General features: G+C 55.0%; 50 protein-coding genes and 9 pseudogenes (1 of these 59 running past the window's edge). 25 read left to right on the forward strand and 34 right to left on the reverse strand.

Annotation, left to right across the window (positions count from 1 at the left end):
• Together B3I26_RS28235 and B3I26_RS28240 are read right to left on the reverse strand one after the other, a co-directional pair.
• Positions 1 to 579: the 5' portion of a hypothetical protein gene (locus B3I26_RS28235; protein ID WP_296262705.1), read on the reverse strand. The gene continues 12 nt to the left of window position 1, outside the view; 579 of the gene's 591 nt are visible here — the first part of the coding sequence; the start codon lies at positions 577 to 579; its stop codon lies beyond the left edge, outside the window.
• Complete coding sequence (locus tag B3I26_RS28240) at positions 576 to 1085, reverse strand: DUF3592 domain-containing protein (RefSeq protein WP_296262706.1); 510 nt, start codon at positions 1083 to 1085, stop codon at positions 576 to 578. Before B3I26_RS28240 ends, B3I26_RS28235 begins: the two co-directional genes overlap by 4 nt.
• A gap of 731 nt (positions 1086 to 1816) precedes the next feature.
• Between B3I26_RS28240 and arcD the strand changes: the two genes are divergently transcribed.
• From arcD to B3I26_RS28265, 5 genes are all read left to right on the forward strand, one after another.
• Complete coding sequence (gene arcD / locus B3I26_RS28245) at positions 1817 to 3244, forward strand: arginine-ornithine antiporter (RefSeq protein WP_296262707.1); 1428 nt, start codon at positions 1817 to 1819, stop codon at positions 3242 to 3244.
• 24 nt (positions 3245 to 3268) lie between these two features.
• Positions 3269 to 4525: an arginine deiminase gene (arcA, locus tag B3I26_RS28250; RefSeq protein ID WP_296262708.1), complete on the forward strand. Its 1257-nt coding sequence runs from the start codon at positions 3269 to 3271 to the stop codon at positions 4523 to 4525.
• A 68-nt stretch (positions 4526 to 4593) separates the two neighbouring features.
• Positions 4594 to 5604, forward strand: a complete 1011-nt coding sequence (locus B3I26_RS28255) for an ornithine carbamoyltransferase (protein ID WP_296262709.1) — start codon at positions 4594 to 4596, stop codon at positions 5602 to 5604.
• A 110-nt stretch (positions 5605 to 5714) separates the two neighbouring features.
• Positions 5715 to 6644, forward strand: coding sequence for a carbamate kinase (arcC, locus tag B3I26_RS28260; RefSeq protein ID WP_296262710.1), 930 nt, complete (start codon positions 5715 to 5717; stop codon positions 6642 to 6644).
• A gap of 62 nt (positions 6645 to 6706) precedes the next feature.
• Positions 6707 to 7069: a DUF5064 family protein gene (locus B3I26_RS28265; RefSeq protein WP_296262711.1), complete on the forward strand. Its 363-nt coding sequence runs from the start codon at positions 6707 to 6709 to the stop codon at positions 7067 to 7069.
• Positions 7070 to 7253: 184 nt separating this feature from the next.
• Here the strand turns inward: B3I26_RS28265 and yidD are convergent, their stop codons facing one another.
• Together yidD and B3I26_RS28275 are read right to left on the reverse strand one after the other, a co-directional pair.
• Entirely contained in the window at positions 7254 to 7460 is a 207-nt protein-coding gene (gene yidD / locus B3I26_RS28270; RefSeq protein ID WP_296262712.1) for a membrane protein insertion efficiency factor YidD, read from the reverse strand.
• Positions 7457 to 7699 (reverse strand): DUF4177 domain-containing protein, encoded by a 243-nt coding sequence (locus B3I26_RS28275; protein ID WP_296262713.1) that lies wholly within the window; start codon positions 7697 to 7699, stop codon positions 7457 to 7459. The genes yidD and B3I26_RS28275 overlap by 4 nt, the downstream gene beginning before the upstream one ends.
• Before the next feature lie 262 nt (positions 7700 to 7961).
• On the opposite strand from B3I26_RS28275, the gene B3I26_RS28280 reads away from it, so the two are divergent.
• Positions 7962 to 8855, forward strand: coding sequence for a hypothetical protein (locus tag B3I26_RS28280; RefSeq protein ID WP_296262714.1), 894 nt, complete (start codon positions 7962 to 7964; stop codon positions 8853 to 8855).
• 124 nt (positions 8856 to 8979) lie between these two features.
• On the opposite strand, the gene B3I26_RS28285 is transcribed toward B3I26_RS28280, so the two are convergent.
• The 4 genes from B3I26_RS28285 to B3I26_RS28300 form a co-directional block, all read right to left on the reverse strand.
• Complete coding sequence (locus tag B3I26_RS28285; RefSeq protein ID WP_296262715.1) at positions 8980 to 9759, reverse strand: site-specific integrase; 780 nt, start codon at positions 9757 to 9759, stop codon at positions 8980 to 8982.
• A gap of 1644 nt (positions 9760 to 11403) precedes the next feature.
• On the reverse strand, positions 11404 to 11907 hold the full coding sequence (locus B3I26_RS28290; RefSeq protein WP_296262716.1) for a hypothetical protein: 504 nt from the start codon (positions 11905 to 11907) through the stop codon (positions 11404 to 11406).
• Between the two features lie 36 nt (positions 11908 to 11943).
• Positions 11944 to 14115 (reverse strand): DotA/TraY family protein, encoded by a 2172-nt coding sequence (locus B3I26_RS28295; protein WP_296262717.1) that lies wholly within the window; start codon positions 14113 to 14115, stop codon positions 11944 to 11946.
• The gene (locus B3I26_RS28300; RefSeq protein WP_296262718.1) at positions 14112 to 14438 is read right to left on the reverse strand and encodes a hypothetical protein; all 327 of its coding nucleotides are present in this window, start codon (positions 14436 to 14438) and stop codon (positions 14112 to 14114) included. The genes B3I26_RS28295 and B3I26_RS28300 overlap by 4 nt, the downstream gene beginning before the upstream one ends.
• A gap of 262 nt (positions 14439 to 14700) precedes the next feature.
• Between B3I26_RS28300 and B3I26_RS28305 the strand changes: the two genes are divergently transcribed.
• The 4 genes from B3I26_RS28305 to B3I26_RS28320 all read left to right on the forward strand — a co-directional run bounded on the left by B3I26_RS28305 (position 14701) and on the right by B3I26_RS28320 (position 17669).
• On the forward strand, positions 14701 to 15711 hold the full coding sequence (locus B3I26_RS28305; RefSeq protein WP_296262719.1) for a hypothetical protein: 1011 nt from the start codon (positions 14701 to 14703) through the stop codon (positions 15709 to 15711).
• A 409-nt stretch (positions 15712 to 16120) separates the two neighbouring features.
• Positions 16121 to 16810: a GNAT family N-acetyltransferase gene (locus tag B3I26_RS28310; protein ID WP_296262720.1), complete on the forward strand. Its 690-nt coding sequence runs from the start codon at positions 16121 to 16123 to the stop codon at positions 16808 to 16810.
• A gap of 5 nt (positions 16811 to 16815) precedes the next feature.
• Positions 16816 to 17001 carry a hypothetical protein gene (locus tag B3I26_RS28315; RefSeq protein ID WP_015062139.1) on the forward strand — a complete coding sequence of 62 codons (186 nt, stop codon included), beginning with the start codon at positions 16816 to 16818 and terminating at the stop codon, positions 16999 to 17001.
• Positions 17002 to 17429: 428 nt separating this feature from the next.
• Entirely contained in the window at positions 17430 to 17669 is a 240-nt protein-coding gene (locus B3I26_RS28320) for a hypothetical protein (RefSeq protein ID WP_296262721.1), read from the forward strand.
• Between the two features lie 423 nt (positions 17670 to 18092).
• Here the strand turns inward: B3I26_RS28320 and B3I26_RS28325 are convergent.
• Together B3I26_RS28325 and B3I26_RS28330 are read right to left on the reverse strand one after the other, a co-directional pair.
• Positions 18093 to 18217, reverse strand: a pseudogene (locus tag B3I26_RS28325) (6-hydroxy-3-succinoylpyridine hydroxylase); the annotation flags it as partial.
• Between the two features lie 197 nt (positions 18218 to 18414).
• A pseudogene (locus B3I26_RS28330) lies at positions 18415 to 18711 on the reverse strand (tyrosine-type recombinase/integrase); the annotation flags it as partial.
• A 182-nt stretch (positions 18712 to 18893) separates the two neighbouring features.
• Between B3I26_RS28330 and B3I26_RS28335 the strand changes: the two are divergent.
• Together B3I26_RS28335 and B3I26_RS28340 are read left to right on the forward strand one after the other, a co-directional pair.
• Entirely contained in the window at positions 18894 to 19139 is a 246-nt protein-coding gene (locus tag B3I26_RS28335; RefSeq protein ID WP_296262722.1) for a hypothetical protein, read from the forward strand.
• Positions 19140 to 19306: 167 nt separating this feature from the next.
• Complete coding sequence (locus B3I26_RS28340; RefSeq protein WP_296262723.1) at positions 19307 to 19807, forward strand: GNAT family N-acetyltransferase; 501 nt, start codon at positions 19307 to 19309, stop codon at positions 19805 to 19807.
• 673 nt (positions 19808 to 20480) lie between these two features.
• Here B3I26_RS28340 and B3I26_RS28345 read toward each other — a convergent pair.
• The 4 genes from B3I26_RS28345 to B3I26_RS28360 all read right to left on the reverse strand — a co-directional run bounded on the left by B3I26_RS28345 (position 20481) and on the right by B3I26_RS28360 (position 26287).
• Positions 20481 to 22547, reverse strand: a complete 2067-nt coding sequence (locus tag B3I26_RS28345; RefSeq protein WP_296262724.1) for an ATP-binding protein — start codon at positions 22545 to 22547, stop codon at positions 20481 to 20483.
• On the reverse strand, positions 22537 to 24036 hold the full coding sequence (locus B3I26_RS28350; RefSeq protein WP_296262725.1) for an ATPase domain-containing protein: 1500 nt from the start codon (positions 24034 to 24036) through the stop codon (positions 22537 to 22539). Before B3I26_RS28350 ends, B3I26_RS28345 begins: the two co-directional genes overlap by 11 nt.
• Before the next feature lie 229 nt (positions 24037 to 24265).
• The gene (locus B3I26_RS28355) at positions 24266 to 25861 is read right to left on the reverse strand and encodes a histidine kinase famiy protein (protein WP_296262726.1); all 1596 of its coding nucleotides are present in this window, start codon (positions 25859 to 25861) and stop codon (positions 24266 to 24268) included.
• Between the two features lie 63 nt (positions 25862 to 25924).
• On the reverse strand, positions 25925 to 26287 hold the full coding sequence (locus B3I26_RS28360) for a response regulator (RefSeq protein WP_296262727.1): 363 nt from the start codon (positions 26285 to 26287) through the stop codon (positions 25925 to 25927).
• A 359-nt stretch (positions 26288 to 26646) separates the two neighbouring features.
• Between B3I26_RS28360 and B3I26_RS28365 the strand changes: the two genes are divergently transcribed.
• Positions 26647 to 26994 (forward strand): hypothetical protein, encoded by a 348-nt coding sequence (locus B3I26_RS28365; protein ID WP_296262728.1) that lies wholly within the window; start codon positions 26647 to 26649, stop codon positions 26992 to 26994.
• 105 nt (positions 26995 to 27099) lie between these two features.
• On the opposite strand, the gene B3I26_RS28370 is transcribed toward B3I26_RS28365, so the two are convergent.
• Positions 27100 to 27363 (reverse strand): hypothetical protein, encoded by a 264-nt coding sequence (locus tag B3I26_RS28370; RefSeq protein ID WP_296262729.1) that lies wholly within the window; start codon positions 27361 to 27363, stop codon positions 27100 to 27102.
• A gap of 235 nt (positions 27364 to 27598) precedes the next feature.
• Positions 27599 to 29224, reverse strand: coding sequence for a methyl-accepting chemotaxis protein (locus B3I26_RS28375; protein ID WP_296262780.1), 1626 nt, complete (start codon positions 29222 to 29224; stop codon positions 27599 to 27601).
• 214 nt (positions 29225 to 29438) lie between these two features.
• On the opposite strand from B3I26_RS28375, the pseudogene B3I26_RS29040 reads away from it, so the two are divergent.
• A pseudogene (locus B3I26_RS29040) lies at positions 29439 to 30215 on the forward strand (PAS domain-containing protein); the annotation flags it as partial.
• 108 nt (positions 30216 to 30323) lie between these two features.
• Positions 30324 to 30755: pseudogene (locus tag B3I26_RS29045) on the forward strand (methyl-accepting chemotaxis protein); the annotation flags it as partial.
• 1420 nt (positions 30756 to 32175) lie between these two features.
• Here the strand turns inward: B3I26_RS29045 and B3I26_RS29050 are convergent.
• Positions 32176 to 32380, reverse strand: a pseudogene (locus tag B3I26_RS29050) (integrase); the annotation flags it as partial.
• Positions 32381 to 32672: 292 nt separating this feature from the next.
• Here B3I26_RS29050 and B3I26_RS28385 point away from each other — a divergent pair.
• From B3I26_RS28385 to B3I26_RS28410, 6 genes and pseudogenes are all read left to right on the forward strand, one after another.
• Positions 32673 to 33668, forward strand: coding sequence for an alpha/beta hydrolase (locus tag B3I26_RS28385; RefSeq protein WP_296262731.1), 996 nt, complete (start codon positions 32673 to 32675; stop codon positions 33666 to 33668).
• Positions 33669 to 33758: 90 nt separating this feature from the next.
• Positions 33759 to 34181 carry a hypothetical protein gene (locus B3I26_RS28390; protein WP_296262732.1) on the forward strand — a complete coding sequence of 141 codons (423 nt, stop codon included), beginning with the start codon at positions 33759 to 33761 and terminating at the stop codon, positions 34179 to 34181.
• Positions 34182 to 34558: 377 nt separating this feature from the next.
• A complete protein-coding gene (locus tag B3I26_RS28395; RefSeq protein ID WP_296262733.1) occupies positions 34559 to 35767 on the forward strand; it encodes a diguanylate cyclase domain-containing protein in 1209 nt (402 codons plus the stop codon).
• A 74-nt stretch (positions 35768 to 35841) separates the two neighbouring features.
• Positions 35842 to 36663, forward strand: coding sequence for a putative bifunctional diguanylate cyclase/phosphodiesterase (locus B3I26_RS28400; RefSeq protein WP_296262734.1), 822 nt, complete (start codon positions 35842 to 35844; stop codon positions 36661 to 36663).
• Between the two features lie 37 nt (positions 36664 to 36700).
• A pseudogene (locus B3I26_RS28405) lies at positions 36701 to 36846 on the forward strand (IS66 family transposase); the annotation flags it as partial.
• A 149-nt stretch (positions 36847 to 36995) separates the two neighbouring features.
• Positions 36996 to 37202, forward strand: coding sequence for a hypothetical protein (locus B3I26_RS28410; RefSeq protein ID WP_296262735.1), 207 nt, complete (start codon positions 36996 to 36998; stop codon positions 37200 to 37202).
• A 121-nt stretch (positions 37203 to 37323) separates the two neighbouring features.
• On the opposite strand, the gene B3I26_RS28415 is transcribed toward B3I26_RS28410, so the two are convergent.
• The 11 genes and pseudogenes from B3I26_RS28415 to B3I26_RS28465 form a co-directional block, all read right to left on the reverse strand.
• On the reverse strand, positions 37324 to 37932 hold the full coding sequence (locus B3I26_RS28415; RefSeq protein WP_296262736.1) for a DUF4286 family protein: 609 nt from the start codon (positions 37930 to 37932) through the stop codon (positions 37324 to 37326).
• Positions 37933 to 38057: 125 nt separating this feature from the next.
• Positions 38058 to 38783, reverse strand: coding sequence for an alpha/beta fold hydrolase (locus B3I26_RS28420; RefSeq protein ID WP_296262781.1), 726 nt, complete (start codon positions 38781 to 38783; stop codon positions 38058 to 38060).
• 2 nt (positions 38784 to 38785) lie between these two features.
• Positions 38786 to 39115, reverse strand: coding sequence for a hypothetical protein (locus B3I26_RS28425; protein ID WP_296262783.1), 330 nt, complete (start codon positions 39113 to 39115; stop codon positions 38786 to 38788).
• A gap of 119 nt (positions 39116 to 39234) precedes the next feature.
• Positions 39235 to 39447, reverse strand: a pseudogene (locus B3I26_RS28430) (LysR family transcriptional regulator); the annotation flags it as partial.
• 135 nt (positions 39448 to 39582) lie between these two features.
• Complete coding sequence (locus B3I26_RS28435; RefSeq protein ID WP_296262737.1) at positions 39583 to 40461, reverse strand: alpha/beta fold hydrolase; 879 nt, start codon at positions 40459 to 40461, stop codon at positions 39583 to 39585.
• Positions 40458 to 41246 (reverse strand): substrate-binding domain-containing protein, encoded by a 789-nt coding sequence (locus B3I26_RS28440; protein WP_296262738.1) that lies wholly within the window; start codon positions 41244 to 41246, stop codon positions 40458 to 40460. The genes B3I26_RS28435 and B3I26_RS28440 overlap by 4 nt, the downstream gene beginning before the upstream one ends.
• A 49-nt stretch (positions 41247 to 41295) precedes the next feature.
• Positions 41296 to 42231, reverse strand: a complete 936-nt coding sequence (locus B3I26_RS28445) for an SMP-30/gluconolactonase/LRE family protein (protein ID WP_296262739.1) — start codon at positions 42229 to 42231, stop codon at positions 41296 to 41298.
• Between the two features lie 37 nt (positions 42232 to 42268).
• A complete protein-coding gene (locus B3I26_RS28450) occupies positions 42269 to 43246 on the reverse strand; it encodes an amidohydrolase family protein (RefSeq protein ID WP_296262740.1) in 978 nt (325 codons plus the stop codon).
• A gap of 31 nt (positions 43247 to 43277) precedes the next feature.
• Complete coding sequence (locus B3I26_RS28455; RefSeq protein ID WP_296262741.1) at positions 43278 to 44096, reverse strand: SDR family NAD(P)-dependent oxidoreductase; 819 nt, start codon at positions 44094 to 44096, stop codon at positions 43278 to 43280.
• Between the two features lie 12 nt (positions 44097 to 44108).
• Entirely contained in the window at positions 44109 to 44666 is a 558-nt protein-coding gene (locus B3I26_RS28460) for a carboxymuconolactone decarboxylase family protein (RefSeq protein ID WP_296262742.1), read from the reverse strand.
• 19 nt (positions 44667 to 44685) lie between these two features.
• Complete coding sequence (locus tag B3I26_RS28465; RefSeq protein ID WP_296262743.1) at positions 44686 to 46014, reverse strand: cation:dicarboxylate symporter family transporter; 1329 nt, start codon at positions 46012 to 46014, stop codon at positions 44686 to 44688.
• Positions 46015 to 46178: 164 nt separating this feature from the next.
• On the opposite strand from B3I26_RS28465, the gene B3I26_RS28470 reads away from it, so the two are divergent.
• Positions 46179 to 47114 (forward strand): LysR family transcriptional regulator, encoded by a 936-nt coding sequence (locus B3I26_RS28470; RefSeq protein ID WP_296262744.1) that lies wholly within the window; start codon positions 46179 to 46181, stop codon positions 47112 to 47114.
• Positions 47115 to 47141: 27 nt separating this feature from the next.
• On the opposite strand, the pseudogene B3I26_RS28475 reads toward B3I26_RS28470, so the two are convergent.
• Positions 47142 to 47371, reverse strand: a pseudogene (locus tag B3I26_RS28475) (transposase domain-containing protein); the annotation flags it as partial.
• Positions 47372 to 47788: 417 nt separating this feature from the next.
• A complete protein-coding gene (locus tag B3I26_RS28485) occupies positions 47789 to 48448 on the reverse strand; it encodes a TetR/AcrR family transcriptional regulator (RefSeq protein ID WP_296262746.1) in 660 nt (219 codons plus the stop codon).
• 143 nt (positions 48449 to 48591) lie between these two features.
• Between B3I26_RS28485 and B3I26_RS28490 the strand changes: the two genes are divergently transcribed.
• On the forward strand, positions 48592 to 49761 hold the full coding sequence (locus B3I26_RS28490; protein WP_296262747.1) for a serine hydrolase domain-containing protein: 1170 nt from the start codon (positions 48592 to 48594) through the stop codon (positions 49759 to 49761).
• A gap of 40 nt (positions 49762 to 49801) precedes the next feature.
• Positions 49802 to 50313 (forward strand): annotated as a pseudogene (locus B3I26_RS28495) (acyloxyacyl hydrolase).
• Positions 50314 to 50676: 363 nt separating this feature from the next.
• Here B3I26_RS28495 and B3I26_RS28500 read toward each other — a convergent pair.
• The 3 genes from B3I26_RS28500 to B3I26_RS28510 all read right to left on the reverse strand — a co-directional run bounded on the left by B3I26_RS28500 (position 50677) and on the right by B3I26_RS28510 (position 53773).
• Complete coding sequence (locus B3I26_RS28500) at positions 50677 to 51579, reverse strand: sugar phosphate isomerase/epimerase family protein (RefSeq protein ID WP_296262748.1); 903 nt, start codon at positions 51577 to 51579, stop codon at positions 50677 to 50679.
• A 70-nt stretch (positions 51580 to 51649) separates the two neighbouring features.
• The gene (locus B3I26_RS28505; RefSeq protein ID WP_296262749.1) at positions 51650 to 52819 is read right to left on the reverse strand and encodes a Gfo/Idh/MocA family protein; all 1170 of its coding nucleotides are present in this window, start codon (positions 52817 to 52819) and stop codon (positions 51650 to 51652) included.
• A 30-nt stretch (positions 52820 to 52849) separates the two neighbouring features.
• Positions 52850 to 53773, reverse strand: a complete 924-nt coding sequence (locus B3I26_RS28510) for a TIM barrel protein (protein ID WP_296262750.1) — start codon at positions 53771 to 53773, stop codon at positions 52850 to 52852.
• A gap of 138 nt (positions 53774 to 53911) precedes the next feature.
• On the opposite strand from B3I26_RS28510, the gene B3I26_RS28515 reads away from it, so the two are divergent.
• Positions 53912 to 54964 carry a LacI family DNA-binding transcriptional regulator gene (locus B3I26_RS28515; RefSeq protein WP_296262751.1) on the forward strand — a complete coding sequence of 351 codons (1053 nt, stop codon included), beginning with the start codon at positions 53912 to 53914 and terminating at the stop codon, positions 54962 to 54964.
• Positions 54965 to 55477: 513 nt separating this feature from the next.
• Here the strand turns inward: B3I26_RS28515 and B3I26_RS28520 are convergent.
• Positions 55478 to 56233, reverse strand: coding sequence for an SDR family oxidoreductase (locus B3I26_RS28520; protein ID WP_296262752.1), 756 nt, complete (start codon positions 56231 to 56233; stop codon positions 55478 to 55480).
• Positions 56234 to 57484 lie beyond the last annotated feature (1251 nt).

The following is a 57484-nucleotide window of genomic DNA, read 5'->3' on the forward strand; positions in this document are numbered from 1 at the left end:
CCCCAGATAAATAGCCCCGCCCCCTCCGGCTTGCAGACCGGCATTATAGCCAGCCATCAACAATGCACCTTTTGCCGATTGCAGTAAGCTGCGATGCAGGACAAAGCGGCTTAACGCTGCCGCCACCGGTGAGGCGTTAATCGCTATCGTAAGTGCAAGCAATTTGGGATCAAGGCCGAACAGCATTGCCGTCCCCGAACCGCCAACAATCAAGCCTCCTCCGAGCTCAATAAAGACGCAGGCACCTGTAATGTCATCTCGAGTCAGATCGCGGTCGGCGATTGAATCGGCAACCAACACATAGCCGCCACTTTTAAATGACTCAAGTGCTCCTACGCCTCCAACGGTCTTGCCCTTTATTTTGAGATTCACGTTGCCGAAACGCGGCAGCTTCGCACCGAAACCGACGCCAGCACCCAGCCCACCATAACGAAAGCTTTCAAACTTGCCGTTTGGGTCCTTCAGGGTAATAGAGCCTCCGCTGCCAGCCGCAAACATTACAGTCAAGCCCCCGCTGGTGGCGGTCTCATAAGTCCATTTGCTGAAGTTGACGGGAAGTGGAATGAGCGACTGAGTCATGGAATCAAATTCTTTTTAGAGGGAGCCGCGGGGTTTTCCCGCCGCGAAAAAATTTCACCAGCGCCACCCCAGAGGAAGGCCAGTCCAATGAACCCTATCAATGCAGCCATGCCCCAGATTGCGCCGAAATCATTGATCACTGGAGTCACGAAGGGCTTCTCTGCGTTGTAGAACACTTCCACCACTTGCCCGGTCTCATAGCCAGAGATCATTCCTCCCTGGGGATAAGACACTACTTCACCTGCGCCGGTGGTGAACTCGATTTGTGGGTGCGAGCCGCCGGCGTTCAGGGCCGTGACGACGCCTGACGCCTTTTGCGCATGCGACAAAAAGTTGTGCTGATAGTTGGCGATATAGCCTGCAATGATAAAAAGGACGATGCTGACAAAGAGCAGGAATAGCCCTTTGACCGGGTTAGGGGGTGAGTCCGAACGTAAACTGATCATGATATCTGCCTGTTCATCCCTGATGCGGCGCATGGAGCATGTGAATTCGTCGCGCACCATTTAGGTCTGCGAATGTTTTTGCGGGGGAGGACACTGACATACCCATGTCTGGACACTGCCCGCTGTGCAGGACGGTCTGAGGAGTTAAGGGTGCGTACCCGGCGAGTCGAGCAGGATGCGGAACAGCGGACACTCAATACCTTCCTCCCTGATGGTGTGTACATTGTCACTCCTGCGAACATCGTCGCCCTGGCGTAACGCAAGGCACTAGATGCTGTAAGTGGATCATGTCCGCTTCGCACAGTGGCGGAAATATAGAGTGACGAATCATCCTGTTGCAAGGTGTGGCGAATAGCCATCTAAGTAGCGTGCACAAATGGCACCCAGCGCCAAGCCGGTGGCGTGTTGTGAGATTGTGAGGCTGACATAGGACGTCCAAACTCGGTCCCGACCTGAGCACAGGCGTGCTTGCTGGCCTGCTCGCACAGACCTGCAGCACCTTCAAGCAGCAACGCCGCGGTGTGTTTTGCGCATCGAATGCGTCGAGTCAATCAAGCCTGTGACAACCCATACAGGAAGCTCTCCAGAGGGCGGGCCGGATCACGTGCGGGCAAAAATGATTGAGAGCAAAACACTTCAAGACTCGGCTTCGCGACACAGCGAAGTGCCCGCAGCGTTCACCTGAGTCATCAATTCCTTAGGGGACTACCTATGAGATGACTTGAGTCAGCGGGTTGATGAGTAAACGGATTTATCTTGTGACCACTTCTCTGCTGCATGGGAGTCATGCAATGTCTGAATCACCCGGAAAACTTCGCCTCGGCGCGCTGGTTGCGCTGGTTGTCGGCTCAATGATCGGCGGCGGAATTTTCTCGTTGCCCCAGAATATGGCCGCCAGTGCCGATGTCGGCGCGGTCTTGATCGGCTGGGTCATTACGGCAGTGGGCATGCTGACCCTGGCATTCGTCTTCCAGACCCTGGCCAACCGAAAACCGAGCCTGGATGGTGGCGTGTACGCCTACGCCAAGGCCGGGTTCGGCGATTACATGGGTTTTTCTTCGGCCTGGGGTTACTGGATCAGTGCGTGGCTGGGCAACGTCGGCTATTTCGTGCTGCTGTTCAGCACCCTTGGTTATTTCTTTCCGGTCTTTGGCGAGGGCAACACCCCGGCAGCGGTGATCGGTGCGTCGGTGCTGCTGTGGGCCGTGCATTTTCTGGTATTGCGGGGCATCAAGGAGGCGGCATTCATCAACCTGGTGACCACCGTCGCCAAGGTCGTGCCGCTGCTGTTGTTTGTCCTGATCGCGCTCTTCGCTTTCAAGCTGGATATCTTCACCGCCGACATCTGGGGCGCGAAAAATCCAGACCTTGGCAGCGTGATGAATCAGGTCCGCAACATGATGCTGGTCACTGTCTGGGTGTTTATCGGCATTGAAGGCGCAAGCATCTTCTCGGCGCGTGCCGAGCAGCGCTCCGATGTGGGCAAGGCCACTGTCATCGGTTTCATCACTGTGCTGCTGTTCCTGATGCTGGTGAACGTGCTGTCCCTGGGAATCATGACCCAGCCGGAACTGGCCAAGTTACAGAACCCGTCGATGGCGGCTGTGCTGGAGCATGTGGTGGGCCATTGGGGCGCGGTGCTGATCAGCGTCGGCTTGATCATCTCGCTGCTGGGGGCGTTGCTGTCGTGGGTGCTGCTGTGTGCGGAAATCATGTTTGCCGCTGCCAGGGACCACACCATGCCGGCGTTCCTGCGCAAGGAAAACAGCAACCATGTGCCGGTCAACGCGCTCTGGCTGACCAACGTAATGGTCCAGGTGTTCCTGGTGATCACGCTGTTTTCCGCCAGCACTTACCTGTCACTGATCTACCTGGCCACGTCGATGATCCTGGTGCCTTACCTGTGGTCGGCAGCCTACGCGCTGCTGTTGGCGGTGCGCGGGGAAACCTATGAAAACGCTCTGTCCGAGCGCCGCAAGGACCTGCTCATCGGCGCCATCGCGTTGATCTATGCACTGTGGCTGCTCTACGCCGGCGGCACCAAATACCTGCTGCTCTCTGCTCTGCTCTACGCACCGGGCGCGATCCTGTTCGCCAAGGCCAAGCGTGAACTGGGCAAACCGGTTTTCACCAACGTCGAGAAGCTGATTTTCGCCGCAGTGGTCATTGGCGCCCTGGTGGCTGCCTATGGGCTGTATGACGGCTTTCTGACTTTGTAATTGTTGCTCAAGGGAGGGTCTGTAATGACCAATGAAAACGTGAAGTACGGCGTACATTCCGAAGCCGGGAAGCTACGTAAAGTCATGGTGTGTTCTCCAGGCTTGGCCCACCAGCGGCTGACCCCCAATAACTGCGATGAACTGCTGTTCGACGACGTACTGTGGGTGGCCCAGGCCAAGCGCGACCATTTCGACTTCGTCACCAAAATGCGCGAGCGGGATATCGATGTGCTGGAAATGCACAACCTGCTGAGCGACATCGTCGCCATTCCCGAGGCGCTGGACTGGATTCTGGAGCGTAAGGTGACCGCCAACCAGGTCGGGCTCGGCCTGATCAACGAAGTCAGCTCCTGGCTGCGCAGCCTGGAGCCGCGCAAGGTCGCCGAGTACCTGATTGGCGGTGTCTGCGCCGATAACCTGCCGAACAGTTTCGGTGGCAAGACCATCGAGATGTACCGCGACTTCCTCGGCCATTCGAGCTTCATCCTGCCGCCGCTGCCCAACACTCAGTTCACCCGTGACACCACCTGCTGGATCTACGGTGGCGTGACGCTGAACCCGATGTATTGGCAGGCGCGACGCCAGGAAACCCTTCTGACCAGTGCTATTTATAAATTTCACCCCGAGTTCACCAAGGCCGACTTCCAGGTCTGGTACGGCGACCCGGATCAGGCGCATGGCAATGCCACGCTGGAAGGCGGCGACGTGATGCCGATCGGTAACGGCGTGGTCTTGTTCGGCATGGGCGAGCGCTCCTCGCATCAGGCCATCGGCCAATTGGCGCAAAACCTGTTCAAGCACAACGCCGTGGAGCGCGTGATCGTGGCCGGCCTGCCCAAATCCCGCTCGGCCATGCACCTGGACACCGTGTTCAGCTTCTGCGACCGCGACCTGGTGACCATCTTCCCGGAAGTGGTCAGTCAGATCGTCGCTTTCAGCCTGCGCCCTGACGAAAGCAAGCCCGGCGGCATTGACGTGCGCCGTGAAGACGCAAGCTTTCTCGAGGTCGTCGCTACTGCCCTCAACCTCAAGGCCCTGCGCGTGGTGGAGACCGGCGGCAACAGCTTCGCCGCCGAGCGCGAACAGTGGGATGACGGCAACAACGTAGTGGCGCTGGAGCCCGGCGTGGTGATCGGTTACGACCGCAACACCTACACCAATACCCTGCTGCGCAAGGCCGGTGTGGAAGTCATCACCATCAGTGCCGGTGAACTGGGCCGGGGGCGTGGCGGCGGTCACTGCATGACCTGCCCGATCGTACGCGACCCTATCGATTACTAGTTTCAAGGCCTCGGTCGCCGCCCATAAGGCGTCGACCCAGGGGATACCCAAGCAGAAGGAGATACACCGTGGCTTTCAACATGCGTAATCGCAGCCTGCTGTCGCTGATGCACCACACCACCCGCGAGCTGCACTACCTGCTGGACCTGTCCCGCGACCTCAAGCGTGCCAAATACACCGGCACCGAACGTGCGCACCTGAAGGGCAAGAACATTGCGCTGATCTTCGAGAAAACTTCCACCCGCACCCGTTGCGCATTCGAAGTCGCGGCCCACGACCAGGGCGCTCACGTCACCTACATCGACCCGGTGTCTTCGCAGATCGGTCACAAAGAAAGCATGAAAGACACCGCGCGTGTTCTGGGCCGCATGTTCGATGCCATCGAATACCGTGGCTTCGAGCAGGAAATCGTCGAAGAGCTGGCCAAATTTGCCGGCGTACCGGTGTTCAACGGCCTGACCGCCGAATTCCATCCGACGCAAATGATCGCCGACGTCCTGACCATGCGCGAACACAGCGACAAGCCGCTGCATGACATCAGCTACGCCTACCTGGGGGACGCCCGTTACAACATGGGCAACTCGCTGCTGATGATCGGCGCCAAGCTGGGCATGGACGTGCGGATCGGCGCACCGAAAGCCCTGTGGCCACACGAGGATTTCATCAAGCAATGCCAGGCCTTCGCCGAAGAAAGCGGTGCGCGCATTACCATCACTGAAGACCCGAAAGAAGCGGTGAAAGGCGTGGACTTCATCCACACCGATGTCTGGGTCTCCATGGGTGAACCGGTAGACGCGTGGGATGCGCGTATCGAGCAACTGCTGCCGTATCAGGTCAACGCTCAGATGATGAAGGCTTCTGGCAACGTACGGGTGAAATTCATGCACTGCCTGCCAGCGTTTCACAACAGCGACACCAAGGTCGGCAAGGACATCGCCTCGCGGTATCCGCATCTGGCCAATGGCGTTGAGGTGACCGAAGAGGTGTTCGAATCCCCCGCCAACATTGCGTTCGAGCAGGCGGAAAACCGCATGCACACCATCAAGGCGATCCTGGTCTCGGCGTTGGCGGATATCTAAACCGCGCAGGCTGAAGCCAATCAGTGGGGAACCGCTCTGTCTGCCATGCAGGCGCTACTCGACGCCATCGGGGCGAGCCTGTTTCCCACAGTTCTAGGAGGACATTACCCATGCGTATCGTCGTTGCACTGGGCGGTAACGCCCTCCTGCGCCGTGGTGAACCCATGACCGCAGATAACCAACGGGCCAACATCCGCATCGCTGCTGAACAAATCGCCAGGATCCACCCTGGCAACGAGTTGGTGATTGCCCACGGCAATGGCCCGCAAGTGGGCCTGCTGTCGCTGCAAGCGGCAGCCTACACCCAGGTTTCGCCCTACCCGCTGGACGTGCTGGGCGCCGAAACCGAAGGCATGATCGGCTACATCATCGAACAGGAACTGGGCAATCTGCTGGATTTCGAAGTGCCGCTTGCCACGTTGTTGACCCAGGTTGAAGTGGACGCCAAGGACCCCGCGTTCCAGCACCCCAGCAAACCTATCGGCCCGGTCTACTCCAAAGCCGAAGCCGAAGCACTGGCCGCGGAAAAAGGCTGGGCCATCGCGCCCGATGGCGACAAATACCGTCGCGTGGTCGCCAGCCCCCGACCTAAACGGATCTTTGAAATACGCCCGATTACCTGGCTGCTGGAAAAAGGCAGCATCGTCATCTGCGCCGGTGGCGGCGGCATTCCGACGATGTATGGCGAAGACGGCAAGCTTCAGGGTATCGAGGCGGTGATCGACAAGGACTTGTGCTCATCCCTGCTGGCGGGGCAACTGGACGCCGACCTGCTGGTGATCGCCACCGACGTGAAGGCGGCGTTCATCGACTTCGGCAAGCCGACTCAAAAAGCCATCAGCCAGGCCCACCCGGATGAAATGGAAAAACTCGGCTTCGCCGCTGGCTCCATGGGCCCCAAAGTCCAGGCTGCCTGCGAATTCGCCCGCCTGACCGGAAAACCTGCGGTGATCGGTTCGCTTTCGGACATCGAAGCCATCGTTCAAGGCTGCGCCGGTACACGTATCAGCACGGCGCAACAGGGCATAAGTTATTTGTGATGCCCTTGGCGGGGCAGGGACCTTGCCTGCCCTTCTCCCAGGTCCCCAAAGGAGACACGGCTATGGCCACATTTGAGCCAGGACACCTGCACATTGAGCGCCACGCCCTGAACAAGGACGACTACAGCTACAACCTGTGCATCGACTATGAGGTCGTCCAGGATCCCAAGGCAGGCAAAGGGATGCTGTTCAAGATGCATGGTTCGGTGCAGGACAAAGACCTTAAGGAAGAATTCTTTCTACCCAAGGATCAGGCATTCGACTTTGCCCGGTATGCCACGTATATCGCTCAGAGCTACGGTCTGCCGAAAATCGCGGTATTGAACGGCCAGATGCATAAGCAATACGACCTGATGTTTGAGGACGTACGCCATCGTCTGGATGTGAAATCGGGCGACCCCGTAGACCCGGCGCATCTGGAGTAGCGGTGTCGCCCAAGCTCAGGCAGCAGGAGCGCGATCAGGCTGCGGCTACTCGATTGCGAACCGACTCAGATACTAGAGAGCTTGTCTTGTCACTTGAGTTTGGCGTCGATCACTAAAGCTCATGCCTGCAGTCGTACGAGCTCTCCCGCAGTGATGTGGTTTGTTATCCCAGTCATGCGCGAGATCATGGGAGATCCTGCCCGCCATTAGGGTACCGGCACCTGCAGATGCGTCCGGCTGCCTTAAGGCAGCCATTCGCAACGCCATGCTTTTCGATGGCCTTGATCGCGTAGTTAGAGCAGGTCGGTTCGAACCGACATGCGTCTCGCAATCGGGCTGGTGCAACTCGCTGATACCAGCGAATTGCAGCGATGGCGAACCCCTTAATCACCGCAGCTTGCGCAAAGAAATGACATAGTAGTGGCTCAATACATCTTTCTTACCCAGCAACGCATCGAAGCACCCAGGCTTGACCGAGACACCAATAGTATCGATTCGATAAAACTCCCAACCATCCTCCGCATGAGAGTTCACTACGTTCTGTAGATAGGCCGCTGCCTCATTGCCGCGCTGTTCCTTTGCTCGAACCTCAATGTTCGGCGGTACCTGAACCATTTTGTAGATATACATCCTTGATAACCCTGCAAATGCCTGCATTCCCTTGAACACAAATCGCCGCTGCTTTATAGCTCGGCTGATGTCGGATGAACAGCGTCGACAGCGCCTTGATCTTGATCCCGGGTGCACAGCGAAGCAGATCGGATGGCCAGTAGGTTTAAAGCTATCGACAATTCGTCCGATAGTCTCAAGGCACGACCACTGTCTATGTTGACGAGTCGCCCTTGGGCATCAGCGTTTCGTGGGCTTTTCATTTGCGAGTAAAGGATTACGCATGCGTACCCTGTGCAAAATTTGGCTGTCCGTGTTCCTCTTCGGGATGATCTTTTATCTCCCTATGTATATTTTTTCGAACAATGCATTAAGCGCTGTCGAAGAGCTTACCCCTAAAGATCTGATTCCTCTGACTGGCATTCGCGGCCAAGATCCGGCACGTAAGGAAAGACTTTTGGCTAGCATCGGCGTGGACACAGGCATGGAGCTTGAGGATGCGCTTGAGGACAATAAATCGCTTACTCACGTAGATATTCACTATCTAGAGTCCGCGGATGCCAATAGGATTTTTGCCGCTACAGGCATGAAGGTTGTGGAGGCCAGCGCAGAAATGGGAGGTGGAAAGCGCCTAGCTATGCTGTTTTCTGTAGTTCCCAAACGTTTCTTACGCGATTGGGCTGCAGTCACAGGAATACTCGGTGTACAGGTGTCGGACGGGAAACACACTATCAACATGGTCGACGACCCGTCTGATGAAACCTATATCTGGGCTCTATTCGAAAAGTCAGGGAAAGGTGGGAGTGAGTCGGTACAGCGTCTGACTAATCGTTTCGACTTGGCCGTAGCAGGTATCAAGGAGCGTGAGCGCAGTAAAAACCTTGAATCGGCGGCGGCCCGACCTCTCTCACCTGCACCATCGACATCAGGGAGATTTGAAAGCAACACTGCCGCGGGTAATCCAAGCAAGGAGAAAATCGTGATTTTTCAATTCGATGGTCAGCCTGCCTACTGTGCTGATGAAGGGGCGGATGGCCCTAACTGTCGTGGTGACGGATCATCATTTATCGGTCAGGGAACTTACAAAGACCATATGGATGAAAACAGCGCGTTATGCATCGCTGGTGAGGTCGGTTGCACGCTACCTCAGTACTTCCCTGCGGACCTGCGCGGCTAATAAATCGGTCTGTTAAGCAGCCAGACCTATAAAAAAATCTGGCTGCTTAGGCGGTTGTCGCGCTGCTTAAAGACGCTCCCATCGGGTTGATCGCGCACTCGTGTCACCTTATAACGTCCAATCCTTATGCCAGCTTGGCCGCCAGCTCCTCAGCTGTGATGTTGTAATAACGCTTCAGCATGTTCACCTCCCGATGCCCCGTCACGCTAGCAAGCTCAATCAAATTCGGCAGCTTGGTCGCAAGCCGACAGGTCGCTTCGTGCCGCAGGTCGTGGAAGCGCAGATTGATCAGAAAGTCTTCCTGAGGCATTACCTGCGCCACTTCGCAATCTCCCAAGTATTTCAGCCTGGCTCGCTCCAGGCCTCGCACAAAGGCCTTTTTGAGTGCATCAGCCGTGGTGGGGAAGACGCGACCGCACAGCGAGCGTGGCAAATCCTTCAGCAGATGAATGGCCTTTGGTGAAAGCGGGACGGTTCTGGGCAGTCCGTTCTTGGTTGCAGGCAGGTGCGCGGTTCTACGTTCCAAGCTCACATGCTTCCAGCGCAGCTCGAAAATCTCGCCTCGGCGCATGGCTGTCTCAATCGCGAGTTGGACGATGGGCCGTATCCATGGATTGTGAGAAGCATCGGCGTAGGTGCCGTCAGCACGTCGCTCACGAAGCTCTAACGCGCCGAGCATGTATTGCTCTTCAATTGCGTCAAGCCGTCGCGAGCGCTCGTCGTTGTAGCTGGGACGGCTGACCATCCTGACTGGATTCTCTGCCATATGAATGCCCCACTCACGTCGAGCGACCTCGATCACGCATTGAAACAAAGCCAGCTCACGCTTCACCGTATTGCCCTTGCGGATCTTCAGGCGCTCGTCACGGTAGCGGGCAAAATCTGAGGAGGTGAGGGTAGCCACGATGCGCGTCGCGAGGGGATGACGCTTGAGCGCTTCCAGGCGTTTGATTTCCCAACACGCGCCTTTGTGCTTCGAGCAATTTCGGAGATTTAGCGATCGATGAGTTGATGAAAGGCGGTGCGTTCAGCCTCGACCCGAGAGACAAAGATGCCCCGGTCGATTTCGCTTTCGATCATGCGTGCTCAGGCTTGGGCGTCGGATTTGGTTCCGAAGGTTTTGCGCTGGGCTGGATAGCCCTTACGGCGGCGGATCTGCGCTTGCCACTGCCTTAATTAACGACTGGGCGGCGACTGCGATGTTGCCATTTCGGCTATTCCCGCCACCGCTGAAAGTGGCAGAAGCGAATTTCGGTAGGACCAGGACAGGTTTCTAGCAGTGGAGCGAGCGCCTTTTTATATAAGGGAAAGAAGATGGTGCACCTGGCGGGATTCGAACCCACGACCCCTGCCTTCGGAGTCCTAAAAGTCGACGTTTAGAATCAATACGTTAGCGGTAATTAGCTGGGAAATCAATGGGTTGTGTTAACTGGGGTTAGCGGGGTTTCGCCCCAGTTAGCGGGGCGAGTGTGGCAAATTTGTGGCACTTATGGGTATTGAGCGTGGTTTACCATTGGCATGGCTGGCTGTGAGTTATCGTATATCGCCGACATTTATGGGCGACTGGAGATCAGCTTAACGCATAGCTTGTAGGCGCTTATTTCTCTCTGCAAAGCAATGCTGTTCGTGGTCGAGATGCAGGGTCATCGTACAGAGAGTGCTGGGTTATTCAGGTCTTTACGCGATGGAGTTCCGCAGCTGTTATTCATAGCTGTGTGGCTGCGGGTTGGAGCCCTTTTTACCTATCGTATGTCTGCTGGACGACGTAGATTAAGAGCGTCCAGCTGACTATTCCACAGGCAAAAAGAAACCCCCTGGTGCGCAGTTCGGGCCAAAGCCCGTCGGAGGCGTGGAGGTTATGGTTGTAATCCAATCCTACGCAGAGGCTACAAACGCGTCAATTGACGTCTGAGTTGGCCAGCAACGGAAAAGCAAATGCACTAACCCTCTTAGACTCAGCGTTAGGCGGGAGATATCGTATACCACCAAAATCCCTATAATTGCTGCGGGTTTCCTCGACTAAGCTTGCCTAGTTCGACGGTTCGCCTGAAATGCATTTGCTAGGTATTTTTGAGGTCATTTCTGACTTCTATGGTTTTGGAGGGGCGGAAATGCACGGTGCCTTACCCCTTGAACCTTGTCGTATATCGCCGACATTTTCGTTTGTGCAGCTGTGCAGCTGTGCAGCTGTGCAGGGGGCAACGGAACAGTGCATACACTTGAAGCCTAAGGCCTGGCCCCCAACCACGAGTTGTCTCGCTGGTTTCAAAAGACGGTACGCGGATTATTTCCTTCACCTCTGCCATTGCGGGATTCTCGACCGACGGGCTCTTGAGAGCTCAGTAAATTTTCGAGCTTTGGAATCTGAGGGTGACCGTAGCCTTCTTGGGGCGGATGTTCGAACACCGGCATCTGGAAAACTCGAAGCTAAATGTCAGAATCTGCCCTGGAACAGCGTCGATCTGGGATGGCTGAACACGAAATCATTGTACTGAACGAAATCCCCACTCAACTGGGATAAAAAAACCGGGCTTAAAGCCCGGTTTTTTTATCCCATTGCGGTAATCAGCTGCGATGTGATGCGTTCCATATCGTGCGATCGCACGGGTATGGTTATTGATGGATAGTCATAATCTGTCAATCGTAATATGACGTGTTGGAAGTGCTTCCCTGAGGTTATGTCGGTGGCCCACTCTGTGATTTCTGAGAGTGGCATGGCTTTGCGGATACCGTTGTACTCGTCGATCAAGACTGCCATGCCTGCTTTTGGATCTATTCCCACGTAGCGGCGGCCCGCTTCATCAGAAATCTGCACCTTGGCTGAAAAGCCCGCCGGAGCGAGTGACATAACTATTTTATGTAGTCGCGCCGCGTAGCCACTCTTTAAGTTTTTGATGAGCCAGCTGCCTCCAAACATCCAGAAAAAGGTTAGGCAGATCAGCCCAAGCGGCCATAGGACGTGGCTATTATAAATAATTGCGATCGCTATCCAAATGATGATTAGGCCTAGCATGTTTCCTAACCAATGAGTAATCATAATTAAAAAAAGCATAATTAGCTCCGGTAATTAGTATAATTAATGAGTACATCAACCATGAATACCGTCCCCGCCACTAGGTTTGCTATTGCCCGGCTTTCTAGCTGGCACGCCAGACTTTGGTGCCATATGTTCTAGTTTTCCAGCGAAAACCGAGATGGCCTGCCGTGTACGGTCATTGTCGTCCCGGCCTACAGTAGCGGATGCCTGACCACCTACCCAGTTTATGACCTGATCTGGTACGATAAAAATTAGGTTAAAACTGCTATGAACTAAGTTCAAACACATAGAGCAATAAACCACGACGGAAAATAGAGCGCTGAAAATTCCTGTTATGGAGTCATACTGAACATTCGCTATGGCTATTCCAAATAGGTTGTTCAGTAGCGTACCGCCCGCAACCACGATAGCCCCGCCCAAGAAAAATCCGACAACCATCAGTGTGGGTCGAAACATGCAATTTAAGAGGAAGAGATAACCGTGGGCCGTTCGCTGCCCCATACCGTCACCTTCACCGCCAAGATGGGTAAAAGCCCAAAGCGGTGCTGCGATTATTGCCTCTCCAACGACAACAAGCCAGTTGATTGCTGCGCCAAACCAAATAATGAAAGGCGTCATTGGCAGGTATACTGATAGAGTCGCGCCTAGCAGAAACAATGCGAAGATCGCCATTATGATGAATGGGGACATTGCGTCAAGTAAACCCTTGCCAGCATCCAATCCTCCTGAGAAGAAGTTTACAAACTTTGTTGTTAACCCCACAGCGCTATTGCCATCGGTAACTCTTTCCAAAGCTTTTAAACCGCCGTATGTGGCTACTGCCACTTCGGCTGTTCCCATGAGAGTGTCACCAAGGTTCTTCATCTTGATGAGCGGGTTAAGCTGACCGCCTTGCTCTCCATTGAAGTTAACATCCGTTACCAGTGATGTTGTTATTTTCTGCATTGGAGCAAAAAGGTGGCTCATCACTTTGCTTGTTTCAGTTCCCTGAGAGCCGTTTGCGCCCAAAGGGTTTGCATTGGTGTTTGTACTCTTTTGCACCGCGTAGGCGTCCATCGCGCTTTGATAAAGGTTGACGACAGCAGGGTCTCCACCCGATGAAGGGCCGTATGAGCCAGCTTTGGCGGCAACGGCATCAGTCAGTTTCGTATTGGCTTGGGCAAATGTTTGATACCAGGCGCCTAGTGACCACCACCCTGCCTCTGTGATGCTCGTGCTCATCTGATTTGCGAGCGCTTCAATATCTCCCTGCTTAGTACCGACGCTTTGGTTAACGGTGATTTCGTAAGCCTGAGCGGCGGACTGGATCACCCCTTCGACATCCGAAATATCTCCAGCACCATTCTTTCTCTGAACAACTTCATTAACGAAGTTGAGAGCGGATTTGGTGATCGTATTTTGCATTGCCACCAAAGCGCCGAGATGCGCCTTACGGATTTGTGAGGTATCAATCGTGGTGGAAAACCAGTTTGTCGATGATGACTGGGCTTCGAGATCCGCATTGATATCGGCTCCACCACATATGAAGCTTTTGTTTTTTAGGGTGAAACCGGAGCTTGTCGGCACCTGCTGGACGTAGCCGCCTTGTGTGACAAGTCCGCCTTGTGCAGCAGCCTCGGCGAGACCGGCGTTTATGCCGTGCATGCAGATATTGGCCTCAAACAGACTATGGGCAAGCTGGAGGGTGCTGGACATGGCCGGTTGCACCACCATTCCTTTCCCATCTTCAAAGGCACTAATGGCGGCATCTGTACTTAAATTGGCAATACCTATGCCCATAGTAGATGCGGACCAAAGCATAAGCAGTTGCGAAAGAGACCACCCGTTTGCGGTAGGTACTAAAGAAACCAACCCCCACACTATTCGTACAGGTCCCCAGACCGTTGTATTTTGCTTGTCGAACACAGCGCCATCGTGAGCCGTGCGAGTTAACTTCCGAAAGATGATATAGCAGGCCCATAGTGACCCAACGACCAGGAGAGCGCCGTTAAGTACTTGAAATATGCTGGCTAAAATAGTATCTACGCCGCCAGCCTCGCTGGAGGCAAGGGGGTTGTTAACCACGTCGCCATAGATAGTTGCAAGAGCTTGGCGGGACAAATCGCCAGTTTTTTTGGATGCGGCAGTTATTTCACCAATTGTGGTGCCTTCCGCAAACACAGGCAACACAACAACACAGGAAAAAACAAAGGCAATAAAAGAAAGCAGTCTGGATAGTTTCACTTGTCTGCAGCCTCCGTTTCTGGGAATTCCCGCTTAATTTCCCAGTTGAAGACATGAAGCCACCAATGCTTCCGCTGGTAATAATCTCGTGGTGATTTCCCTGGGTTTCGGAGCAACCAGAGATTGCCATCTGCCGCGAGTGCGCACCCAACAATTCCTAACGTCATCACTGCCCAAATCATTTTGTACTTCAGCATGACGAATACGTAAGGCGTTGCGAATGGCCACCCAAATATTAAACCGATGGTTGAGAATAAAACAAAAAAAAGTATCACTCTTTTGGATGTTTTTTGATCCTTTATCAATTGCTCGCGATTTTCCATTCTTGTACCCCAGTATTGGAAGCAGGCCGGTATAGATACCTTTATTTTAAGTTTCCTATAGGTCGTTGTACAAGAATATCTAGAATAGATATTTCTATCGTTACTGTGTTTTCGTATGATTGCAATGTACGGAATTTAGATGCTCTAAAAGCGCCGAAATTAAAGGGGTTTATGAGGACTTGATTTTTATTCTTATTTTGTACTCATGTCATAGTATAAAAAATCGTTAGCAGCCAAAGGCGTAATGCCAAGGGGGGGGGCAATGACAAAAGGGACAAAACCAGGGCAGTTTTCGCCGGTATCGCTTGAAGCACTGGAGCTGATCGCTAACGCAAAAAAAGACCCTCGCTTGCTACTGGCGTATTTAGGGTTGGCCAGGCATACCACCATGAGGGATTTAGACGGCCGTGGCCCTAATATGCTGACGGGTGCCGGTGCGGAGAAGGTCAGGGTGCTGACAGGCTGTGGAACGCCTATGGCCACAGGCATAGTTAACGCCTTAGCCAGCCTGGGGCTGATCAAGAAGCCAGCAGCAGGGTTACCACCCAATCAGGCCCGATGGGCGATGCAGCACCAAGGAACTGTGAATATTCCTCACGCCCTGATAGATGGGATAGGGAATGCGGATGGCATTGGTCGCTTATTGAAAGAAGGGGCCGCTGATGAGGTGGTCGTCTGCGCCGTTATGCTGCTGATTAACTGCTATGCAATGCACGATCTAGAAATGTTCGGCGGAGTTGATTACCAGCAAATATGGCGACATTGGAATCATATAGTCAGCCCAGAGGGTGAAGGTTTTCGGGTGACTGCTGAGCCTACCAACGACACAGCCTGTACAAAATTTATCAGCAAGATAGTCGGTAGCATGGGCGACCAGGTAAACGGCAAGGATGCCAGTAACGTTTTCTGGAAGGCCTTCGATCTGCTGAGAGGTACGGGCCTTTTTTATGAGGTTGTGACCTCCATAAGCATCGACGGTGAGAGTACTCCAATCCGTGTTAATGACTTCCACGCCGTTGGGGCTGATTCATCTCTGCTAGAGGCCGCGTGTGGCCTTGGCGTTGGATTTTACGTGCACAAGGATAACAATCGTTCAGAACCTGAAGGCTGCTGGTTTTATCTGCCATCAGATCCAGAGAAAGTGATCGGTATCTGGCGGCTCAGATTCCGGTGCGCAACACCGGAAACAGCCAGGGGAGTCGCACTTGACTGGTCCAGAGTGGACGAGGCTGTTGCTGCTATGTGCGCGAAAGGCGTCCTATACTCTGGCTAAACTCAGGGTAAGTGACATATAGGTAGGTTGAGTATATACGTAGGATGACTGATATAAGTCAGGAAGACAGATAGAGGTAAGAAGGATTAGATACAAGTCAGAGTGAGCTGCGCATGGCTTCAAAATCAAAAGCGGGTAATCAGTGCAGGGAAACACCACAGTTTTGTGTGCGGGCAGTAAGATCTAGGAAACACCGATGACTCCAGTGCTTTACCTGCTTTCTGAAGCTGTCCAGCCCGAGAAACAGAACGACGAGCACCGTATTGTGAGGAGGCAGGAATGTGGCTGGGAGACCGTTGCGTGCCACGAGCCACTCTGACTTGCCCGACTGACTGATAGGACATTCCGACTTGCAATGGGGACGTTCACTGAACGCTTTACCAGTGCAGCTCCGACACGAAGGAAAAATATGCCGACATATTCTCTGCACATCACTCAACCTAGTGAGGCTGTTAAGCATCAGGTCGCAACGATGACGGGTGCTTATACGGCCGATCTGCACAGGTACGACTTTGCAGGCATGGTGCCCGTTAATTTGCTTTTAGGGTTGTATCAAAACCTTCTCGCTTGGGAGGTTATGTCGTATCTCGATCGCATCGGTCTTCGGCCCGAAGCCCCAACAGAGCTCATTACAGCGCACGGTGTAGACCATTCGGTTATTGGATATGTGCTCTACCTTCCGGTACCAAGCCATCCAGACACCTGCGGGCTAACGTATATAGTTGTTCATCATCAACACCGCGGGCTTGGTATTGGCAGAACGATGATGGAAAAAGTGATTGCACGGTATCCTCATGTCGAGCTTACGTGCACACCGGCCAAAGTCGCTCTCTACCAAGCTATGGGCTTTCAGATCGTTGATTCGGACAACACGCAAATTGTGATGAATACCCGAAATCATAGCTGCGAAGGATTTGTGGCCTTGCAAGACGTATCGACGCTCTATGAGTCGAAGCAGGCGCAGGAGCCACAGATGAAATTGTTCGATATGCACGGTGAAGGTGCAGTTTTCAAAGATCGCAAGCGTTTGAAAAAACACATTGCTGAGGCGACAAAAAAAGCGAAGGCGTTTTACCAAGCCAACGGAAAAAATAGGTGAAACTGATGAACAAAGGAGATATCAAGCAGCGCCTTCAGGCGCTAGAGGAGCTGGTTCAAGAGATGGCCAATGTTTTGGATGAGGGTCCAGAAGATGCTCCGCTAGCATTTTTTGAAGCCTGTGAGGACGCACAACTTCAGATTACTCAGCTTATGCGCGCCACCTTTCTTGCAGTTCAGATGAAGCCGTAGTGTGTTTGCCCGTTAAAGACTAAAAAGCCAGGTTCTTCCGCAAGGGCGCCCGCCCTTACTTGGCGTGCACCGCGCCGACGATGTGGAAGGCGCTTTGGCGATCCTGCTTGAGCATTTTGGCCTAGTCTATCCAGTATAGCTGCGGTGACCGTAATAAATGCTTATCGAGGCTGTGCTGGTACCGCGCTCTAGCCGCCGTATACCTGGCTCCAGATCGCTGAGTTCACTTTCGGACACCATCGCCTTTGGCGGTGGGGGGCAGGAAGATGTGTTGGTTGGCCGGTTACATTGACAGTGATGCTTGCACCGGTCTGACATCCACGGCGGTACGGATGTCAGTGCCTGGGGCTGCAGGTGATGCCCCGAGCGTCCCAGTGTAGATTGTGAGAGGCGCGTATAATGAGAATTACACCACTGAGGTACCAGCTATGCGGAAATCATTGATTGATTTTATGGGTCAAGGAACTGCATTCAAATTGATGGAGGATGCCGTATTGCAAGCTATTGAGGAAAGTCAAAGGCTTGGTCCGGCTGATAACACTGAGGCGGCTCAACCCGTAGGCGGTGTATTGTGCCAGATTGAATCTGGCAGAAAAATTCCTCTGATTGCAGGTGGAGTTGAACAACTAGCATCTCGAACTCTCAGCAAACAAGTCCCTATTGCATGAAGGAGCTCGAACTAAGGATGGTGGTTTTGCTCGGCATTCAACTCGGGTGCCTACAGATTCGCTGCGCTTGATGACCAGGTGAAGATCAGCTGATCACCGATCGAGTCTCGCGGCTCGACTCTGCTGCAAATAGCAGCTGAACTATGCTGTAAGGCGGGGGAGCCTTAGGGCTAGGATAATGACGTTCACCAACGCGTGGACCCCTTGTCCTTGAAGAACTGGGGATAGACGAAGCGGGTTTCCGTAGCAATGTCATCTGAAGTGACAGGATGCTGAGTCTGTAGCGCATAGCCTTCGGACGAATCGGTCGTGGTCTGAACCGTGGTATGAGCCACTACCCCCCGGCTTCCACCCCACACCAGCACGCACTAGCCAGTAGGGTTGAATTCCAGATGCGAGCCTCGTCATCGCTGACTAGCATCGCAAGATGTGTCTTTCGAAGAGAAGCATCAGATCCAGCCATTTGTGAGGAGTGCCTCGCAAACAGCGTAATAGAAGTTGTATCCGTCGATATAGATGCGGGTGCGCAGACGCTCAAGCTCAGGCATTCCATGCACTTCCCGGGCTAGAGAAACGAAAAAACCGGCTAGCGCCGGCTTTTTCCCCCTCGAACCAGATGGTCAAGCCACACCGGTCATGAGGGTTAGTTGTTGTGAATGATCATGTCGAAAGGTGACTGATGCGTCAACCGAAGGTCGTCCGAATCGCATTACGAACAAGTGAATGAATACCGAAGTGAATGCGGTCAACAGTATTTCACCTTGAAGGTAGGTGAATCCTCTGGCCAGTTCTCCCGCCTGTCGTAGATCTTTATAATACTGATGTTGGAATGTCCGAGCCACGCCTGGACCTTGGCGATATCGGCTTCATGCTCCAGGGCATTGGTGTCTGCGATGGCTCTGAGGCCATGGACACCTAAGCCGTCTAGTTCAATCCCGGCCTTTTTTGCGTAAGCCGCCACCACTGTGTAGATGCCGTTGGCCGTGATGCCTGCACTGGTCAGCTTACCGCGCAATGGAATGAACAGCGGCATCTTCCTGTCCGGAGATGCATCGGCTGCATGCCGCCATCAGCGGCTACAGTCAGGCGTTGCTGGACTGCGGCATGATCAGTGCCGCGCGGAAAAACGTATTGATAGCTGAGGCCGATGCGGAGCTGGGACGCACCGGCGGCACCCTCCGCCTTGTGGCCTGAGTGGCCGCGCTTGGGGAAACCCTCTAAGCCATGCCGATGACGCCTGAGCGCGTGACCCAGCGTGTAGCGCTGTTTATTGAATCGATCCGCTATGGCGTCAGCCATTCGCTGGCCGAGCACCATGCCGCCCTGGCGCTTGAGTACATCGAGTACGCGCACGCGCTGGGCATCTCAATGCCACCCGCTTTCACCTGCTGGATCGCCGTCAATGACGCAACAGATGCTTGGCAACCCAAAGTCGAAGAAGACGGCCGGCCGCTGACACCGGCGGCATAACCGCCTTACGCACAGCGGGATTTCTGTTAAACCGCCCGGCTATTTTCATATAGTGGCTATGTGGCAAAGAGTGATCAGATTTTGTCAATTTTGCACGGCGGATAGAAGCTTCAGGGGCCTAGGGCCCACCCCCTGCAGAGGTCCAGAACTTATGAGAGGAAAGGGCGGTGACTGCCTCCAACATTCGTATTGATCGTTATGCGCAAGGTGATGAGCAAGGCATCGTCGAGATGATCGTGCTCATTCAGAGGGGGGAGTTTGGCATCAACATTTCGGCGCAGGATCAACCCGATCTGATGGAGATCCAGACGTTCTATCAGACCGGCGCGGGGGATTTCTGGGTGGCAAGGTGTGAGGGGGGAGTGATTGGCTCGATCGGCTTAAAGGACATCGGTAACAGTGAGGCGGCATTGCGCAAGATGTTCGTTGCCGCGCCTTGGCGCGGCCGTAAGTACGGTGTGGCACGGCAGTTATTGGAATGCTTGCTTGATGCTGCTCAGCGGCGAGGATTGAAGCGGATCTATCTTGGGACGACAGCGAATTTTCTGGCGGCCCATCGATTTTATGAAAAGCACGGATTCGAGCTTGTCGAAAAAAACGCGTTGCCAGCGAGCTTTCCGCTGATGGCGGTTGACACGCGATTTTACGTATTGCGTTGCCAGTGCTGAGCTTTGCTTTCAAAGAGCCGAATATGTTGCGTCGAGCCCGCCCACGACCTGCTTACCAAGTCCGGCCGCCATCATCTTTCGATGCAGTTGGCCGGATCGAACAGCACCCATTCGTCTTCGCCCATCATCTGGATTGCTCGCAGCGAGCCGTTCGTAAACTAAGTCGGTATTCTTCGACAGCATCGCGAATGTCGAGCCACCCGGTATAGCTCAAATCGCCCACAGGCCGCTCGCTGACATCCTGGGTGCAGACACCGACCAGACGGCCTGAAGTCGTTAGCTCGTATCGGCCTTGCGTGCATTTGAGGTCTGTCGTCTGGAAGTTGCAGCCTTTGCGTCCGTTTGGCAGGCGGTAGCTGAAATGAGTTCGTCGAACATTCCCATAGGTTTCCCCTTAATATTCTAAAGCTCAGATACGGCAAGCGCATGCTTCCGGATATGGCGATCAGGTTCCCAGCGATTGGTGCAACACGCGGTGTACAGGGAGACTTGCCCCGGGATTGAGAGTCATGTTGCGGGTGTATAGCGAGTTCGAGGATGAATCCTGAATTGAAAAACTGCGGGAGGCCTCGGCTGTATCTCGCGGCGCTCGCGCCTGTAACCTTGGCAGGCCGGGAGAGCGACCATTTTGTGGCCCGCCTGCCTTATAGTTTTGTAGGGCTCTGGCCACACGCTAACTGTGTTCGAGCATGTTCGATACCTGGCTCGCGAGCGACTCCAAAGCAAACGGCTTTGTCAGCAGCTGCATATTGGGGCCCAAAAAATGAGACCTTGCCAAGGCGTCCTCTGCATAGCCTGTTAGAAACAGGACTGGCAAGCGCGGCTTCAGTTGCTGAAGAATTTCAGCGAGTTGACGGCCATTCATTCCTGGCAAACCAACGTCGGTCACCAGCAGGTCGACATTTCCCAGGTCATTGAAGAGAGCTAGGGCCTCCTCGCCGTCCCGTGCAATATAAACCTGGTAGCCAAGCTCAGTTAGTACTTCTCCATTGATCAGGCGCACCGAATCATCATCTTCTACCAAAAGAATGGATTGGCCATGCCCTTTGCTGATTTCCGAGGAAGCCATCGATTGCTCCGCTTCGACGTTTTCACGCTCTGGCAAGCAGATCGACACGGTTGTCCCCACCCCAACCGTGCTTTCAATTGAAAGGCACCCGCTGCTTTGATTCGCAAAACCATACACCATCGAAAGGCCCAATCCCGTACCTTGGCCGATAGGCTTGGTCGTGAAAAAAGGCTCGGTGACCTTATCAAGAATATCCTTGGGGATACCACAGCCCGTGTCACGCACTTTTACGCATACGTGTTGAACAGAACTTCCTGGTATTTCACCCTCGATGCAGGTCGCAATTGTTAACCTCCCTCCGTGCGGCATCGCATCACGCGCATTAATGACCAGGTTGAGAACGGCGTTCTCCAATTGATTGGCGTCTGTAAAAACCCAGGGTTCTTCCGGGCACAACTCAAACTGGATGAGGACTTGTTCCGCGACGGTTCGCTGCAGCAGATCGGTGAGTGAATGGATGAGTGCGTTGACCGAAACCGGCTTCTCGTCCAGGGACTGTCGACGGGAGAATGCCAGCAACCGATGAGTCAGCGAGGCGGCCCGCTGGGCTGATGTCAGGGCGGCATCCATGAATCGTTCGACCCCCTCCAGACGCCCTTTGCTCATCCGCAGCTTTATGAGATCGAGCGCGTTGATGACCCCTGTGAGCATGTTGTTGAAGTCATGAGCGATCCCGCCAGTCAACTGACCCACGGCTTCCATTTTCAACGATTGCCGCAATTGCTCTTCGGCACGCTCACGCTCTGCACTTTCGGCTTTGAGCTGCTCCATTGCAGCACTCAGCTCTCGTGTTCTTGCTTCAACCTGAATCTCAAGTTGTTCATTGAACCTGCGCAAGGTGAGCTCAGCTTGCTTCTCTTCATTGATGTCGACGATGACGGAGGCGGCACCAATGATGGAGTGTTTTTCGTCGTATAACGGGACTGCACTGACACGCATCCAGGATTCCTGACCTTCATCCAGGCGATGATAAAAATCCACTGCCGTCGCAGTCTCTCCCCTTAAAGCCCTGGCGCCCGGAAACATGACGGGTTCAAGGCGGTTACCTTGCGCGTCAAGGCCTACCCATTTCGAAGCGCCATCTGGCTGTCTGGAGGGGATAATGTCCTGCGGTACATACCGTCGGTACAAGGGATTGCTGACGAGCGAGGCGCCTTGCGTGTCCATGAAGCACACCCCGACAGGAATGTTCTCCAGCAAGGTGCGCAATCTACCCCTTTCTTCAGCCAATTGTGTGAGGCTTTCCCGCATCTCGAACTGACGCATGCGCGATCGCCAGGCGGCGGCAACCGTGCTCAGCAACGAGGCCGAGCTGAGAGGGCGTTCAAGCACCATGACATGCCCCGCGGCTTTGGGCAGCCTGCCTCTGGCCATCTCGGTGTCTCGTCCAGATCGGCCTTTGTTTGAAGCGAGCAGAATGATGGGGATCTCAGACCAACCTGGTTGAAGATCCAAGGCCCTTTCGAGGCTGAGCACATCCCCCTGTAGGCACTCCTCAGTAAGGATCACCAGGCCAGTGTTTTCACCTACAGCAGCTGAAAGGTCAGCAATATTGTGGTGAATTTGAAGCGGGTAATGATCTCCAAACAGTCTGCTGAGACTGATTGCATCGCCTTTGAAAGGAGCCACAACCAGCAGGGTCTTTCCCTCAGCAAATCGCTCAATTTCCACGCTGTCGCTCTTCCATGAGGGGAAGGTCGTCACCAAAATACTCTGGCGTTCCAGTCAACACGCCACGGAATTTGACCAATGGATCCCCGACACGCACACCTTTGGAGTCGATGCGAAGCTCTCGAATCGCATCCTCATGGGCGCCGCTGCGATGTTTCAGGACCGAAATAGCCTTGCGAAGCCGGCCCTGCGCTTCGAAAAAGCGAATGAGAATGACAGAATCTGCGACGTAGGAAATATTGAGATTGGTTGACATTGATCCCACTAAACCGTGCTGCGGATTGATCAGGAAGGTCACAACCCCAAGCTGGCTCAAATAGGAAAGCAGCTCGTGCATCTGCAGGATCAATTGTTGTTCCTGCGGCATTGCGGCCATGTAGCCGTTGAGACTGTCGACGACGATCATGGTGCTTGCACGCTCCTCAACCTCGTTACGCACTCGCCACGCGAATTCGCCAGGTGAGATTTCGGCAGGATCGATTTGCTGAATGACCAACCGACCACTCGATACGTGATGGCTCAAATTCATGCCCATGCTGTCGCCACGTGAGAGCAGGGTAGCGATCCGCTCATCGAACTCATAGATCGTGCAGTTTTCGCCCCTGGCGCAGGCAGCTGCCAGATACGCCAGGGCTATGGTGGTCTTGCCGGATCCGGCAGGGCCTGTAACCAGCGTGCTGGTACCTCTCAAGGGACCGCCCACTAACAGATTGTCCAGTTCCGTAATACCGCTGGCCACTGGCGTGGCATCGAATGGAACGTGACGCCCGGCGGCAATCAGTCTCGGGTATACCTCCAGGCCACCTTTACGAATGGTGAAGTCGTGGAAACCTGCGACGAAGTCAACGCCTCGTAATTTTTGCACCTGAAGCCGTCTGCGGGCAGCACCGAAGTCCAGGGTCTGCCGTTCAAGCGTGATGACGCCATGGCACAGGCTATGAAGGTGGTTGTCGCGCTCGCCATCGGAGCCCGTGAGATCGTCCACCAGCAGAACGGTGATGTCGCGCCCGGCGAAGTATTGCTTCAAAGCCAGCACCTGGCGTCGATAGCGCAGGGGGTCTTGAGCCAGAAGGCGCATCTCCGAGAGACTGTCGAACACAAGCCGCTTGGGCTGGAGTTTATCAACCCGCTGCTGAATCAACCTGATGGTGTCTCCAAGCTCGGCCTCCCACGGATGCAGGATCGACTGCTGGTACTCATCGCCCAGCACTCCCTCCGTTGAGGAAAACTCGAAAAGGTCGATGCCTTCCAGCGACCATCCATGTGAGCGCGCGACGCTGTCAAGCTCCTCGCTTGTTTCTGAAAGCGTGATGTACAGCACCGGATCGCCACGCCTGACGCCATCCAGCAGGAACTGAAGACCGAGCGTGGTTTTGCCTGCCCCGGGCGTTCCCTCAAGCAGATAGAGCCTGTTGCTGGGCAGTCCCCCCCTGAGGATCGAGTCGAATCCAGCATTGCCGGTCGAGACCAGCGGACGCAGTGGGGGCATATTTCTAACCTCAGAGGAGCTGTGTGTGGGCAAGCGGCTTAAGTATGAGGTTGTCGAATTCCCGCTGCTACGGAATGTCAGGTGCTTCGCAAAATAAGTTGAACTTCCTGACAGGTTTGTACCCCCCCCCCTAACCACGGATTTCTTCTGTGAAGCCAAGCATGCGCCGACGGAATCTACTGCAGTTTGCCGCTAACGGAGCATTTTCTTGAAAAGGATCGGTGAATCGTCAGCTAACTCCATTAGGGCCTTCCAGCACCTGCCGTACCTTCTTCGCCAGGTCGGTGGGCACGTACGGTTTGGATATCACATCAAACTCGTTGCCCCCCGCATCCGTACGCTCTAGCGAGTTCTCGGAATAACCAGTTGTCAGCAACACCTTTAAGGTGGGATAAAAACGCTTGGCTTCCCGGGCCAGCATCACACCGTTCATTCCACCAGGCATGATCAGGTCGGTAAAAAGCAGATCAAATTGTTCTCCCTTGAGAATGGCAAGTGCTTCCTGGCCGCTGTAGGCCAGTCCGCACGTATAGCCGTATTCTTCCAAGACCATCCTGGCCAGTTCCGCGACATCCGGACGGTCTTCTACAATCAAAACCCGTTCTCGTCCTGATGGCTCGACGATCGCCTCCATGACAGGCAGGGTGTTGAGCTGGCTGTCATCCACGGGGAAATACATACGAATCGTTGTGCCAATGTCCTCTTCGGAATAAATCCGGGCTGTTCCTCCGGATTGCTTCATGAATCCGTACACCATGGAAAGCCCTAACCCAGAGCCCTTTCCCTCGTCTTTGGTGGTGAAGAAGGGGTCCATCACCCGGCTGACGATGGAGGCCGGCATACCAGCGCCGTTGTCAGTAATAGCTACGCTGACATAACGCCCAGGCATCAACCCGTCATATGAGGTTGACGCGAGGTTCTGGATTTGTACGTTCTTGGTCTCCATGGTCAGAAGTCGCTGCTGCCGTGATTCCATGGCATCACGAGCATTAATGAATATGTTCAGCAACGCGACCTCTGTTTGGGTCGTGTCCACCCTGCAATTCCACAGATCGCTTGCCAGAGCCAGCCTGATGTCAGTACCGACCAACGTGCGCTCGGCCATCTCCTGCGATGAGGTGATGATGGCATTAAGGTTCACCACACGGCCCTGAAGCTTCTGCTTGCGCGAAAAGGCCAGCAGCTGTTGAGTGAGCGTTTTCGCCCGTTCAGCAGCGTCTCGTGCGTTACCTGCGCTGCGCAGAATCCGCTGCTGATCGTAATGCGGTTTATCGGCGGTACGCTGGATCATATCCAGATAGCCAATCATCACCTGCAGCAGATTGTTGAAGTCGTGAGCGATGCCGCCCGTGAGCTGGCCCAGCGCTTCCATTTTCTGAGCCTGGCGCAACCCGTCCTCGGCATCACGCCGGCGGCTGACATCCAGCTGCGAGGCAAAGAAATAGATCAGCTCACCGGACTCGTTGTACACCGGCGAAATAAAAAGCGCGTTCCAGAAGGCCGAACCGTCTTTCTTGTAATTAACCAGCTCAACAGCCACTTCCCTATTGGCAGCGATGGCCTCACGGACCTGCTTGACGGCAGCGGGATCGGTTTCGGGCCCCTGCAGGAATCGACAATTGGAGCCCACGATTTCATCGCGGCTGTAGCCGGTCATGTCGATGAATGCGTTGTTCGCGAAGATTATCGGGTTATCAGGCCGCTTGGGGTCTGTAACGATCATCGGCATGCGCGTGGTCTCCACGGCAGCGAAGAAGATGTTGTGATCTGATCCGCTGATGTCTCCGGTGGAGCTATCGTTTACACGTGTTGGGTGACTCGCCATCGCTGCTCCGGCCTGTATCAAGCAGTACGCTATCTGTGAATAGTCTGTATATATGAACAGTCTTTAATGCTGTGGTGCAAGTTTTTGACAGATCGCATGCAGTTGATCGATTTCAAACGGCTTGGGTAACCAGTGCACGTGATGGCCAGCCAGTGATTCAGCGGTTGAGTGGTAGCCGGAGGCGACGACGACGGGCGTCGAAGGCTGAAGCCGCTGAACCCGCTTGACCAACTCAATGCCATCGATCTCTCCTGCCATCTGCAGATCCGTAATCAGTAGCCGCGGAGGATAGCCGCAGCTTTCGATAAATCTCCAGGCAGCATCGGCATTGCTGAAAGGCGTAGCCGTGTAGCCATACATTTCCAGAACGTCGATTACCAGATTCAGGATCAGGCGCTCGTCTTCAACAACCAGGATGGAGTCCATTCGCAGTAGCTCTACAGAAAATTGTTTCTGCTACGACAGAATCTTCAGTGGTTGATTCGTAATAATCGAGTGGAACTTGCCGCCCGGTGTGCGGCCATTCGTATGCAGGGCAGTCGCTCAGCGTCATCTTGTTTGAGCGCTTTAGGACGTGTGAGATGGGGGGGACGGTGGCAGGGATTCGGCTGTTCCCAAGGGCATCTTTTATTGCACGTCGCGGACGAAACTTTCTGGCTATTAGCGTCATCAAATAGCCACTATGGCTCTGAGCAAGCGAGCGCAGTGGATGCTGATACTCAGACGAGCCAGATCTAGCTGGGCTAAGCCACTGTTATGTCCTGCGCAATCAACGAGAGTCGAACATGTCCTACCAGATCAAACAGCCCGCGGGCTCTTTTGGCCTCCCGCCCAGCCATATCAACGCTCTGGAGCTCGCGCCGGAGCTGCACAGCATGGCAGATACTCTGCTGTACAAAATCCAGATGGCAGACTCGCTCGAGCAACTGAAGTGGACGCACGGTCGAGCTGATGGCTTTGCTTTGGGACTGAATGTGGCCGGGCGGTTAACCCTCTGGCAAGCCGACTATCTAGTGGCGTGTTATGCCGCTGCACGTGAAAAATGCGAGGTCCAGTTCAAAGCAAAAGCCGATGCTAACCAGTGTCAGGCTGCAGTTTTTCCTGGAGAGGCCCTGCTTAGCGCTGCTAACTGAAAGGTGTGAGCCTCAAGCCCTTCAGGGCCGCCTCCAGCTTGCCGAGGGCTTCTTCGCATCGTGAACGCATCAGCACTTCTTACGAGCTTCAGTTCGCTTCCTGGCTCAGAGATGCTTCTTGGCTTCCTTGTCTAGATGCTTGTCGGCCTTATGGCGTTCGTCATTGTCATGTTTCACGCCTTTATCAATCTCATTGGCGTCGTGCTTGACGCCTTTATCGACTTCCCCAGCGTCGTGGTCGACGCCTTTGTCCAGCTCTCGGTTGTCATGGCGAATACCTTTGGCCACGTCGTCTTCGGCAGATGCGAATGGGATAAGTGAGCCGGTTAGTAGAAAGGCGATCATTGCAGACGAAACGAGCTTGCGCATGTGGAACTCCTGAGTGAAAGGCGAGGTTTCCAAAACCTCATCGTTTTGAGGCTAGACGATTGTGCTAAAAACGAAAGGTCTATAGTTGGTCAGGCAGTTCAACCCGTGGCACTGATCACGACAGACTGCTCAGTACCAGCAGGAAGGCTGTTCATGTTGTGAATCTTTTAAAACCCGCCGTTTGGCACTGCCAGTGACGGGCATCTTGAAATAAAGGCTGGATAAGAGGCCAAGGCTATACGCGAAAACGACGGATTTGTTCGTTGAGTCCGACCGCCAGTTCCGACAATTGCTGGCTGGCCGCTCGCGTTTGTTCAGCCCCGGCTGCTGTCTGGACCGAGAGATCACGGATTCTAACCAGGTTGCGATCGACCTCGCGAGCTACCTGAGCCTGCTCTTCGGCCGCGTTGGCGATCACCAGGTTTCGCTCGTCAATACCCGACACCGACTGGGCAATGGCGGCCAGCGCTGTGCTGGCCGACTGTGCCTGTTCGCGGGTCTCCCGGGCTTGGTCGGCACTGGTCAGTAAGGCATCTACAGTGTGGCCGGTGCCCTGTTGAATGCTGCCGATCATGTTTTCGATTTCCCGGGTGCTCTCGCCGGTGCGATGAGCTAGCGCGCGCACTTCATCGGCAACCACTGCGAAGCCACGACCCGCGTCGCCTGCGCGAGCGGCCTCAATCGCAGCGTTGAGAGCCAGAAGGTTGGTCTGCTCGGCGACCGAACGAATGACATCCAGGACTTGGCTGATGTTGCGGGTCTGTTCGGCCAGCTCACCCGCACGCTCGCTTGCTCCCACGACGTTATTGGTCAGGTTTTCGATCGCATTGAGCGTATTGCCGAGCTGCTGCTGCCCCTGGCGTGCAGTCTCAGCGGCTTGTCGTGATTCGTTAGAAGTGGACGTCGCGTTGCCGGCCACCTCGTCGACCGCCTGGCTCATTTCCGTCACTGCGGTGGCTGCCATCTCAATTTCGCTGTTCTGCTGCTGTAGACCGATGGCGCTCTCGTTCATGACTGCCGTCATCTCTTCGGCAGCAGAAGCGAGTTGAGTCGCAGAATGGCCCAAGTGGCCCAGGGTATCGCGCAAGTTGATCTGCATCTGCTGCATCGCCTGCAGAAGCTGGGCCGCTTCATCTTTGCCGTGGATGTCCAGCGTCTGAGTCAAATCGCCACCGGCGATAGTTTTGGCGGCGCTCACGGCGTCTGCGATGGGTTTAGTCAAGCTAACGGTTAGACGCCAAGCCAGCAGCAGGGTTAGACACAAGGCCAGACCAATGGCTGCCCAAGTAACGGTTCTAGACTGATTATAGGTAGCGCTGGAAGCTTCGGAGGCCGCTTGGATGTCCTCCTGGTTGACGCGACGCAGGGCCTCCGTACTTTCGTTCATTCGACTGCCCAGCTGCGCCATGCCTGACTGCACCAAACCACGGGCTTCATCCAACTTGCCTGCATCAATCAGATCGGCAAGTTGGGCAATATTCCTCACATAATCCTGATGGATCTGCCGAAGGTTCTCAAAAGCCTGTCGTTCACGGTCCGAACCGATCAGCTTCTGATAGCGACCAAATGCTGCGTCTACGCCTTCATTGACGGCGTTGATCTTGTCGCGTGTGCTAGCCACAGTCACCGCGTCAGGGATAGCTAACAGGCGCAACACTTCGATCCGGAGGCGAGCTAGCTGCAACGCGAGGTTATCGGTTTCTACGATCCCTGGCACGCTATCTCTCTCCATCGCTAAGCCTTGACTTCGGATCTGCGCCATTTGGGAGGCGCCGAAAATACCAACCCCAGCGACCAGAGCGGCCAAGAGGCCGAAACACAGTAAGCTTCGGCTGGCGATATTGAATGAGCGGAAGGTCATATCAGAGTCCGATTGATGGTTATTGCTAAACAAATCGACAACAGGCGTTTTTACTTGAGCAATTACTTTGACGATCTGCGTAAAACGTAAAACTGTGGCGGGGTTCGCACGATGACGTTTTTGGACATCCTCTGACGCGTCCGATTTTGCTTTACTCAAGGTTTTCCAAAGTATGTCGATAGCATCGATGCGAGTGACGATGCGAGTGACCCTCATGTTCAACACCCGGTTAAAAATCAGGATTCAGCAATTGGAAGAACGGTTGGCTGCTCTTGAGCAGGTCAAGGCCACTCTGGATGTCGAAACCGTGTCGGTCAGTTTGGACCCGGCAGGTGCCATTCTTGAAACAAATGCCCTGTTTGAGATCGAGTTGGGTTTCACTCAAGCCGAGTTATGTGGTCGTGCCCTACGCGACCTGAGTCCTGCGGAACTGCACGGCGATGTGCATCAACGCCGCGCGTTGGACGCAATTGCTAATGGCAAGCATTACAGCGGCACGCTGCGTTTGTGTAGTCGCGAAGGTCGCCACATCTGGTTGCGGGTAATGGTCATTCCGTTCACAGGTAGCAGTGGCCGTGTCGAGAGGATCGTTTTGTATTGCAGCGTTCTAACAAGAACTATTGAGGCTTCCAGGGAAAATGAAGCGCTGGTGGGAGCGCTGATGCGCTCTACGGCCGTCATCGAGTTTTCTCTGGATGGGTTAGTGCTGGCAGCCAATCAGAATTTTCTGGACGCTATGGGCTATACGCTTCCCCAAATCCTGGGCAAGCACCACCGAATCTTTTGCATGCCATCCGACGCTCAGTCGGAAGAATATGATCGGTTTTGGCAGACCCTTAGACAGGCATCCTATGTCGCGGGAAGGTTTTGCCGAGTGGATAAACATGGCAACGAGGTATGGCTGGAGGCTTCCTACAATCCAATCGTGGATGCCAATGGCAAGCTGTACAAGATTGCCAAAATAGCCACCGTTATCACCGACCAGGTCACCCGCGAGCGCGCTGTATCCGAAGCAGCCGGCATGGCCCACGGCACTTCGGTTCGAACCAACGCCAGCGCAGAGCAAGGTCGCGAAGTCATCCAGAACACCGTCACGACCCTCAATACGCTTTCGGCGTTGATGGAAGATGCTGCCCATGGCATAGAAGCACTGGATGCCCAGAGCCAGGAAATCGGTACCATTGTAAAAACCATCGGCAGCATTGCGGATCAGACCAACCTGTTGGCCTTGAACGCAGCAATCGAAGCCGCACGGACCGGGGAGCAGGGGCGGGGGTTTGCTGTAGTCGCCGACGAAGTCAGACATCTGGCCCTTCGGACCACCAAAGCCACTGCAGAAATTGTTGAGGTGGTGAAAAACAATCAAGTGCTCGCTTCCAGTGCTGTGACTATGATTGGAAAAAGCTGGCAACAGGCAGGTGCGTCATCAGATTTGGCAATTGAAGCGGATGAGGTGATCAAAGACATTCAGCTGGGTGCGAACAGCGTTGTTGCTGCCGTTGAGCAGTTCTCTGGTCAAGCCGGACAGTGACGATTTGTGCAATGCTTCCTGTCATTATTGTGCAGTAACCTTAAGCTGAAGCGCGATCCAGGTGATCCTTATGCTCGATGCTCTCAAGCAATCCATAGGCAACCTGCACAGTGTCCACCGGCCCAGATTGGAAGATGAGTGTGACCTGCTATTTGCTCGGATCGAGCAAGCGCGAAGAGAAGGGGCAGTAACTGACCAGCAGGCCATGCAGCTGATCTACGATGTACGTAATGAGCGTGCACGGTGCTTTCGCAGCGGGAGTCGTCAGCGCACTGGGCACTCTTCAGTAGGATGACACGATATTTCCTGCGGAATTGAAATCTGGCCTGCCCATTGCCATATCGACGTCACTCAGTTTCGAAAATAACGCCACCGCGCGGTATGCAGAGTCACCAAGTGGCGAAAAATGGTCAGGATCACTGCTGTGCCGTTGTGAATATCTGGCAAAGCCTCGTCTACCGTTTGACGAATTTATTGGCCGCAATAGAAGACTAGATGTCCATGAGCAAAACTATCCGTAGGGCAATTGTCGCGCGCAGCATCCATATGAACCCAGGGTATCGAAGAACTGGTTGGATCTTATTCACGCTTGGTGAGTGCGGACATGAAATACGTCGAAATTTGTCTCAAGGGTTTCCGAAATTGGGCCGTGCCAGATGCTCGGAATGTGAGCGCGCGCGAGATGCGGCAGTAGGGCCGCTACGCATAGGCATTGCCGACCAGGGCTGAACTTCCAAGTCTGATCACGAGCTTCCCGCATAACGGATAAAGCTCTTGAAATATACGATATTGGTTTCACTGATGGTTTTGAGCTTAAACGCTGGAGCCGCTCAGCTAATTCTCGACCTGCCAAGTTGTGACGTCAAAGGCCAGCGTGCAGCGTTGGGAAGATCGGCGGGAAGATCAGCGATACGAGGCAAGCTCACATCACGGTGCGCGCGAATGTCCTGAGTGCCGATATTGCCACCGCACGGAAAGCTCGCAAGATTACAGAGGTGGAAGCTGGACGCATGAACGATCGCGTCAATGACGTTCGGCTTCAGACTGATCGCTTTGTCAAGCAGCAAGGGTTTCTCAGTGCGCAGAGAGCGCTAGTTTCGACCGGGAATAAGATGCCATCGCAAGGCGATTGTGCCGGTAGGAAAACGCAGCATCGGAGGATGCGAGATAGAAGGAGCCCACCCGTCGTAAGTACTCTCTTCCTTGCATTAGGCGAATGGGCCCAACGAGCCAACCACAACTCTACCAAGGGGATCGCGTGCCGCCGCGGTTTTCCCGAATGTGCACCCCAACTGACTTGACTTGCCACCTACAAAATCGGACACCTATACCCCGTTAAATTGAATATTCCTAAATGCGATTACTATATCCTCGGCTTTGAATTCGATCCCCAGAAACCGAGCTTTTTCTATTCCTTCTATCAATACTTCACCTTGTAGGTCGGTGAATCTTCAGCCAAGTTCTCCCGCCGATCGTAGATCTGGTTGTGCTGATGTTGGCATGGCCCAGGGCCTGGCCTTGATTCGTAGAGCAAGCAGCAGGCCGAGCTGGCATTGGTGACCGCCGTTGCTCTGAGCCCATGGACCAAAGTAGTCGACCTCAATCCAAGCCTTCTTCACGTAGGCCGCTGCATGACTTAGTTGCTCGCATTGGTAGTACTCGCGCGCAGAGTTAGGTTTAGCTCCCTACCGCCGATCCGTATAACGGTTGTCTGCCTTGAACACTACTTGTTTTCCTCGGACAAAGCATAGGAGCGGCTCCTGATGCGCCTGCCGCCACTTTCATGGCCATAGCTGAACCCATCGAGGATTCACCATGCGTTCGTCCCATCCAATACGTTGTGCATTGGTTGCTGCAGTAACCGCCGTCAGCTTGGCAACCTTAGCCGGTTGCGCTCGCGATCCGGAAAAACCTACCTTGTCGGAATTAGCTGTCAGCTCGACCAAAAGCTTGTTCCGCACTGACAGCGACATGCAGAAAGTGCTTAACGCCCAAGCGGCGTTCGATCCTAAAGCCATTGAAAAAATCACGCCGGACGAAGCCCGTAAACAGCCTACTGTGGCTGATGGCGTAAAGCGGGTACTGGCCGACCAGAAGCGTGACAGCAGCCCCACAGCACTGGTCCCGGGCGTGGCAACCCATGAGATCACCGTAGCCGGTGCTGCAGGGAACTTGCCAGCAACCGTCTATACCCCTGCTGGTAACGGACCATTCCCGGTAGTGCTGTATTTCCACGGCGGCGGTTGGGTGATCGCGGACCGTACCGTGTATGACGGTGGCGCCCGCGGCCTGGCCAAGCAGGCCAATGCTATCGTAGTGTCAGTGGACTACCGTCGCGCGCCAGAATATAAATTCCCGGCAGCCCATCTAGACGCTGTTGCTGCCTACCGCTGGCTCACTACCAACGCTGCTAGCATTGGCGGAGACCCTAAACGCCTAGCGTTGGCCGGCGAAAGCGCCGGCGGCAATCTGGCGCTCGCCACCGCTGTGGCAGCACGCGATCAGGGCCTGACCTCGCCCAAGAGTGTGATTGCTGTGTACCCAGTGGGGCAGACCACGACCAACACCGAGTCGTACTTGAAGTACGCTGACGCCAAGCCACTTAATCGCCCCATGATGCTTTGGTTCGTGGCCAATGTGACCAAAAGCTCTGCCGATCTGAAGGATCCACGCTTGGACCTTGTGCACGCCAACCTTCACGGTCTGCCGCCAGTGACTCTGATCAACGCCGAGATCGACCCGCTGCGTGATGACGGTGCGCAACTGGAGCAGGCGTTGCGAAACCAGGGCGTAAGCGTGGAGCGCAAACTGTATGACGGCGTGACCCACGAGTTTTTCGGCACCGCTGCGGTGGTGGAAAAGGCTCAGGAAGCGCAGGCCTATGCTGGCGCTCGCTTGAAGGCAGCGTTCTAACCAGCCCTCTGGCCGCAACGTCACCAACGACGCTGACGTGTTCCGCCATACGGCGGCGACTGACAGCTACCGCACGGACGCCCTAGCTGTGTGGATCTGATTGCCCGGTTCGCGGACAACAACGACAAGATCGAAGTGTCCGCTTTGGGTTACACCGGGTACGGAGACGGCTCCGGGAACACTCTGAAAATGCTCTATAACCAAGACCTGGACCGCATCTACCTCAAGGATGTGGAAGCGGACGCGCAAGGCTACCGGTTCGAAATCGGCCTCACTGGCGCTTGGCTTCAAGCCCCGGGCAATGCCGACATGATCTTCGCGTCCAAGACGCAAGTGTCCTTGGTGGAAGTGGTTAGCACGTCATACACTCGACAGAAATGCCATAGCTGGCAATTACTTTTGGGGGATTGTAGGAGGGCGGGGAGAGGCACCCAAGGTGCCGTTCCTCTCTTGCTGGCCGCTGTAATCCAAGGCTCAAGTCTCCTTGGATTACAGCGATCACTCGAACATTAAAAATGCTGGGGTCAGACGCGATCAGTAGCGAATGTCTACTTTTTTTTATCTGGGGTTTGCCGACGCGGGATCCCTGCCGAAGGGTGCAATCATTATGCCTTGGCGAACCGTTCAGCGTGGAGCAGCTTTAGGTCGTGACGGTTGAATTCTTGACTGTCGGGATTTAGGCGGAAGCCGGTTTTGCATCGGTGGAGATTGCTTGAGCGGCCCACGCCCGACCTGATATGGGCAAAAAAATTACTAAGAATACCAGAATACGCCTAGCTATTTAGTTACGGAGGTGAGATGTTGTTGGCATGTGCGTCCCACCCTGTGTTGTACCCATACCGCACAGGCATTTGATTTCGTGCTCTTGAAATCCTCAGGGACAAGGAAGTATGACCGTTTCTGTATTAATTCTTTGTGGGATTAGCGAAAACGCGACATTTCTTGATCATTTTTCGGCTACGGGTAGGCCTTGGCGGCTAAGTTTTTTCAGCACTGCCGCATCGGTGGTAAGTCATTTAGAAAAACAATTAGCCGACGTCATTATCGTAAGCATGGCTCGCGGACGCTTCAAGGATTTGAGGAAATTCGTTGAGTTTCATGAATTAGTGTCCTTCACGCCTATATTGATGGTTGGAACCGAACTGCAGAGCAGAGCTGCTAAATTATTCGTAACGTGTGGAGCTCAGGGTTTTGTCCCGGTTGATTCAAAGGACCAACGTATTGGTATCCAAGTTATTCGCGATCTGATCTTGGACTTTCGCTTAAAAAGAGAAGTGGAGAGGAGTAACGTACGGGCCGGGGCTACGCTCAATGCGATCAGTGATGGCGTGGTAAGCGTCGATGCCTATGGCAATACCGATTTCATCAATCCTGCTGCCGAAGTGCTGACTGGCTGGACCAGCTCCGAAGCTAAAGGACAATCGATTGCCAAGGTGATGTCCATCGAGATCGATGACTCCCTTGGGGATGAATCACATCCGGTACATGCAGCTCTACAGACGCGTTCTGCAACGGGTTTAAGTGCGGGTGCAGTACTGATTAAGCGCGACGGTACCCGGGTAGATATAGAGGACTCGGTTGCACCGATCATTGACAATCACGGCAATCTTGCAGGCGCCGTAATGGTGTTTCACGACGTCTCGGAAGCTCGCGCGATGAAGGTGAAAATGACCTATCTGGCCGAGTATGACTACCTCACGCAGTTGCCTAATCGCGTTCTGTTTCAGGATCGCTTGGAGCAAGCGGTGCGCGCAGCGCAGCGTGATAACCATCGCTTGGCAGTGATGTTCATTGATCTGGACAATTTCAAATACATCAATGATTCACTAGGTCATACTGTAGGCGATCAGCTTCTATTTGCCGTGGCAGGTGCGATGACCCGAAGCGTTCGGGCTTCGGATACAGTGTGTCGTCAGGGCGGTGACGAGTTCGTGGTGCTCCTGCCAGCGTTGCAGCTAAATGATAACGTCGAATTTATTGCCAAGAAGATTTTGGAGTCAATCAATGCGGGACACCAGGTCAATCAGACCACGCTTTACATCTCAGCGAGTATCGGAATAAGTTTTTCCCCTCTGATGCATCTAACGCCGAAGACTTAGTCAAGCATGCAGACACTGCGCTTTACGAGGCTAAAGCTAAGGGACGTAATCGCTTTCAATTCTTCCGGCCGACCATGAGTGCTACTGCTGTCGAACGCCAAACCATCGAAGCAGATCTGCGGAACGCCCTTCGTCTTGATCAGTTCACCCTTTATTATCAGCCTAAAGTGGATCTAAGCAGTGGCCGGATCACTGGTGTAGAGGCATTGCTGCGATGGTGTCATCCGCGAGACGGCACGATTTTGCCCTCGCGCTTTATCAGTGTTGCCGAGGACAGCAGATTAATCGTTCCAATTGGTAATTGGGTGGTGCGCAATGTTTGCCAACAAATCAAGCGATGGGAAGACCAAGGGTTCAGAAATTTAAGTGTGGCTGTCAACGTCTCGACTATTGAATTATCGTATACCGGTTATATCGACAATATCCTGTCGATTCTAGAGGAGACAGGTATCGCGCGTGGGTCTCTACAGCTTGAGCTCACTGAGAGCGTGCTTATGGCTGACCTGCCAGTGAATCGACAGGCTCTACTGCGTCTCAAAACCGCGGGGCTCACCCTAGCACTTGACGATTTCGGAACTGGTTATTCCAGCTTGGCTTATCTCACTCAATTGCCCTTTGACGTATTGAAGATCGACCAATCCTTCATCCGGCATATTAACTTGCGGGCAGATAACGCTGCAGTGGTCGCCGCAATCCTTGCGATGGGTAAAAGTCTGCAGCACTGTGTAGTGGCTGAAGGTATTGAAGACGCTTTGGAGTTTGGATTTCTGCAACGTAGTGGCTGCCAAGAAGGACAAGGCTACCTATTCAGCCCTCCTTTGAACGAAACGCAGATGACAATTCTGCTAAGCTCTGGCAGCGTGACGATACCTTCCGTGCGTGATAGCTATCATTGAGTTTTAGTAGCAAGCATTTGGTGGCGAAATCAAAACGCTGCATGACTGGATGTTGGCCCAGAGTGACCTGGTGCCCAACGAATCGGCAATAGCCAAAGCCCTGGATTACAGCCTTAAACGCTGGAAACGCTGGATGGCGCTGACGCGTTACCTGACGACGGGGCTGTGCCCATTGACAACAACTAGGTCGATCATCTGTCTCGGCTCCAGTCACAAATTCAACGTTGCGCTTAGTGCGGCAATAACCGAGTGATCGCGGCAAGCATAACTAACAGAAAAGGATCCAGGCCGGGCCAGGCTGGAACGGTCACCCCATGGTGCCAGGAGCCGTCATGCAGTTAGATCAAGTGAAGAAGGTCAAGCAGGTCATCGGGGAGGCCGCAGCAAATGCTGCATTGGCTGAAGGATGGGTGTTGATTTCGGCAGTGACGTACAATTCCAGCGTTAGCTCCAGCGGCGTCAGCGGTGGGGCGTCAGTAACATATGTGCTCGGCAAATCGACCGAGCTAGAGAATTACCCGTCTAAGCTGACGATTTGAAGAACTGAAGAAACTGAACGGACTCCTGTAGCCCATCACGCATAAACGGGATTTACGTTAAATTCTGAGACCCCTTCGACAAGTAACCCCGCTGGACTGCTAGTAGCCGGGACGCTAGGGCCTACCTGGTGTAGCGCACGTATACATTTAGCTTGCTAGCACCTACGTCGCCGATACGGGCTAGGCTCGCCAGCATGTCTGGGGTCTGCACATGATTAAAACCCAGAACGCAAACCAGTTGCCCCTCCGTCTGAGCCCATTGGTACTCGATAACGCCAGGCAATGCGCTGACAAACACACTTGCTTGAGCCATTATTTCTGCAGCTAAATCTGGATCGTCTAGTGGCCAGGTGATTAAGCCCAGAGAGATCGCTGTCCGATTGCTAGCCTTCTGGGACAACATCTGAGCCGCAAGCCGTTGTCTTCCAATCGTTCTCGGTAAGATGCGTTTGCTCCAGGGACTGTTGTTCGCTCCGGAGATTGCCCGGTATTCGGCTGAGTCGAATATTGCGTAGTTTTCCAGCGTGTATCGCGCCAGATACCGGGGCCAGCCGTGTATGGCTACCCACCTTTGGCCGTTGATGAAACCAGGCGTGCTGAGCCTTTGGGGAAAATGCTCATAGTCGTACCAGTCATTGAATTCCTCCTCCAGGAGCGAGGGGGGCTCCAGTAAAACGAGAAGTAGCGCACCAGACTCCACGTAATGATCGGTTGATTTACTAGTAATCATCGTAGACCTCCGTTGGATCACTAGCTGATGAGGGCCATTGAGTTCGCATTGCCCGATCATGCGGATGAACAGGCAAAGCTTTTCAATGGATCTTCAGAGCTTGCTCTGAGCCGACTAGCTGGACCTTATTTTTGGCCATACACCCGGTGAGCAAAGGAGGTGATCGCATCGGCCATTTCTCGTGGCCGCTCTGGAGCCATTGCATGCCCAGCGCCTTTGATAACGACGTGCTCGACCCTGTCACCCAGCATGGGCTTCAGGATATTGCGCAAAACAACTGCGTCTTTCTCGCCCTGCAGGTCGAGGATAGGAACAACCTTGCCGCCAGACCAGTAGCTTTCGACGGGCGTGGTGTCGCGAGCATGGTCCTGAGCCTTGTGCGTAGCGTCATACCATCCAGGCAGCCATGCCCGAACGTCATTGCCCGGAGCAAAGAAAGCTTCTTGCAGATACTCAATGCGCTTAGCCTCCGGCAGCGAGTAATCGCTCGCTCCCTTGATGGCCTCGACCATGCGGCCATAAGGCTTTTCAGACGATCCAGGAGGCAATTTCCCGATCGACGCAGAGGCGAGCACAATACCTTTCACAAGATCCGGCCTATCAACGGCTAGAACGCGCGCAGGCTGGCTCCCCCAAGCGTGCCCCACGATGATAGCCGGCCCACTTTTTTCGTGGTCCATGACCAACGCAACGTCAGCAGCGAAATCGTGAAGGGTAGGGGGCTCCATAGGCGCTTTACTGCCATTAACGCCTCTCGGTTCGGGACGGATGACGCGGTACCCATCCTTGGCAAGGTAACGTGCGACCTCATCATAGTCATGGGCTCCACGACCCTTGGAAGGCAAAATCACGATCAAGGGCCCTTGGCCTGATCGAGAGCCTCGATATGCACATTGCCAGCTTCAGCCGTAATGGTGCGAACAGCTGCATCGGTGGCAAACGCGGGGTTATTCAAGGCAGCGATGCCGGTAAGAAATAGCGAAGGCAGAACATATTTGGCGTACATACAGAGCTTTTTATAGTTGTTAGTTGGATAGCCATCTGCAGGCAGGCTCCGATACCCATGCTCGTACTTCAAATACCAATTTCTCATGCCAGTCCATGCCGCCCGGGCATAGAACCCCCATCTTTTTTCAGCTTGCTCGGGATCTCCGCTCCATGCCGCGGTGTTATGGATAGCCATGGGAATTCGGTCTTGGCGACGCTGCCTCCCGTTCCCATATTCTCTTGGAAACCACTATAAAAATAATCGGACAGCCATGACGAACCTGACGACGCAAGAAATCTTCGATCGTGAAGCCCTTGCGCTGCGTACTTGCTCACCCTCACCCCGTCTTCGGTGAGCTGGTAGGCATGGCCTCGGCGGTCTACAAGTTTCATATTCAATGAAGTCTCGAGTGCCGCTATCCGGCGAGCCACAGTGGCATGCTCGACTCCTAGCAATCGGGCCGCAGCTGCCAGCGAACCTACTCGGGCAAACGCAGAGAAAAAACGCAGGCTGTCCCAATCGATCATGTCGTACTCATTCCAGTGAAACCAGCCGGGAACTGACGAGTTAAGGCCAAGCTAACCGGTATCCAGACAAAAGCTTTCGCGTTGCTGAAAGTAAAACAGGCGCCCTTGGGCGCCTGTTTTGATTACTCCGCGACCTTAACGTGCGTATTGGGCCTTCGCAAATGCTGCGATGGCGTCAGCCATCGCCTTTGGCTGCTCAGGAGCCATCGCATGTCCTGCATTTTTCAGCACCACAACTTGGACTCGATCACCCAACATGCTCTTGAGTACACCTGAAAAGCGTCTTGGTGCCACTGTGTCGGCTTCGCCTTGCAGGTCCAGAATCGGTGCCTTGCCAGCCGCAAAGTAGTCGTCGACAGGCGTTGTATTGCGCGCATGGGACTCGGCGTCATGGGTTGCTTCGTGCCAGCCATCAAGCCACACAGATGGGTCATTACCCGGCGCGAAGAATGCCTTTTTTAGATAAACGAGACGCTGTTCTTTGCTCAGAGAAAGATCGCCGGCCCCATCGATGGCTTGGCGCATTTCGGCGTTGATAGGTTTTTCGGTCGACCCAGGTGGCACCTTACCTGCCGATGCAGCTGCCATCACAACCCCGCGAACAAGGTCAGGACGATCGGCAGCGAGCATTCGTGCTGCAAAATTACCCCAGGCGTGTCCGACGACCACTATAGGTCCTTTGTTTTCATGCTCGACGACCGCCGCCACATCTCGGGCAAAGTCATGAACCGACAGGTTTTCCATCGGGCCTTTGCTTTTCCCAATACCGCGGGGCTCTGGTCTGACGACACGGAAGCCATCTTCCTGAAGATATTGAGCAACCTTGTCGTAGTCGCGCCCTGACCTTCCGAGGGAAGGGAGCATGACGACGACAGGCCCGGTTCCCTGGGAGTTAACCTCGATCTGCACATTGTCGTAACGGACAATTTCGTGCTCAAGCTGTGCGTCGGCAAAAGCAAATCCCACCGCCAGGCTGAGCGATGCGCCTACAAAAAAACGGGAGACCATGTTCATTGTTTAGCTCCTTGATTAGACGAATTCTGTACGGGCTCCAGCCCGCTTTCCGTTAGCAATTGGTGGGCAGCAGGACTGGCGAGAAACTCAACAAATTCTCGGGCCACGACGGCATTTGAGGTCTGCGATGCGACTGTCGCGCAAAAACGACTGACTTTCTGAACCTCCTTGGGCAGCGGTCCCAGGTAATCCACGCCTGGTGTCACTTTCAGCTCACTGACTTGCTGCATGCCGATGTCGGCCTCCCCACGGGCCAGTGCAGTGCCCACAAGCTCCTTGCCTTGAACCTCCAGGGTTTTGCCCTTGAGCTGTTCGGCGATTCCCAAGCGTTGGAATAGCTCCGAGCGAATGAAGACGCCACTCGCACCTTGTGAATAGGCGACTTTGTCCGCCGCCAGTAAGGCCGCTTTGAGTGCTGCCACTGTGGAGATGTCCGGGTGTGCGTGCCCGTGGGGAACGCCTACGCCAATCGGAGAATCGGCGATATCGCGCCGCGTGGTCAGGTCGAATGCGCCTGACGGAGCGAGCAGGTCGAGGGTCTCGCTCGCCATGATTGCCAAGTCCATGGGTTCATGGTGCTTGATGCGCTGTGGAATGGATTCGGGAGATTTGCCCATCGAAGGTCCCCAGCTGATCGCCAACGTATTACCGCTGGCTTTTTCATAAGCGGGCTGCAGATGTGCCATGGCGCCTTTGAGTGCGCCGCTAGCGATGACCTTCAGTTCTGCTGCATCGACGAGTTGTGAAAACGTCAGCAACCCAACCAGACTGGTCGAGAGTATCAAAGGGGTATTTCTTGTTTTTATCACAGGGCCACCTTTCCTAGAGCGCGTCTCAGACGCCGCGCGTGTTTACGAACAGTGAGTACAGAGAAGTTGTTGAAGTCATCAACAGACGGTTGCCGCGGGGACCACTGAAGCAGAGGTTTGCGCAGCGCTCGGGCAAGTCGATATGCCCAATGGTTGTGCCATCGGCAGCGAATATTCTTACCCCGTCCAGCCCCGGCTCCTCAGACCCCCAGCCGCACCAGAGATTGCCATCGACATCTACCCGCAAGCCGTCTGGTAAACCTGTGCCTGCATCAATCAGATGACGCCGGTTTTCCAGGCAGCCGTCCTGATTGACGCTGTAGGCGACGATCCTGCGCGGACGTGCTCTGGATTCGACGAGATAGAAGTTTTTTTCATCAGGGGAAAATGCCAGTCCGTTGGGACCTTCAAGGTCCCGGGCTACGCAGTGCAAGGTGCCGTCCGGGTCCCGGCGATACACATTTGCCGGCAGTGACGGCGACCCTTGGCGCCCCATGTAATCGCTGACCAGGCCGAACGGCGGATCGGTAAACCAGACGCTGTCGTCTGACTTCACCACGATGTCATTAGGCGAATTAAGGGGCATTCCCTCAAATCGGTCGGCTAGGACAGTAACCGAGCCGTCGTACTCCGTACGAGTGATGCTCCTTGCGCCGTGTTCGCATACCAACAACCGACCCTGGCGATCACGTGTCAGGCCGTTGGCCTGATTAGATGGCTGGCGAAACACGCCCAGCGTGCCGTTAGCCTCATCCCAGCGCATGATTCGATCGTTCGGTAAATCTGTGAACAGCAGATAGCGTCCATCACCGAACCAGGCGGGACCTTCAGCCCAGCGCAGGCCGGTCGCCAGGCGTTCGACCTTGGCGTGGGCAAGTCGGTAGTGCGCGAAACGCGGATCCAGCACTTTGACGGCGGGATCGGGCACACGGGTACTCGGACGCCATTCTAGATCGTTCATGGTTGACTCCAGATCAGGCCGATTTGCAGACGGCTTGTCAGCCATAGAGGCGGGTCGGATTGTCGACAAGCACTGCTTTTTGCAGCGCGGAGTTGCCGCAAACCTGCTCGATGAACTCAAGAAGCTGAGCATCGTTGGGCGTTGGGCCCTTGATATTCGGGTGCGGCCAATCGGAACCCCAGATGGCTCGTTCCGGTGCGCACTCGAGCAACTGGCGAACCTTATCCAGCGCGTCTGGCCACGGTCCTGGCTGGCCCTGCATGGCGCGGTCTATGCCCGATAACTTAATCCAGCGATCGGGACGCTTGAGTTGCTCTTGCAGTGCTGCAAACGCGCTGGTGTCCGTCGGCTGGGTGAAGTCCGGCCGGGCCATGTGATCGATCACCAATGGTGTTTTGAGGTTCTGCCATTGCTGCAGGAACGGGAGCAGCGTGGTGAGCTCACCATGCACCAGCACATGCCAGCCCAACGGCGCGACACGCTCGGCCAGATGACGTAATTTTTCAGGATCACGGGCGCCGGGAAGATGGCCCATCAGGTTGAATCGGATGCCCCGTAACCCACCCTCATGGAGCCTCTGCAGCTCAGCATCGGAGGTGTTTTCGTCGATCAAACCGACGCCTCTGTAGCGCCCTTTGCTCTCGGCAATCGCAGAAAGAATCGCAGAGTGGTCTGTCCCGTAGGGCGCCGCCTGCACCAACACTCCACGACTGATCCCCAGCTTTTCGTGCAGCGCCAATAGATTCGCGAAAGGCGCCGGATCAGGCGTATATGCCGCATTAGCCGGAAGAGGGAAGCGGTCCCACGGTCCATAAATATGGGTGTGACAGTCCCAGAGAGCAGTTGCTGTAGATGGGCTGGGCATAGTCGCTCCGGAAGTCTGGGTGAACGCGCCACCGAGAAGGCTGACTCCGGCGGCGGCTGTTGCTGTTTGTTTGATAAAAAGGCGTCGGGACGCCTGAAAGCTGGACCAGTCAGCCATGGTGGAGTGCTCTGATTTTTGTTGGATGAGCATGGCAAGCCTGGTTAAGGGCCACGCCCGGGCTTCAGTTGCAGCGCACGCTCATGCCGCCGTCGACAACGATTTCGGTGCCTGTCACAAAGCGTGATTCATCGCTGGCCAAATACAGCGCCGCATAGGCTGTATCGCGACCGTCGCCCATGAAGCCCAGCGGGATGCGGGCAAGTCGTGAATCGAGCAGCTTGCCGACGTCCCCACCAGTGCGCTGTCCTGCCAAGCGGACCTCAACCATTGGCGTATGGAGTTGACCAGGGACGACAGTGTTGACCCGGATTCCCTTCGGGGCATATTCGACAGCGGTCACGCGGCCTAACTGGATAACGCCGGCTTTGCTCGCGGCATAGGCCACCTGCGCGGATCCGGTGAAGCGGATTCCTGACGTTGACGCCGTGTTGATGATCGAGCCGCTGCCTTGGGCTTCCATGTGCGGCAGAACATGCTTACAGGTCAGAAACACGCTCTTAAGGTTGAGAGCAATTTGAGCGTCGAATTTCTCTTCGCTGAGAGCAACGGCGCCGCCAGGGGCCGAACCACCGACGTTATTCACTAGGACGTCTACGCTGCCGTAGGTGTCCTTGCACGCGGCGACCATTGCCTCCACCTCCGCACTGTCAGTCACGTCACAGACGTAAGGAGTGACATCACCGCCCTCTTCTCTGATGCGGGTGAGTGTCTCTTCCATGGGCCCCATGTCGCGGTCCACGGCGAATACTTTTGCTCCAGCCAGTGCAAAAAGCACAGCGACTGCGCGCCCATTGCCCCAACCAGTGCCGACGCAACCTGCGCCTGTGACTATGGCGACCTTGCCGTTCAGGCGGTCGCTTTTAGGAAGTGCTTCAGTCATGGGAGATCCTTATTAGAGTTGAGCTGGGAGTTCGGGCTGCACGCCGGCAGGCGGCGGTACCTCAAACACCTTGATGGTCATGGAGATCAGCGTGTAGTAACCGGCGATACCGACCAGATCGACAGCGGCATCATTGCCAAGGACTTCGATAAACCGCTGGTATGTCTCGTCTGTCACGTATCGCTGTGAATGCAATTCGTGGATGAAGCGATACACCAGCTCTTCATCGTCACGCTCGAAGGGCGGCTTCTGACCATCGCGAACCGCGTCGATAATGTCGGGGGACAACCCTGCATCGAGGGCGAATGGCTTATGAGCCGCCCATTCGTACTCAGCCAGCCAATAACGGCCCATCATTAAAATGGCGAGCTCTGAAAGGCGGGGCTCCAGGCAGCTGTCATAGCGGCAATAGCGACCCAGTGCCTGTGCGCATTCGGCCAGTTCCGGGCGGTGCAGCCAGATGGCCAATGGACCTCGAACGCCTTTGCGCGGGCCGTTGGCAATGCGCTCGTAAATAACCTGCTGCGCATCGCTCAGGTGGTCGGGATCAACTGGAGGTAGACGATTCATGGCGAGTTCCTCGACAGCTTTAGGACTGAGTTTGTGATTTGGTTACCAGCTCTTTCTGAGCGAGAGGCTCAGCGTCAGGCGGAGGGCGCAAAAGGCTGCGACCCGGCATGCGGCCTGTTTCGCGCTTGAAGTCCTCGGGGTTGAATGCGCCTTCCCAGCGCGCAATTGCAAACACGGCGATGGTGTTGCCCACGATGTTGGTCAGGGCAGTGGCAGTGGCCATGATGCGATCAATGCCGAAGAGCAATCCGAGACCACTGAGAGGCAGTGTCTGGACCGACTGCAGTGTTGCAGCAAGTTTGATGAAAGCGCCGCCAGCAACGGTGGTGCCCCCTTTAGAGGTGATACTCAGGATTGCCAGCAACCCCAGTTGTTGCCACAGAGAGAAAGGCGTATCGGTCGCTTGTGCAATGAACCCAATAGCGATCGCCATGTAGATGGCGGTACCGTCCAGGTTGAAGCTGTAGCCCGCGGGCAGCACAAACCCGACCACCACTTCATCGCATCCGCTTCGCTTGAGCTTTTCAATCAGGCGTGGGAAGGCAACCTCGCCAGACGCGGTGCCAAACACCAGCAGGATCTCATCCCGGATAAGCCGCAGTACGCTTCCAAATGGCAGGCCGATCGACCAACTGATAGAGCCCAGCACGCCGAAGACAAAAATCAGTGAAGCTGCGTAATACACCGCGATTAGCTTGAGCAGATAAAGCAGAGTGTCGCCACCGTAGCTTCCGATGGCCGCGGCCATGGCGCCGAACGCTCCGAGCGGCGCCAGCTTCATGATGAAACTGAGCATCTTGAACAAAATGCTCTGCGCTTCATCAATCGCTTTAACAGCAATAGAGTCAGGGCCACAGACTCGGTTGATGGCGATGCCCGCCAGCACGGAAATGATGAGGACCTGGATGATGTCGCCTTTGGCGAACGCATCGACCAAGGTGTGCGGAATCAAGCTCAGTGCATAGTTGACCATCGACACGCTGCCGGCTGCCGAGGTGGCCTTAATAGCCTCACTGGACTCCGCCATTGTCGTGGCATGAAGCCCAACACCGGGCTGTACAACGTTCACCAGAATGAATCCGATGATCATTGCAACCGTGCTGACGACTTCGAAATAGAGGAGTGATTTGATGCCCAGCCGGCCTAGTTTGCGCATGTCCTGGACATGCGTCAGACCATGCACCAGAGTCACGAAGACGATCGGCGCGAGCATCATCTTGAGGAGCGCGATAAAGGCCTGGCCAAGGGGTTTCATCGCAACGGCCCATTCGGGCGCAGCGAAGCCCAGGATGACTGCAGCGACCAGTGCTACGAGCACCTGGACGTGGAGCTTCTTCAACTGTTTCATGGCTGTTCCTCGCCCTTAAGGGCGTCATTGTTCTTGTCGTATCGCGTGTTGCGGTCGCCATCAACCAGCAACGAGCCATATAACCCGAGCATAGAAAAAACCAGTACTAGTCGCAAAAACCTTATTTTGATACAAAGCCATGCTCATAAAGCATGGAGAGTGCCATGGACATCAGAGAGCTCCGGTCTTTTGCGAAAGTTGCCCATTGCGGCAGCTTCAGCCGCGCCGCTCGCGAGTTATTTATCGCCCAACCGGCCTTGAGCCGTCAGATCGCGAAACTGGAAGAGGAGCTGCAGGTCGCTCTGTTTGTCAGGCACGGGAAAGGAGTGGAGCTCACCGCTGCTGGCTCACGACTGCTCGAGCGCGCGGAGGTCATGCTGCGGTTCGCAGAAGAGACGTCTGATCATGTCCGCAACGCCGGTGCGGTAGAACGCGGACACTTGGCAGTCGGTCTGCCCCCGACCCTTGGCACAGTGGTCGGGCCTCAGCTGATAGCGAAATTTCAGGAGCGCTGGCCGAAGGCTTCGCTGCATGTGCTTGAGGGGCTTAGCACGTCTCTGCAGGAATGGTTGCTGAGCGGCAGAATTGAGGTGGCTATCGTCTACAACCAACCCTTGATCGAGTCCTTCGACGTGCGTCCATTGTTCAGCGAGCCGATGGTCCTGGTCGGCCCGCCAGGCGAGCCCATCAGATCGGTGCGCCTTGCTGAACTTGCTGATATGCCTTTGATATTGCCGGGACTGCCTCACAGCAATCGGCGTCTCCTGGAGCAGGTCGCGGCCCAGAATGGATTTCGACTTAAAACCCGCCTGGAGGTGGACAGCGTCAGTCTTATGAAGCGGCTGGTTTCTGAAGGGCATGGCTACTGCATTCTTGCTCATGCGGCTGTCCAGCAAGACATCGCAAAGGGCATCCTCGTCGCGCACTCGATCGAGCGACCAGGGATCAGGTCGGTTGTGTCGATCACAACATTGAAAGACCGGCGCCGTTCAAGATTAGCGATGAGTTGGGAGAAAATACTCTTGGAAACGCTTGAGGAACTCACGTCCGAAGGGGCCTGGCACGAAGCCGTAGTGTGGCTAGGGCCAGAGCAGCTATAGTCGAGGTAGAGGTCAGCTTTCGGTAAAATCGGTGTTTAGCAGATCATCGAGCAAACTGCCTTGTTCAGGACTGATCTGCTCGCTGCGGTTGGCAAATCGGTGGCGCTTGAGGAGGGCGATCTCGTGGGTCAGTTGCTCGATGATGGTCTCATCGCGGTGAATCTTTCCGCTCATGTTGTCGACCTCGACAGCAACTGAGCAGCGAATACTCGCAGCTGGTCGGCGGTCATTTGGTCGAGATTGGGCGAAGAAGTCATGCCAAGACGCCTACGGCAGCAGGCTCGACTGTTAATTGCAGCCTTTTGAAGGGTAGTGATTGTAGTGCCAGCGCCAACGCATTGCCTAGGCAGGCCGAGCACCAATGCGAAGTCGCTCAATATTCATTTCCAGCTCGCTACCTTGTCGAATGCCTGGCCATTGAAACTTGCCCTGGTTTAAACGGCGTGCCGTCACGCCAAACACCGATCCCGTTGTGCACCATCACTTTCAAGCTATTGGCACGTCGATTGGCAAGGAGATAAGCGCAGTGCGACTTCGCCGCGCCAAATACCGCCATTACTCTGGCCAAGGCTGTCTCAGTATCGGTACGCATGTCCATGAGCTCAGTGGTCAACGGCGGGCTGGCGCCACCTAGAGCCGATAAGCTTGACGTTGTATTCGGGATTAGTTGACCACTACACATTCATCGCAGGCGAAAGCGATTGCCGGACACCTTCCAGCCCCGCTAGCGTGAAGCATTTGAGGTGTTCAGCGAGCGATTGTGCGGGCAGGGTCAGCATGTCTTGAACTGGCGCTGGCGCCGCCCTGCTGCCAACGAGCAGCATCAGACAAGGCGCCATTACGCAGACCATGCATCGTGAAAGCACTGGATCATCTTTTGGCAGGCCCACGATCGCCGCGACGAAACCGCGAATAATTTCCGATTTGGGCAGGATGCCATCGTTCATCAGTGCTTCGAAATGAACCGACGGTGACAGCAATTCTCGAGCACATACGCGAACCGGCCAGCCGTGTTCGGAATAAATCCGCTCAACGAGGCTATCAATGAAATGCCCGAGCTTCTGCTTGGCCGATCCAGACCCAGCTTCCAGTGCCATGAGTGTATCCAGGCTAATGAGTCGCCGATGCCCTTCTAGTAATACTGCCTGATAAAGACCGCTGCGTCCGCCAAAGTGGTAGTTGATTGCAGCGAGGTCTACCTCAGCCATCATGGCGACAGCTTTACTCGACGTTTCGGCATATCCGCCCTGAGCAAACAGTAATCCCGCAGCTTCTAGAATCTTGCTGCGGGTCAGGTCTCCATCGACCCGGGGGGTACGGCGTGCTGCGGTCATTGCAGTTCCTGCTAGGTTGGCTGGCAACTATTATCCCTCGACTCGTACGCCCAAGTCACTTCAGGAAAAATAATTATTTGCAGTTCAAATAGAATTTTAACTAAAGTGTATGTCTACACCACTGACTATACAAAGGAGTATCCATGTCCTTACCCCTCACCTCAGACGCGCTGACCCTGAATGCGGATGCCCTGTCCCGGTTGGACGCCAGTATTCAGTCTGATATAGACCAAGGGAAGCATTTCGGGGCATCTATCATTGTCGCCCACAGAGGCGTTATTCAGCACCGCAAGTGCTTTGGGACTGTTGCGCCTGGGCGCGCCGCCGCACCCGATGATCTGTACCTGATGATGTCGTTGTCGAAATCTTTCACAGCAGCCTTGACCCTTCGAGCGATCGACCTAGGACGATATACTCTGGATACACGAGTTGCCGATTTCATCCCCGAATTCGCAGCCGGTGGCAAGCAGCGCGTTACTGTCCGCCAGTTGCTTACCCACACTGCAGGCACCTACGCCAGCTTCGTTCCGCCACCGCCGCTTGCCCCCAGCGACCTTGGGCAATTGGCCAGAAACGTCGCGGCTGTATCCGCGTTGCCCGCCACTAATACGCCGGGCGAGCGAGTGGTCTATAACCCGTTCGCGAGCTACGCAGTGCTCGGCCAGCTGCTGGTCGTGACCGATCCGCTTAAGCGGTCATTTCGCGATATCGCGCGGGAGGACTTGTTCGAGCCTCTGGGCATGCACCAGACCTGTTACGGTCTGTCGCCCGATACGCCGGGCCGTGTACCCGTCGCTTTTACCGAGCGTAATAGCAACGCTAACACCGCGCAGACCGCGGCTTTGCTCAACCTTCACTTGCAGGAGGACAGCGAGCACCCCGCTGGTGGTGCGTTCAGCACTGTTGACGATGTGTTGCTTTTTGCAGAGGCCTTGCGTCCAGGCGGCGCGTTATCAGGCAAGCGGCTGATATCCCCAGCGCTGCAAGCCTATGCTGCGCAAAATCATACAGGGAACATGGGCAATGGTGCATGGGATGCGTACCGCGAAGCTCACGGCCTGCCTGAATATCCAGCCAACTTCTCCTTGCTGGGTGGCTATGTTAGAGGTTCGGGGCATTATATCAACGGTGCTGGTTTCACGGCTTCGCCAGAAACCTTCTACGCCGTTGGCGGTGGGTCGACAATGTGGTGGGTTGACCCCATACGTGAAATCACGTTTGTGTTTTTAAGCGCCGGATTTATCGAGGGCTTGGCGCATTTCGAGCGGTTGTGCCGTTTAGGCGACCTCGTATCAGCCTCCTGGACTGACTGAAAAATGCAATGGAGTGGAAAGGTGTATGAGCGCGTTTTCGATTAAAAAACAGTTTGCAGTTGGTCTGCTGTCCTTTTTGGCTACAGCCGCAGAAGGCGCTGAATTATCGGGGGCATTGGGGGCCACATCTCAAGGCGATCTTACTGCGCGTGCAGCTTTGGGATACGATTGGAACAAAGCCTGGCTTTCTTCCACGACGGGAAAACTCACGGGGTACTGGGATCTGGGATATACCTATTGGGGAAGCGGTGAAAAGGCAGGGGGGCGTCACTCACTTTCGTTTGCACCTGTTTTTTCGTCTATGAGTTTGGCCAGGGTGACGTGAGGCCTTTTGTCGAGGCTGGGATTGGGGTCGCTCTATTTTCCGGCAGCCGTTCAGGGGATCAAGATTTAGGCTCGGCCTTCAATTTCGAGAATCGCATTGGTGCAGGCCTGAAGCTTGGCCAGACGCAGAGAATAGGTCTGAGAGTGATTCACTATTCAAATGCCGGCATTGCGCAACCTAACGACGGCATTGAGTCATATTCGCTATTTTATGTCCACGCGATATAAGTCTGGCCTCTTACTTTCCATGTAGGTCCGACACGCAGGTCCAGCGCGAGCTGAGCATAGCGGTCCGGAGAACGATTAATGCGCAGGTAACTCTTACGATTTATGCAGCAACCCCCGTGAAATACGGAGGGACGATAATTATCCCGTATGGCACAGACGGCCGCTGCCGTTGGATGCTCCATAAGCGCACTGCTTTTGAGTCGAGATTAACACTGTGTTGCTCAAGCAGGGCGAGGCGCGCCGCACTGCCGCTGCCGTGTGACGTATACCTGGATCGCAACTGGAGTTGATCATCGGGTGATCAGTCTCCGCATCGCGCAAAACCGTTTAAATAGAAGAGACCGCCTAAGCGGCCTCTTCTTACTATCTGAAGTATTTATCGACGTAAGACTGAATCTCGCGGCGCATGTAGCGACCTGAGTCATCAGCGCGCTCTTCCCATCCGAATACGCATGCGGTGACGATGCCGTCGAAGCCGGTTTTCGCCAGTGAGCTGAAGAACAGATCCCAGTCGATTTCGCCCTGATGCATGTCCATGTGCTGGTGCACGGTAACCTTGGCTCCTGGTGGGTTGACGATGTAGCGCAACCCGGATGACGCCTTGTGATTGTAGGTGTCGGCGATGTGCACGTGAGCGATCATCGGTCCTGCTTCGGCGATCATCTTCGCCATGTCATCACCGAAGTAGAAGGTGTGCGGCGTGCAGTAGAGAAACTTGACGTTATGCGAGCCGATGGTTTTCAGCATGTCTAGCGCCGGTTGAAGGGTTTCGCACCAGTCTTCAGGGTGGGGCTCGACGTTCAGAGTCACGCCTTCCTTTTCCAGCACCGGCACCAACTCCTCCATGGAACGCCACCAGGCGGCTTCGCTGGATTCGTGGCTGTGGGAGCCACCGCAGCAACTGACCTTATGGCCGCGATCAGGGGAGGGGCCTCGGCCGAATTCCGAGTTCATGGTCGTGCAACCCATCTCCACAGCGATCTGGATCGCTTCCTTCCAGTAATTCACGGCCGCGCGGCGCTCATCCTCATGAGGGCTGGCCCAGCGGTACATTGGCAGCAACGAAGCGAGCTGCAGGTTGTGGTCGCGCAGCGCCTTTCTAAACTCGCTGATGCGCTCCTTGTGCGCGCGGGGGCGTACCCACCATGGCAGGAAGTCGTCCCGGGGAGATAGCTCCAGGTATTCATAGCCCAGTTCAGCAGTCTTGCGGCACAGATCGGGCAGGCTGAGGTGACGATGCATGTAGGGATCGAGCGCGATTTTCATTTGTTGTTCTCCAGAGCAATTGCGGGCGCATATTCAGGTTGGTCAATGTGGTAGGCAGAGACGCCAGGCGTCAGTAGGGGACCCAGGCGGCGTCTTTATCTGCGGATTCCACGCAGCGCTCGACCCAGCGGACCCCTTCGACACCGGCGTCGATATCCGGGTAGCTGATGGCGGCTAGCACCTCGACATCGCCTCGGTTCGCGGCGTCCATGGCCAAGGCGAAGCGGTAGTAGAGGTTGGACCAGGCTTCGAAGAGTCCTTCTGGATGGCCCGCGCCGATTCGGTCGTCGAGCAACGCATCGGCATGCAGATACCCCATGCCTCTCTCAAGAATCTGGGCGGGCTGCCCTTGCACTTCGAAACTCAGTTGGTTGGGGCGCTCGTCCCACCATTCCAGGCTGGCACGCGAGCCAATGACGCGGATCTTCTGGCCATGCATGGAGCCTGCGTTGACCGCGCTGGACCAGACCATGCCCATTGCGCCGCCTTCGTACTCCATGAGGGTGTAGGCGTTATCCTCCAATGGTGCACGACTGGCCACGAAGCTCTGGCGGCTGCACATCAGGCGCTTGATTTTCAGGTCAGGCAACATCACCTCTGACAGGTAGAGCGGGTGTGTCCCTACGTCTCCAAGTACGTAACTCGGGCCTGCCTGGCGGGGATCCACACGCCATTGGGTTGCCTGACTTTGCGTTTCGACAGGCGCGCTGTGAAACCCGTGAGCGAACTGCATGTGCACCATGCGGATTTCTCCCAGCTCGCCTCCTGCAATCATCGCCCGAGCCTGCTCGATCAGTTGGTGGCCTGCGTAACCATAGGTCACACCCACCACCCGATTATTGGCCTTGGCCACGTTGCGTAGGGTCTCGGCTTGCTCGACGGTAAAACAGAGAGGCTTCTCGCAAACCACATGCAGCCCTGCTTCGAGGGCGGCCTTGGTGATCGTGTAATGGGTGCCATTGGGGGTGGCAATTGATACTGCCTGAATGCCATCGGCGCGTAGTGCCTCCTGCTCGAACAGGCTCAGGTAATCGGCATAGCACCGATCAGGTTCAACACCCAGTTGCTCGCCGAAGGCGCGGCCTCTCCCAGGGTCAATGTCGAAGGCGCCAGCTACTAATTCGAAATTCCGATCGCGCACTGCTGCGCTGCGATGGATATAACCGATCTGACTCTGGCTGCCGCCGCCAACCATGGCCCAGCGGATCGGCCGGGAAATTCGTTTGCTACCGTTGATCATGTTGTTGTCCTTATTGTTCAGCTTCGTGGATCAGAAACCGGTGCGGGCGAGGAAGGCTCGGCTGGCAGCGACATCGTCCAGGCTGCCATTGGCGTTACGAGGATCGCGTTCTTGCTCGACGGTGATATAGCCCTCATAGCCCAGCTCGTGAATCAGGCGATAGAGAGCCGGGTAATCGATGATGCCTCGGCCAATCGGGCACATGACGCCTCTGGCGCAGGCGTCGAAAAACCTGATGCGTTCATTCATGGCCTGGTCAAACACGCTCTGGTCGATGTCTTTGAAATGGATGTAGTCCAAGCGATGGGCGTAAGTGCGCAACGATGCAACAGGATCCATACCGGCGTAATAGAGATGCCCTGTGTCCAGGCACAAGCCTGCGATCTCGTCCGGGATGTCGTCGACGAGTCGCGCCAGTTCATCTGCGAACTCGATATAGCCACCGGCATGGGGATGAATCACGGGCCGGATTCCGTACTCTTTCCACGCGATTTCGCAGATGGCGCGGATATTTTCCATCATGTCGTTCCACGCCGTGTCACTCAGTCTTGAAGCCTGATCGGAGTGACCAGCGGTGTAGTCACGCTCATCATGGCCCCAGTCCATGATCACCAGATAGGGGCCCGCGTACCGCTGTTTTGCTTCGTGTTCGATGGGCGGCAGTGTTTTGAGTAGTGTGCAGATGTCGTGGGTCTGGCGAAGCAGGGCAGGCCGGTTTTTGGGGGTAGCCAAATCATCAAAGATCGTCCCGGCAACGATATGCAGTTGGTGGTCCGCCAGCGCAGAACTCACTACTGCAGCATCCAACGGCAGATAACCATATGGTCCCAGTTCGATTCCCCGATAGCCCGCTTCGGCGGCCTCGGTCAGGACAAGTCGCCACGGCGGCAGAAATGGATTTTTGACGTCGTCGACTCCCCAGCAGCAAGGGGCGGTGGAGATGTGAATGGTCATGCTGGACTCCGCGATTGTTATTTTTGGGCGAGCATTTAGTGTGTGAAAAGATCCTAGACAGATGCGTTGAGGGGCGCCACGGGGGTGTTGGCATAACCTTTCAAGACCCTTCATGATGAGAAAAAGAGATGTCAAAACATGTCAGAAAAATCTTGCCAAAAATTTCGTCCCACTATGGAAGATGTCGCCCGCGAGGCGGGTGTTAGCCTCTCCACCGTCGACCGGGTCTTGAACGTGCGCGCCAATGTCCGCGCTGATACCGCTCAGCGCATTGCCGCCGCGGCGGCGCAATTGGGGTTTCATGCAAAGAGCGTCATCGAGCATCGGATATTGAACGATCGACCGACTATACGACTTGGTTTTTTGCTTCAAAAAAGCGGGGTTGCGTTCTATCAAGGGCTGGCTCAAGCACTGTCGAACGCGGCTGCAACATGTGCGGGCGCGCGTATTCAAGTCGCGATCGGTTACTTGGACGACCTTGATCCGGCCACAGTCGCACAACGGATTATGGCGTTGCGCCAGCAGGTCGACGGGTTAGGTGTGGTGGCCGTCGACCATCCCGTGGTGCGTGAAGCTGTTGCCAAGCTTCGTGATGGCGGGGTTTCTGTAGTGGCGCTGATTTCTGAGCTATCAACCGCCGCCGGCGCAGGTTATGTCGGCGTAGATAATCGGCTCATGGGCCGAACTGCGGGCTGGTTCATAACGCGCTTGGCCGCACCTGGTGCGGCTGCAGTGATGGTCAGCAGCCAGCGTTTTCAATGCCAGGAGTTGTGCGAGTTTAGCTTTCGTAGCTATCTGGCTGATCAATCGGGAGATTGGGAGTTGCTTGCCTCGCGCCTTACTCTGGAAAATGACGAATTCGCTTACGGTAATACCATGGACCTGCTGGCAGGCGAGCCAGATCTAGTCGGACTGTACATCGCTGGGGGCGGGAGCGCAGGCGTGGTGCGTGCGTTGCGTGAGCACAAAGTGCAGCAAGCTCGCCTGCCCGTAGTAATCTGTCATGACCTGACGCCATTGACTCGGGAGGCTCTGAAAGGCGGCCTGGTGCAGGCTATCTTGTCGCATCCGGTTGAGAGCGTTGCCGCGCAGGCAGTGAGCGCATTGGTCGAAGGGGTCAAGTACGGCTCAATGGGAGTAGCTGCGCGGGTAATGTTACCCATTCAGCTCAATGTCCCGGAGAGCCTGTAGAAATGTACCACCTGGCTCAAGACAGAGTACTCGGCACAATCTAACGCAAGTCGCATAACATCGGTGCAGGGACCTAGCCCGACAGTACTTTGATAGTCATTTATCCTGCACCCCGGGGGCCAGCATCAGTTAGGAAATTGCACGGGTATATTCAGCACATGGGTGGCGCGTGCTCATGTGTGCACGCGAAATGCTCTCATCTACCGCGTATCTGGAAGTGCTGATGACTGATGGCATCATGCCCAATCCGCAGTGCTGCGCGAATCTATTGCCGCGATCATCGGAGTGCCGTAGGACGATCCCGCTGTGGTGCGCTATGGTAAGTATTATGGCGCAATGCTCAGTCCTGCTAGTGGCCAACTGCGCTACACCTGCTCCGGCCAAGCGCATGCTGGCGATGCCCGCGAAAGAACTCGCCGAGCATCGGAATTGCTTTACGATTGCGGGTTAGGGGGGCAACCTGGGCATCAAGAAAGCTCGCGCATCGAGCTGACTGCACTTAGCGCCATCAGTCTAGAGAACGATACCCTGGTTTACCTGCGCGAATACGGCACCATAGTCGCCAGATTCCGCATGCCGCAGAGGTCCAACGTTTTCCACGCATATTTCTTGCGGCGTTGGCTGTTGATGGAATAGTGCCATGACCTCGGCGATGAACACTGGCAGCGGCATCTCGTGCGGCGCAGGCTGATCAAGCCCCAGCAAGCCTGTGTGGACAGCGGGCGGAATGATTTCGACCACTTCTATGGGACTGTTACGCAGCTGATGACGCAGAGATTGAGTGTAAGAATGGATCGCCGCCTTCGTCGCACAGTAATTCGGAACCAACGTCAACGGCACGTGCGCCAGGCCAGACCCCACATTGATGATCGTTGCCTCGATCTGCGTCAGCAAATGCTGAATGAGGGCTGCGTTCAACCGCACTGGCCCTAGGAAATTGGTTTGCACCATTGCGTCCAGTTGATCAAGCGCTGACTCACCCTCGGACAGATCCTCCTGCAGCATTATGCCGGCATTGTTTATCACGACATTGAGCGTCGGATGGTGTGCGGTAATCATCCGAGCGAAGTCGCTCACGGCAACTCGATCCTGCACATCCAGTTCGTAGGCGATCATGCCAGGGTTTGCCGCGAGTACTTCGTCCAGCTTGTGTTTGCGCCGGCCTGTAATGATCAGCTTATTCCCCAGCGAGTGGAATTCCTGCGCCAGTGCGCGACCAATACCGGACCCTGCGCCTGTGATTAGGATGGTGTTACCTGTGATTTTCATATCAAAGCTCCGACGCTGCAGTGATTGCGAAGATTATATAAGATGAGTCAGATAAAACACTGATAAGTGGTAGAGAACCGAGAGCCAATGTGGCTTCAAGGCCAAGCCTTTTTTGGCCATAGGCGTATTTGCCGTCTTGACGGTAACTTCACCAACGCTGGCGTCGCGCTCAGAGAGTGTAGGCTGCGGATAGCGCCGTTTTTGCCGGGCAATCCGTGGTTACCGGCAGGCTGCGCACGGCGTGTGCTGTTGGCGCTTTGCCAGTACTACGAACCTTGGCGATATTGAAGCGAAGAGCTGGAGGCGTTTAATGAATGTAGCGAATAATCGGCTTTTAACCGCCGTAGCGCTATCGTTGTCGCCGTCTTACCCGCGGCCCCTCTACCACGATCGCGATATCCCGCTATCTGGAGCCGGATTTACGGTGCCGAATAAGCCAGAAAAGCAGTATCGGTGATGGGCACACTTCATGCCTGGATGACTGCCCAGCGCGTTCTTGTACCTGAAGATCTTGTCAGCGCGGGCCCGTTCTGAAGAGGCGCGAATGACGGCGCCTTGGATTCTTCTCGGTGATGCCCGGGCGTTCCAGGTAGGCATAGAACCGCTGGGCCGCTACGGATGCAGATACCGCACCTTCACTGTTCCCGCACACCGATAGGTGTTTAACGTTGCGCCGTTCTTGGATGTGGCTTACCAGCAGCTAAGCTGCTCTTCTCTTCTCAAGCCGTGATACAGCAGCACGGCGAGAATGGGCCGATTGTGCAGCCCTTTCAAGTACGGTTTCCGGTGCCGCGAGCAGTACCTTGGCGTGGTGATCGCTCAGTGCCGACGTCTTCCCTTTATTAGTGGTCAGAGGCTGGCGAGCGCGGCCAACTGGCGCTGGATTTTAGCGCTTGCCTGATGCGATGCTCGAGCTGGACGCGCCACGCCAGAACATGTGGGCGGACCACCACACAAAATTCAGCAGTCGAAGCCAAGCCAATAAAACCACAGAAGTTTTCGGGTCATTTTGATAAGCGCGACGTGCTCGAGCGTCGTCCAAAAATTGGCGGCGCTAAAGAAATGCTTCAGGAAAAAAATCCTATTACTGTGCGATGAAGCGAAGCGGTTCAAGTACAAGCATGGACCAGCAAGATGGTTCGGCAACTGTACGTTTTGCGTGGTGAGCTTGAGTCATTGAAGGTCATCACCGTTGCACCTGATGAATCTGCCATCGAAAAGGAACGCCGTTCGGCAAGTGGAAGTAGAAAG

The organism is Pseudomonas sp. UBA5706 (assembly GCF_002419965.1).
Taxonomy (GTDB): domain Bacteria; phylum Pseudomonadota; class Gammaproteobacteria; order Pseudomonadales; family Pseudomonadaceae; genus Aquipseudomonas.

Coding starts and splice junctions, on each gene's coding strand:
- B3I26_RS28265 (WP_296262711.1), top strand. CDS start 6,707: ATGGCCACATTTGAGCCAGGACACCTGCACATTGAGCGCCACGCCCTG.
- B3I26_RS28315 (WP_015062139.1), top strand. CDS start 16,816: ATGAACAAAGGAGATATCAAGCAGCGCCTTCAGGCGCTAGAGGAGCTG.
- B3I26_RS28445 (WP_296262739.1), bottom strand. CDS start 42,231: ATGAACGATCTAGAATGGCGTCCGAGTACCCGTGTGCCCGATCCCGCC.
- B3I26_RS28365 (WP_296262728.1), top strand. CDS start 26,647: ATGTCCTACCAGATCAAACAGCCCGCGGGCTCTTTTGGCCTCCCGCCC.
- B3I26_RS28510 (WP_296262750.1), bottom strand. CDS start 53,773: ATGACCATTCACATCTCCACCGCCCCTTGCTGCTGGGGAGTCGACGAC.
- B3I26_RS28310 (WP_296262720.1), top strand. CDS start 16,121: ATGCCGACATATTCTCTGCACATCACTCAACCTAGTGAGGCTGTTAAG.
- B3I26_RS28375 (WP_296262780.1), bottom strand. CDS start 29,224: ATGACCTTCCGCTCATTCAATATCGCCAGCCGAAGCTTACTGTGTTTC.
- B3I26_RS28455 (WP_296262741.1), bottom strand. CDS start 44,096: ATGACTGAAGCACTTCCTAAAAGCGACCGCCTGAACGGCAAGGTCGCC.
- B3I26_RS28305 (WP_296262719.1), top strand. CDS start 14,701: ATGACAAAAGGGACAAAACCAGGGCAGTTTTCGCCGGTATCGCTTGAA.
- B3I26_RS28470 (WP_296262744.1), top strand. CDS start 46,179: ATGGACATCAGAGAGCTCCGGTCTTTTGCGAAAGTTGCCCATTGCGGC.
- B3I26_RS28500 (WP_296262748.1), bottom strand. CDS start 51,579: ATGAAAATCGCGCTCGATCCCTACATGCATCGTCACCTCAGCCTGCCC.
- B3I26_RS28280 (WP_296262714.1), top strand. CDS start 7,962: ATGCGTACCCTGTGCAAAATTTGGCTGTCCGTGTTCCTCTTCGGGATG.
- B3I26_RS28350 (WP_296262725.1), bottom strand. CDS start 24,036: ATGCCCCCACTGCGTCCGCTGGTCTCGACCGGCAATGCTGGATTCGAC.
- B3I26_RS28450 (WP_296262740.1), bottom strand. CDS start 43,246: ATGCTCATCCAACAAAAATCAGAGCACTCCACCATGGCTGACTGGTCC.
- B3I26_RS28520 (WP_296262752.1), bottom strand. CDS start 56,233: ATGAAAATCACAGGTAACACCATCCTAATCACAGGCGCAGGGTCCGGT.
- B3I26_RS28400 (WP_296262734.1), top strand. CDS start 35,842: ATGAGTGCTACTGCTGTCGAACGCCAAACCATCGAAGCAGATCTGCGG.
- B3I26_RS28515 (WP_296262751.1), top strand. CDS start 53,912: ATGTCAGAAAAATCTTGCCAAAAATTTCGTCCCACTATGGAAGATGTC.
- B3I26_RS28290 (WP_296262716.1), bottom strand. CDS start 11,907: ATGCTTTTTTTAATTATGATTACTCATTGGTTAGGAAACATGCTAGGC.
- B3I26_RS28240 (WP_296262706.1), bottom strand. CDS start 1,085: ATGGTGCGCGACGAATTCACATGCTCCATGCGCCGCATCAGGGATGAA.
- B3I26_RS28300 (WP_296262718.1), bottom strand. CDS start 14,438: ATGGAAAATCGCGAGCAATTGATAAAGGATCAAAAAACATCCAAAAGA.
- B3I26_RS28415 (WP_296262736.1), bottom strand. CDS start 37,932: ATGATTACTAGTAAATCAACCGATCATTACGTGGAGTCTGGTGCGCTA.
- B3I26_RS28460 (WP_296262742.1), bottom strand. CDS start 44,666: ATGAATCGTCTACCTCCAGTTGATCCCGACCACCTGAGCGATGCGCAG.
- B3I26_RS28360 (WP_296262727.1), bottom strand. CDS start 26,287: ATGGACTCCATCCTGGTTGTTGAAGACGAGCGCCTGATCCTGAATCTG.
- B3I26_RS28320 (WP_296262721.1), top strand. CDS start 17,430: ATGCGGAAATCATTGATTGATTTTATGGGTCAAGGAACTGCATTCAAA.
- arcD (WP_296262707.1), top strand. CDS start 1,817: ATGTCTGAATCACCCGGAAAACTTCGCCTCGGCGCGCTGGTTGCGCTG.
- B3I26_RS28355 (WP_296262726.1), bottom strand. CDS start 25,861: ATGGCGAGTCACCCAACACGTGTAAACGATAGCTCCACCGGAGACATC.
- B3I26_RS28410 (WP_296262735.1), top strand. CDS start 36,996: ATGCAGTTAGATCAAGTGAAGAAGGTCAAGCAGGTCATCGGGGAGGCC.
- B3I26_RS28275 (WP_296262713.1), bottom strand. CDS start 7,699: ATGTATATCTACAAAATGGTTCAGGTACCGCCGAACATTGAGGTTCGA.
- B3I26_RS28395 (WP_296262733.1), top strand. CDS start 34,559: ATGACCGTTTCTGTATTAATTCTTTGTGGGATTAGCGAAAACGCGACA.
- B3I26_RS28370 (WP_296262729.1), bottom strand. CDS start 27,363: ATGCGCAAGCTCGTTTCGTCTGCAATGATCGCCTTTCTACTAACCGGC.
- B3I26_RS28425 (WP_296262783.1), bottom strand. CDS start 39,115: ATGGCTATCCATAACACCGCGGCATGGAGCGGAGATCCCGAGCAAGCT.
- B3I26_RS28490 (WP_296262747.1), top strand. CDS start 48,592: ATGTCCTTACCCCTCACCTCAGACGCGCTGACCCTGAATGCGGATGCC.
- B3I26_RS28435 (WP_296262737.1), bottom strand. CDS start 40,461: ATGAACATGGTCTCCCGTTTTTTTGTAGGCGCATCGCTCAGCCTGGCG.
- arcA (WP_296262708.1), top strand. CDS start 3,269: ATGACCAATGAAAACGTGAAGTACGGCGTACATTCCGAAGCCGGGAAG.
- B3I26_RS28465 (WP_296262743.1), bottom strand. CDS start 46,014: ATGAAACAGTTGAAGAAGCTCCACGTCCAGGTGCTCGTAGCACTGGTC.
- B3I26_RS28335 (WP_296262722.1), top strand. CDS start 18,894: ATGCCGATGACGCCTGAGCGCGTGACCCAGCGTGTAGCGCTGTTTATT.
- B3I26_RS28485 (WP_296262746.1), bottom strand. CDS start 48,448: ATGACCGCAGCACGCCGTACCCCCCGGGTCGATGGAGACCTGACCCGC.
- B3I26_RS28505 (WP_296262749.1), bottom strand. CDS start 52,819: ATGATCAACGGTAGCAAACGAATTTCCCGGCCGATCCGCTGGGCCATG.
- arcC (WP_296262710.1), top strand. CDS start 5,715: ATGCGTATCGTCGTTGCACTGGGCGGTAACGCCCTCCTGCGCCGTGGT.